The organism is Xanthomonas sp. fls2-241-TYG-148 (genome assembly GCF_030208815.1).
GTDB lineage: Bacteria > Pseudomonadota > Gammaproteobacteria > Xanthomonadales > Xanthomonadaceae > Xanthomonas > Xanthomonas campestris.
The window spans coordinates 230686-288356 of the sequence record NZ_JARVTE010000018.1; the positions used below are offsets into that span (position 1 = coordinate 230686).

General features: G+C 66.5%; 46 protein-coding genes and 2 pseudogenes (1 of these 48 running past the window's edge). 30 read left to right on the forward strand and 18 right to left on the reverse strand.

Translation table 11 applies throughout. The annotated features are described in order from the left end of the window. On the reverse strand, nucleotides 1-1583 hold the 5' portion of the coding sequence (locus QRM60_RS17405; protein ID WP_285446718.1) for a S9 family peptidase. It extends 790 nt beyond the left edge of the window; only the first 1583 of its 2373 coding nucleotides appear in the window; it begins with the start codon at nucleotides 1581-1583; the stop codon falls past the left edge of the window. A 553-nt stretch (nucleotides 1584-2136) separates the two neighbouring features. Between QRM60_RS17405 and xanA2 the strand changes: the two genes are divergently transcribed. Continuing rightward, on the forward strand, nucleotides 2137-3477 hold the full coding sequence (xanA2, locus tag QRM60_RS17410; protein WP_183111877.1) for a xanthomonadin biosynthesis 3-hydroxybenozate--AMP ligase XanA2: 1341 nt from the start codon (nucleotides 2137-2139) through the stop codon (nucleotides 3475-3477). A 59-nt stretch (nucleotides 3478-3536) separates the two neighbouring features. Here xanA2 and QRM60_RS17415 read toward each other — a convergent pair whose 3' ends face one another. Then, a complete protein-coding gene (locus QRM60_RS17415; RefSeq protein ID WP_161963541.1) occupies nucleotides 3537-4544 on the reverse strand; it encodes a pteridine-dependent deoxygenase in 1008 nt (335 codons plus the stop codon). Then, nucleotides 4541-5872, reverse strand: a complete 1332-nt coding sequence (locus tag QRM60_RS17420) for an NAD(P)/FAD-dependent oxidoreductase (RefSeq protein WP_014506150.1) — start codon at nucleotides 5870-5872, stop codon at nucleotides 4541-4543. Before QRM60_RS17420 ends, QRM60_RS17415 begins: the two co-directional genes overlap by 4 nt. A gap of 165 nt (nucleotides 5873-6037) precedes the next feature. Between QRM60_RS17420 and xanC the strand changes: the two genes are divergently transcribed. The 10 genes from xanC (at nucleotide 6038) to fabG (ending at nucleotide 13670) form a co-directional block, all read left to right on the forward strand. Beyond that, nucleotides 6038-6307, forward strand: coding sequence for a xanthomonadin biosynthesis acyl carrier protein XanC (xanC, locus tag QRM60_RS17425; RefSeq protein WP_011039083.1), 270 nt, complete (start codon nucleotides 6038-6040; stop codon nucleotides 6305-6307). A 37-nt stretch (nucleotides 6308-6344) separates the two neighbouring features. Continuing rightward, the gene (locus tag QRM60_RS17430) at nucleotides 6345-7028 is read left to right on the forward strand and encodes a ketosynthase (protein WP_016944514.1); all 684 of its coding nucleotides are present in this window, start codon (nucleotides 6345-6347) and stop codon (nucleotides 7026-7028) included. Between the two features lie 53 nt (nucleotides 7029-7081). Further along, the gene (locus QRM60_RS17435) at nucleotides 7082-7831 is read left to right on the forward strand and encodes a lysophospholipid acyltransferase family protein (protein ID WP_011039081.1); all 750 of its coding nucleotides are present in this window, start codon (nucleotides 7082-7084) and stop codon (nucleotides 7829-7831) included. 71 nt (nucleotides 7832-7902) lie between these two features. Continuing rightward, on the forward strand, nucleotides 7903-8130 hold the full coding sequence (locus QRM60_RS17440; protein ID WP_014506154.1) for a dehydratase: 228 nt from the start codon (nucleotides 7903-7905) through the stop codon (nucleotides 8128-8130). Further along, a complete protein-coding gene (locus QRM60_RS17445) occupies nucleotides 8127-9101 on the forward strand; it encodes an acyltransferase (RefSeq protein WP_011039079.1) in 975 nt (324 codons plus the stop codon). The genes QRM60_RS17440 and QRM60_RS17445 overlap by 4 nt, the downstream gene beginning before the upstream one ends. After that, entirely contained in the window at nucleotides 9025-9672 is a 648-nt protein-coding gene (locus QRM60_RS17450) for a LolA-related protein (RefSeq protein ID WP_011039078.1), read from the forward strand. Before QRM60_RS17445 ends, QRM60_RS17450 begins: the two co-directional genes overlap by 77 nt. A gap of 87 nt (nucleotides 9673-9759) precedes the next feature. After that, on the forward strand, nucleotides 9760-9984 hold the full coding sequence (locus QRM60_RS17455) for a hypothetical protein (protein WP_040942050.1): 225 nt from the start codon (nucleotides 9760-9762) through the stop codon (nucleotides 9982-9984). Continuing rightward, nucleotides 9974-12340, forward strand: coding sequence for an MMPL family transporter (locus tag QRM60_RS17460; RefSeq protein ID WP_285446719.1), 2367 nt, complete (start codon nucleotides 9974-9976; stop codon nucleotides 12338-12340). The genes QRM60_RS17455 and QRM60_RS17460 overlap by 11 nt, the downstream gene beginning before the upstream one ends. Continuing rightward, entirely contained in the window at nucleotides 12327-12764 is a 438-nt protein-coding gene (locus QRM60_RS17465) for a phosphotransferase (RefSeq protein ID WP_285446720.1), read from the forward strand. The genes QRM60_RS17460 and QRM60_RS17465 overlap by 14 nt, the downstream gene beginning before the upstream one ends. Nucleotides 12765-12932: 168 nt before the next feature. Continuing rightward, entirely contained in the window at nucleotides 12933-13670 is a 738-nt protein-coding gene (gene fabG / locus QRM60_RS17470; RefSeq protein WP_285446721.1) for a 3-oxoacyl-ACP reductase FabG, read from the forward strand. A gap of 156 nt (nucleotides 13671-13826) precedes the next feature. Here fabG and QRM60_RS17475 read toward each other — a convergent pair whose 3' ends face one another. Genes QRM60_RS17475 through QRM60_RS17490 form a run of 4 tightly spaced genes read right to left on the reverse strand, consistent with a single transcriptional unit; the run spans nucleotide 13827 to nucleotide 18236 of the window. Next, nucleotides 13827-15452 (reverse strand): NAD(P)/FAD-dependent oxidoreductase, encoded by a 1626-nt coding sequence (locus QRM60_RS17475; protein ID WP_115531293.1) that lies wholly within the window; start codon nucleotides 15450-15452, stop codon nucleotides 13827-13829. Beyond that, nucleotides 15449-16270, reverse strand: coding sequence for a glycosyltransferase family 2 protein (locus QRM60_RS17480; RefSeq protein WP_285446722.1), 822 nt, complete (start codon nucleotides 16268-16270; stop codon nucleotides 15449-15451). The genes QRM60_RS17475 and QRM60_RS17480 overlap by 4 nt, the downstream gene beginning before the upstream one ends. Continuing rightward, nucleotides 16267-17040: a beta-ketoacyl synthase chain length factor gene (locus QRM60_RS17485; RefSeq protein ID WP_285446723.1), complete on the reverse strand. Its 774-nt coding sequence runs from the start codon at nucleotides 17038-17040 to the stop codon at nucleotides 16267-16269. Before QRM60_RS17485 ends, QRM60_RS17480 begins: the two co-directional genes overlap by 4 nt. Beyond that, a complete protein-coding gene (locus QRM60_RS17490) occupies nucleotides 17040-18236 on the reverse strand; it encodes a beta-ketoacyl-[acyl-carrier-protein] synthase family protein (protein WP_011039069.1) in 1197 nt (398 codons plus the stop codon). The genes QRM60_RS17485 and QRM60_RS17490 overlap by 1 nt, the downstream gene beginning before the upstream one ends. A 217-nt stretch (nucleotides 18237-18453) precedes the next feature. Here QRM60_RS17490 and QRM60_RS17495 point away from each other — a divergent pair, with 217 nt between their 5' ends. From QRM60_RS17495 to zwf, 5 genes are all read left to right on the forward strand, one after another. Beyond that, complete coding sequence (locus tag QRM60_RS17495) at nucleotides 18454-18714, forward strand: YcgL domain-containing protein (RefSeq protein ID WP_114999532.1); 261 nt, start codon at nucleotides 18454-18456, stop codon at nucleotides 18712-18714. Beyond that, entirely contained in the window at nucleotides 18707-22030 is a 3324-nt protein-coding gene (locus tag QRM60_RS17500) for an ankyrin repeat domain-containing protein (RefSeq protein ID WP_285446724.1), read from the forward strand. The genes QRM60_RS17495 and QRM60_RS17500 overlap by 8 nt, the downstream gene beginning before the upstream one ends. 26 nt (nucleotides 22031-22056) lie before the next feature. Continuing rightward, nucleotides 22057-22386 carry a phosphatase gene (locus tag QRM60_RS17505; RefSeq protein WP_014506165.1) on the forward strand — a complete coding sequence of 110 codons (330 nt, stop codon included), beginning with the start codon at nucleotides 22057-22059 and terminating at the stop codon, nucleotides 22384-22386. A gap of 63 nt (nucleotides 22387-22449) precedes the next feature. Continuing rightward, entirely contained in the window at nucleotides 22450-24249 is a 1800-nt protein-coding gene (locus QRM60_RS17510; RefSeq protein WP_115557313.1) for a glycoside hydrolase family 15 protein, read from the forward strand. Continuing rightward, nucleotides 24246-26021 carry a glucose-6-phosphate dehydrogenase gene (gene zwf, locus QRM60_RS17515; RefSeq protein ID WP_161962914.1) on the forward strand — a complete coding sequence of 592 codons (1776 nt, stop codon included), beginning with the start codon at nucleotides 24246-24248 and terminating at the stop codon, nucleotides 26019-26021. The genes QRM60_RS17510 and zwf overlap by 4 nt, the downstream gene beginning before the upstream one ends. Nucleotides 26022-26461: 440 nt before the next feature. On the opposite strand, the gene QRM60_RS17520 is transcribed toward zwf, so the two are convergent. Then, the gene (locus tag QRM60_RS17520) at nucleotides 26462-28273 is read right to left on the reverse strand and encodes a monovalent cation:proton antiporter-2 (CPA2) family protein (RefSeq protein ID WP_042598002.1); all 1812 of its coding nucleotides are present in this window, start codon (nucleotides 28271-28273) and stop codon (nucleotides 26462-26464) included. A gap of 373 nt (nucleotides 28274-28646) precedes the next feature. Then, the gene (locus QRM60_RS17525) at nucleotides 28647-29474 is read right to left on the reverse strand and encodes a carbonic anhydrase family protein (RefSeq protein ID WP_115557316.1); all 828 of its coding nucleotides are present in this window, start codon (nucleotides 29472-29474) and stop codon (nucleotides 28647-28649) included. A 579-nt stretch (nucleotides 29475-30053) separates the two neighbouring features. On the opposite strand from QRM60_RS17525, the gene mgtE reads away from it, so the two are divergent. From mgtE to QRM60_RS17570, 9 genes are all read left to right on the forward strand, one after another. Then, a complete protein-coding gene (gene mgtE, locus QRM60_RS17530) occupies nucleotides 30054-31421 on the forward strand; it encodes a magnesium transporter (protein WP_115557317.1) in 1368 nt (455 codons plus the stop codon). A 420-nt stretch (nucleotides 31422-31841) separates the two neighbouring features. Further along, nucleotides 31842-34550 carry a bifunctional acetate--CoA ligase family protein/GNAT family N-acetyltransferase gene (locus QRM60_RS17535; RefSeq protein WP_014506173.1) on the forward strand — a complete coding sequence of 903 codons (2709 nt, stop codon included), beginning with the start codon at nucleotides 31842-31844 and terminating at the stop codon, nucleotides 34548-34550. A 106-nt stretch (nucleotides 34551-34656) separates the two neighbouring features. After that, on the forward strand, nucleotides 34657-35700 hold the full coding sequence (locus tag QRM60_RS17540) for a DUF475 domain-containing protein (RefSeq protein WP_011039058.1): 1044 nt from the start codon (nucleotides 34657-34659) through the stop codon (nucleotides 35698-35700). 1287 nt (nucleotides 35701-36987) lie between these two features. Then, a complete protein-coding gene (locus QRM60_RS17545; RefSeq protein ID WP_011039057.1) occupies nucleotides 36988-39471 on the forward strand; it encodes a ribonucleoside-diphosphate reductase subunit alpha in 2484 nt (827 codons plus the stop codon). A gap of 181 nt (nucleotides 39472-39652) precedes the next feature. Further along, a complete protein-coding gene (locus QRM60_RS17550; protein ID WP_011270067.1) occupies nucleotides 39653-40696 on the forward strand; it encodes a ribonucleotide-diphosphate reductase subunit beta in 1044 nt (347 codons plus the stop codon). A 182-nt stretch (nucleotides 40697-40878) separates the two neighbouring features. Continuing rightward, the gene (locus tag QRM60_RS17555; protein WP_011039055.1) at nucleotides 40879-41364 is read left to right on the forward strand and encodes a flavodoxin; all 486 of its coding nucleotides are present in this window, start codon (nucleotides 40879-40881) and stop codon (nucleotides 41362-41364) included. Continuing rightward, complete coding sequence (locus QRM60_RS17560; RefSeq protein ID WP_011039054.1) at nucleotides 41336-41662, forward strand: thioredoxin family protein; 327 nt, start codon at nucleotides 41336-41338, stop codon at nucleotides 41660-41662. The genes QRM60_RS17555 and QRM60_RS17560 overlap by 29 nt, the downstream gene beginning before the upstream one ends. A 426-nt stretch (nucleotides 41663-42088) precedes the next feature. Beyond that, entirely contained in the window at nucleotides 42089-42490 is a 402-nt protein-coding gene (locus tag QRM60_RS17565) for an acyl-CoA thioesterase (protein ID WP_011039053.1), read from the forward strand. A gap of 69 nt (nucleotides 42491-42559) precedes the next feature. Further along, complete coding sequence (locus QRM60_RS17570; RefSeq protein WP_285446725.1) at nucleotides 42560-43261, forward strand: hypothetical protein; 702 nt, start codon at nucleotides 42560-42562, stop codon at nucleotides 43259-43261. 192 nt (nucleotides 43262-43453) lie between these two features. Here QRM60_RS17570 and QRM60_RS17575 read toward each other — a convergent pair whose 3' ends face one another. The 5 genes and pseudogenes from QRM60_RS17575 to QRM60_RS17600 all read right to left on the reverse strand — a co-directional run bounded on the left by QRM60_RS17575 (nucleotide 43454) and on the right by QRM60_RS17600 (nucleotide 47662). After that, nucleotides 43454-43969: a hypothetical protein gene (locus QRM60_RS17575; RefSeq protein ID WP_014506181.1), complete on the reverse strand. Its 516-nt coding sequence runs from the start codon at nucleotides 43967-43969 to the stop codon at nucleotides 43454-43456. Nucleotides 43970-44200: 231 nt separating this feature from the next. After that, on the reverse strand, nucleotides 44201-45097 hold the full coding sequence (gene panE / locus QRM60_RS17580; protein WP_285446726.1) for a 2-dehydropantoate 2-reductase: 897 nt from the start codon (nucleotides 45095-45097) through the stop codon (nucleotides 44201-44203). 115 nt (nucleotides 45098-45212) lie between these two features. Beyond that, nucleotides 45213-45855 (reverse strand): annotated as a pseudogene (locus QRM60_RS21480) (DUF3800 domain-containing protein). After that, nucleotides 45855-46667, reverse strand: a complete 813-nt coding sequence (locus QRM60_RS17595; RefSeq protein WP_170873844.1) for an ABC transporter permease — start codon at nucleotides 46665-46667, stop codon at nucleotides 45855-45857. Before QRM60_RS17595 ends, QRM60_RS21480 begins: the two are co-directional and overlap by 1 nt. Next, nucleotides 46664-47662 carry an ABC transporter ATP-binding protein gene (locus tag QRM60_RS17600; protein WP_285446727.1) on the reverse strand — a complete coding sequence of 333 codons (999 nt, stop codon included), beginning with the start codon at nucleotides 47660-47662 and terminating at the stop codon, nucleotides 46664-46666. The genes QRM60_RS17595 and QRM60_RS17600 overlap by 4 nt, the downstream gene beginning before the upstream one ends. 1 nt (nucleotide 47663) lies before the next feature. Between QRM60_RS17600 and QRM60_RS17605 the strand changes: the two genes are divergently transcribed. Continuing rightward, on the forward strand, nucleotides 47664-48530 hold the full coding sequence (locus QRM60_RS17605) for a ferredoxin--NADP reductase (protein WP_285446728.1): 867 nt from the start codon (nucleotides 47664-47666) through the stop codon (nucleotides 48528-48530). Between the two features lie 74 nt (nucleotides 48531-48604). On the opposite strand, the gene ftrA is transcribed toward QRM60_RS17605, so the two are convergent. Then, nucleotides 48605-49615 carry a transcriptional regulator FtrA gene (gene ftrA, locus QRM60_RS17610; protein ID WP_285446729.1) on the reverse strand — a complete coding sequence of 337 codons (1011 nt, stop codon included), beginning with the start codon at nucleotides 49613-49615 and terminating at the stop codon, nucleotides 48605-48607. 127 nt (nucleotides 49616-49742) lie between these two features. Here ftrA and QRM60_RS17615 point away from each other — a divergent pair, with 127 nt between their 5' ends. From QRM60_RS17615 to QRM60_RS17625, 3 genes are read left to right on the forward strand one after another with little or no spacing between them, the layout of a single operon-like run. Beyond that, nucleotides 49743-50096 (forward strand): DUF3088 family protein, encoded by a 354-nt coding sequence (locus tag QRM60_RS17615; RefSeq protein ID WP_115531280.1) that lies wholly within the window; start codon nucleotides 49743-49745, stop codon nucleotides 50094-50096. A 46-nt stretch (nucleotides 50097-50142) separates the two neighbouring features. Then, complete coding sequence (locus QRM60_RS17620; protein WP_285446730.1) at nucleotides 50143-52323, forward strand: TonB-dependent receptor; 2181 nt, start codon at nucleotides 50143-50145, stop codon at nucleotides 52321-52323. A gap of 43 nt (nucleotides 52324-52366) precedes the next feature. Continuing rightward, on the forward strand, nucleotides 52367-53779 hold the full coding sequence (locus tag QRM60_RS17625) for a PepSY domain-containing protein (RefSeq protein WP_285446731.1): 1413 nt from the start codon (nucleotides 52367-52369) through the stop codon (nucleotides 53777-53779). A 205-nt stretch (nucleotides 53780-53984) separates the two neighbouring features. Here QRM60_RS17625 and dmeF read toward each other — a convergent pair whose 3' ends face one another. Next, nucleotides 53985-54965, reverse strand: a complete 981-nt coding sequence (gene dmeF / locus QRM60_RS17630) for a CDF family Co(II)/Ni(II) efflux transporter DmeF (protein WP_285446732.1) — start codon at nucleotides 54963-54965, stop codon at nucleotides 53985-53987. 65 nt (nucleotides 54966-55030) lie between these two features. On the opposite strand from dmeF, the gene QRM60_RS17635 reads away from it, so the two are divergent. Beyond that, nucleotides 55031-55303, forward strand: coding sequence for a metal/formaldehyde-sensitive transcriptional repressor (locus tag QRM60_RS17635; RefSeq protein ID WP_115557325.1), 273 nt, complete (start codon nucleotides 55031-55033; stop codon nucleotides 55301-55303). Between the two features lie 404 nt (nucleotides 55304-55707). Here QRM60_RS17635 and QRM60_RS17640 read toward each other — a convergent pair whose 3' ends face one another. Continuing rightward, entirely contained in the window at nucleotides 55708-57273 is a 1566-nt protein-coding gene (locus QRM60_RS17640; RefSeq protein WP_115531276.1) for a beta-xylosidase, read from the reverse strand. Nucleotides 57274-57427: 154 nt separating this feature from the next. Continuing rightward, nucleotides 57428-57534: pseudogene (locus QRM60_RS17645) on the reverse strand (cation transporter); the annotation flags it as partial. Nucleotides 57535-57671 lie beyond the last annotated feature (137 nt).

Consider the following 57671-nt stretch of genomic DNA (forward strand, 5'->3'; position numbering starts at 1 on the left):
TGCGCCTTGAAGGCAGCGGTGCGCGTGTCGGTGAGCACCGTGGCCTGGCCGCCAGCGGCCGGCACCACCGCCAACTGCGGGGGCAGGTAGCTGCCGGAATAACGCACCAGCACCTGCTGGCCGTTCGGCGACAGGCTGAAATCTTCCACGCCGTCGAGCGCGGTGACTTCGCTGAGCTGATCGGTGCGCAGATCCAGCTTGCACACCTCGTAATCGCCCGGCCATTTCCGGTTGCACAGGAAGAACATCCCGCTGCCATCGGCGCTGGGCACCGGTGCGGATACTTCGAATGTGCCGCGGGTGCGCTGGCGTGGCTTGCCATTGCCTTCCACCGTGTACAGCTGCGAATAGCCGGATTCTTCCGACAGCAGCCACAGCGTGCGGTTGTCCGGCAGCCAGCCGAATTCGTTGAAGCCCCAGTTGATCCAGGCGCTGTCGCTCAGGCGATGGCGCGGCTGCAGCTTGGCATCGTCCAGATCCACGCTGGCGATCCAGCGGTCCTTGTTGTCCACGGCGCGGATTTCCACCGCCACGTTGCGGCCGTCATCGCTCCAGTGCACGGCCGGGCCGCTGCCATCGCCGTCGCTTTCCACGCGCACGGCACGGTTGCCCTTGAGCGGATCTTTCTTGGCCGCCTTGCGCAGCGCCGCCAGCGGGTCGGTGGCGATGCCGGGCAACGGGTCGAACGACAGCGCTCTGGCACTGCCGGCAGCCACGTCCACCAGCCACAGCGCGTGCGCCACCGGGGCGTTGCGGCCAACGCGGGTGCGGACTTCCTGGAATTCCTCGTAGCCGGATTCGGTGATGTACTTGGGCATCTTGCCGTCCTGGCCCTCGTCGGCGCCCTTGGCCTGGGTGACCACCAGCAGATGGCGTCCATCCGGCGACAGCGCGCTGTCGACGATCTCCACCTCATCGCCCAGATACACCGGTGCCGGTGCGCGGGTGCTGTCGGCGCGGCGCCAGGCATCGTCCTGGGTGCGCAGCGCCTCGCGTTGCTCGCGGTCGCGGCGCAAGGTGGCCAGGGTGGCCAGTTGCTGCTCGCGCAGCACATCGGCCTTGGGCGCGGCGTTGGGATCGCGCTCGGCCTTCACCACTGCCACCTGCGCGGTGCCGCCATCGGCACGCCAGTGGTACCAGTTGTTGCCGGCGCGCCAGATCGCACCGCCATCGCTGGCGAATTGCGGGCGCGATTCGACCTCGTTGCTGCGGGTCAGCTGGGTCAGCGCCCCGGAGCGCAGATCGCGCAGGAAGATGTCACCGTTGCGCGCAAACAGCATGCGTTGCCGGCCGGCGTCGTAGCTCGGGTTGGCGGCATCCAGCCCCGCACGCGCGGTGTCGGCCACACGCTCGGCGGCGGTGCCGCCCGCTGCGGGCTGGCGATAGGTATCGCGCACCGGGCTGCCTTCGCGCTTGAGTTGGTACTGCACCTGCTTGCCGTCCCATTGCCACCAGGCCTGCTCGACCGACGGCCCGATCCAGTCCGGGTCGGCCATCACCTGTTCGATGGTGAGCGGTGCGGTGGACTGCGCCTGCGCAGTGGCGGCCAGCAACAGGAGGGACAACGGCAACAATCTGGGCATCGGGCAGGATCGAAACGCGAGAAGAGCGGGCAAGCCTAGCAGTTCGTTTCCGCACGGGGCTGGGCCACAGGTCATGCGTGATGGCGTCTGTGTGCGGGTCATTGGTGGCCATTGCTGTGATTGAAGCAGGCTGGACTAGAGCCGCGCTGCGGACTGCCTTGTCGTGCGAGGCGGCCGCGATTGAGGCAGGCGCGTGTGCCGGGGAGTGTGGCGATCAACGGCGTTTCACGATCGCAGCGTGTGTCGGTGGGTCAGCGGCAGAGCGCTTGCATTGACGCTCATCCGGCGACGAGCGCGGGATTGCTGCACGAATCAGGCGTCGGCGATGCGTGCATATTTATGCGGCGCCTATCAGCGCGTGTGCCAAGCGCTCTACGCTTCCCACGCGCGCATTCCGGTGCCACGCCGCCCTGCACACAGCAGCGAAGTTGCGACATTGCCGCGAACACGCGCCGTCATGAGCGCCGACTATCAGCCAATGCCAGGAATGCCCCGACTTGCCAGCAGCGCAGGGGGCCGCCAAGCTAGCGCGCTTTTGCGATCCTCGGTGCCCATGCCCAGTCCGTCCACTCCGCTGTCCCATCCGTTGGCCGTTGGCGAACCCGGCCGGCCGTTGGCGTGGCGCGACGGGCAGGCGGTGGACCTGGCCACCTTCATCGCGCACGTGCATGGCCTGGCGCAGTTGCTGCCCGACGGCCGCCACGCAGTGAACTTGTGCGAGGACCGCTATCGCTTCATGGTGGCGTTTTATGCCTGCGCGGTGCGTGGGCAGGTGTCGCTGCTGCCGTCTTCGCGTGCGCCGGCGGTGGTGGGCGAAGTGCAGGCGCGCCACGCCGATGCGTACTGCCTGGGTGATCTGGCGCTGGAACTGGCGCCCCCGCGCTATTGGCAATTGCCGGCGGACTTGCCGCGTTCGGAAGGCCCGGTACCGGTGCTGGCCGACGACGCCCTGGTGGCGATCGGCTTCACCTCCGGCAGCACCGGCGCGCCGCAACCCAATCCCAAGACCTGGGGCAGTTTCCTGACCAGCACGCGGCAGGATCTGGTGGCGTTGCAGAGTCTGTGGGCGCACACCGACGCGGTGCCGCACGTGGTAGCCACCGTGCCGCCACAACACATGTACGGCATGGAGCTGTCGGTGCTGCTGCCGATGGTCACCGCACTGGCGGTGCATGCCGGCCGGCCGTTTTTTCCCGACGATGTGGCGCGTGCGCTTGCGGAGATTCCCGAACCGCGTGTGCTGGTGACCACACCGGTGCATCTGCGCGCGCTGGTCGAATCGGGCGTGCACCTGCCGCCGCTGGTAGGCATCGTCTCGGCCACCGCACCGCTGACGCAGGAGGTGGCGGCCGCCGCCGAAGCGCGCTTTGGCGGGGAAGTGCGCGAGATGTTCGGCTCCACCGAAACCTGCGTGTTTGCGGTGCGGCGTACCGCCGTGGAAGCCGCCTGGACGCCGCTGCCCGGCGTGCGCCTGGAGTCGCAGGCCGCCGGCACCTTGGTGCATGCGCCGCATCTGGCCAGCCCGGTGCTGCTGGCCGACATGATGGACGTGGCCGCCGATGGCCGTTTCCAGGTGCGTGGCCGCCAGGCCGATCTGCTGGAAATCGCCGGCAAACGCGCCTCGCTCGCAGATCTCACCCGCCGCCTGCTCGCCGTGCCGGGCGTGGTCGACGGCACCATCGTGCAACTCGCGCCGGAACACGGCCAATCGGTGGGCCGCATCGCCGCGCTGGTGGTGGCCCCGAGCCTGGACGAGGCACAGATCCTCACCGCCTTGCGCGGCAGCTTCGACCCGGTATTCCTCCCGCGCCGCCTGCGCAAGCTCGCCGCCCTGCCACGCAACGAAACCGGCAAGCTGCCGCGCGATCTGGTGTTGGGGTTGCTCAGTAGCTGAGGTGTTTGCGCGTGCCGCCGCGCAGGCCACCACGTGCATCAGCCAGTGCGCGCCATGACTCAGCCGTGCACGCCGTCGATTTCCACTGCCAGTTCGTCGCGGCAGATCACCGCGTGTAGCAGCAGGCGCGGGACCGCGTCGCCGAAGCGTGCGTCCAGGGCCTGGGCCACCTTGGGTAGATCGTCGCGTTCGCGCACGTAGACCTTCAGGCGGGTGCCGGCGCCAAACTGCGCCGGCAGGCCGGGTGCGTGCTGGCGCGCGGCGCCGAGCAGGGCGTCGAAGTTGGCGAAGGTTTCTTCCAGCTGCGCCAGCAACTGGCCGGTGTGCATCGAGGCATGGCCCACCACCGCCGCGGTGCCCGATAGCAGCAGCGGCATGTCGCCGCCGGCCGGTGGCAGCATCGCGCGGGCAAAACTTGGCGGCTGCGGGCCGTACTGACGCGGGTAGTTGTAAGCGCTGACCTGGCGTGGATTTTCCAGTGGCGTGCCGGCGTCGGCCGCGGCCAGCCAGTAAATCTGGATGATGCGCTCGGCATCGCAGCGGCCCACGGCAGTGGCGGCGGGCAACTGCGCAACATCGAAGGCGCCCAGGCCGCGCGCACGGCCCACGCAGAACTGCCGATAGCGTTCGCGGTCGCCGCTGCCCAGCGTGATCGCATCCAGGTAATTCCAGATGCGCAGCAGGCGCGGGGTCTGGCTGCCGGAGACGAACGCGGTGATCTCCGCATACGCCTTGGCGGCGGCTTCTTCGATCTCGACATCCTGCTCATCGATCTCGATCACGCCGAACTGCAGGCGGCCGTCGCTGGACCAGGCAATGTTGCCGTCGCGGCCGCTGCGCACCGGTGCGTCGGTGCGCCAGACTTCCAGCACATCGGCCGCGTACGGCTGCAATGGCACGCGCAAATAGCGCGGGTCGTCCAGGCGCGGCGCGGCATCGCCGAAACCGAACACCGCCAGCACCTGCGCATCCTGCAGCAGCGTGGAGGGATCGGTCTGCGCGGCATAGTCGACCTGCAGGCGCGGATGCCGCACGGTCTGGTTGGGCTGGAGCGTTGGCGCGGTCATGGAGCGTCTCTGTGCAAGGTGTCACCGTCGAAGCCGAGCCGGGCCTGGCGCCGGCGATGCCGCCAGGCATGCCAGGCGCGCGGCAGCATCGACAGCGCGGTGACGGAATAGATGGCGCGGAACACGCGCAAGCGGCGGCGCACCTTGGGGCTGTCGAACACATCGCCGGCAAGCATCGCCACCACCGCCTGTTCCACCTGCCACACGTTCTGCGGCTGCGCGAACAGTGCGCGCATGGTGGGCGAGGTGAAGCGGTAGATGAACCACTTGAACTCGCTCAGGCCGCGCGCCAGCTCGCGCGACAACGCGCGCTGCAGGCTGGCTTCGCGCTGCGGCGCGCGCAGCACCGCATCCACCATGGCCGCGCCGCGTTCGGCGCTGTGCATGGCCAGGAACACGCCGGAGGAAAACATCGGGTCGACAAATGTGTAGGCATCGCCGAGCAGCAGCCAGCGCGGGCCACTCATGCGCGTGCATTCGTAGGCGTAGTTGCCGGTGGCGTGCACCGGCGCCACGCGCTCGGCATCGGCCATGCGCGCGGCCACTTCCGGATTCAACGCCAGCGTGCGCAGCAAAAAGCCTTCGCTGTCGCCCTTGCGGGTCTTCATGTAGTCGGGGTAGCAGACCGCGCCCACGCTCATCACATCGTCCGGGAGCGGAATCAGCCACATCCAGCCATGCGCATGGCGGTAGATGCTGATGTTGCCGGCGTCCTCGCCCGGGCGCCGGGTCACCCCACGGAAATGGCTGAACACCGCCGCCGACTGGTGCTTCGCATTGGCACGCTTGAGCTTGAGGCGATTGCCCATAAAGGTGTCGCGGCCGCTGGCGTCGAGCAGATAACGCGGGCGGAACTGCTGCACGCCGTCCACGCCGCGTGCCTGCAGTACCGGCTGCTCGCCATCGAACGCCACGCTCTCCACCTTGACCTGTTCGCGCGCATCCACGCCAACCTCCCGCGCCCGCGCGAACAGCACCTGGTCGAACTGCGCACGCGGCACCTGGAAGGCGTAGTCGGCCTTGGCATCGAGCGCATGCGAAAAGCGGAAGGTGTTGTAGCCGCCGGCATCATTGGGAAAGTCGGCGCCACGCTTGAGCACGCCAATGGCGCGCACCTGCTCCAGCACGCCCAGGCGTTCGAGGATCGGGATGTTCATCGGCAGCAGCGACTCGCCGATGTGGAAGCGCGGGTGCTGCTCTTTTTCCAGCAGCGTCACGGCCCAGCCCTGCTGCGCGAGCACGATGGCGGCGGCGCAACCGGCGGGGCCACCGCCGATGATCAGTACATCCGGACACTCCGGCCCGGGAGCCTGCCCGGCTGCCGGCATGGCGGACGGGGTGGGGCGAACAACAGTGGAAGTCATCCTGGAACGAACCTGCAGCGGGCGAGCGTCATTGAGTCATGATAGCCTGCCCGGCGGCCCGGGGCAGTTATGCCCTGGCGCCGATCACCGCAATCGTTACCCGCACCCCTCAGCCTGGAAGCTCCCTGGATGTCCTCGCAAACCGCTGCCGAACGTGAACTGGCCGAACTCCTGGTCGAAAGCCTGAACCTGGAAGACGTCCAGCCCGCCGACATCGATCCGGAAGCGCCGCTGTTCAATACCGGCCTGGGGCTGGATTCGATCGACGCGCTGGAACTGGCGCTGGCGATCAGCAAGCGCTACGGCTTCCAGCTGCGTTCGGACAACGACGAGAACCGTCGCATCTTCGCGTCGCTGCGCGCATTGTCGGCGCATGTCGAAGCCAACAAGACCACCTGAAGTCCCGGCCACGCCGCCTGCGCAGGCGGCGCCGTGGGTGTTGGGGCTGGGCGTGCTGCTGGCCGTGGCGTATTCGCCGCTGGCGCACTGGGCCAACGCCACGCATCGCTCGGACTTAGCCGTCATCGCAGGCGGCCTGCTGCTGGCCATGGTGTTGATCGAGCCGCTAGCCAGCCGCCGTTTGTGGGCGTGGGCGCTGGCGGCGCTGATCCTGGTGGGGCTTGGCGCGCTGTGGCATTCGCCCTACGCCATGCTGCTGCTGGCCGCGCCGCCGGTGGTGTTCACCGGCTGGATCGCCTGGTTCTTCGGCCGCAGCCTGCGCCGCGGGCGCACGCCGCTGATCACCCGCATCGTGGAAGGGCTGTACCGCCAGGCGGGCATGCCGATCACCCCTGCGCAATACACCTACACGCGCCGGCTCACGCTGGGCTGGGCGGTGCTGTTGTCGCTGCTGACCCTGGTCAATCTGGTGCTGGGGCTGTGCGCCGAACCCAGTGGCGTGCTGGCGCAGCTGGGCTACGCCTCACCGCTGCCCATCAGCGACGCGCGCGCCTCGTTGTTCGCCAATCTGCTGGCCTATGGCGTGGTCGGCGGGTTCTTCGTTGGCGAATATCTGTTGCGCGGCCGCTGGTTTCCGCAGCGCCCCTATCGTAATCTGCCCGACTTCTTGCGCCAGATGGCGCAGCTCGGGCCGGAATTCTGGCGCGATTTGCTACGCTGACGGTGTAGCCAGGGGCACCGACGTACGTGCACATTTTCGGGGACAAGACAAAAATGCCGTTGGCAAGGATGCCGTCGCGCTTGGCGTGGGCTGTGTTCAACCTGCTGCAATTCGCATTCACGCTGGCGTTTACCGCTGGCGGGATCGTGTATGCGCTGGTGCTGCTGGCGATCACGCGCGATGCGGACCGGCTGCTGCGCATGGGCGCCTGGATGTGGGCGCCGGTGCTGTTTCGCGGCGCCGGTGCCAAGGTGATCGTGGAAGGTCGCGAACGCGTGGACTGGTCCAAGAACTATCTGTTCGTCAGCAACCACCAGTCGATCATCGACATCTGCGCGTTGTTCTACGCCTTGCCGGTGCCGCTGCGCTTCCTGCTCAAGGAAGAAATGCTCAAGGTGCCGTTCGTGAACTGGTATGCGCGCGCCACGGGCATGCTGTTCCTGGACCGCGACAGCCGCCGCGCCGGTGCGATGGTGCGCCGGCAGGCAGCCGCCTTGCTGCGCAATGGCCAACAGTTGTGTCTGTTTCCCGAAGGCACGCGCAGCCGCACAGGCGCACTATTGCCATTCAAGGCCGGGCTACTGCAGGCCGCTATCGATGCTGGTGTGCAGGTGGTGCCGGTGGCCGTGGATGGGTGCGGCAAGGTGTTGCCGGTGGACGGGCTGTTCCGGGTCAGGCCCGGTGTGATCCGCGTGCGCATCGGCGCCCCCATCCCGGTCACCGGGCCGGACGCACCGGACCGCCAACAATTGACCGAGCAGGCACACCGTATGGTGGCTGCAATGCTTCAACCCAGGATCTGAGTTCCACGCTTATGGATTTCGTCGTACCGCATGATCATCCCTCCCTGCCTGGGCACTTTCCTGGTCGCCCGGTGGTGCCTGGCGTGGTGGTGCTCGACCACGTGCTGCAGGCCGTGGAAGCGGTGCACGGTGCGCGTGCGCCCGCACGCTTGCCGCAGGTGAAGTTCGTGCAACCGTTGTTGCCTGGCCAGACGGCCTCGGTGACGCTGGAAGGCGATGGCCCGCGCTGGCGCTTCCGCGTGCAGCGCGACGGCCAGTTGCTGGTCAGTGGCGAGCTGGTGGCGGAGGCGGCGGCATGAGCAATCACTGGAAACAACGCCCCGAGGGCGGCGGTCGCTTCGCGCTGTGGCTGATCCGTGGCATTGCCCGGCACGCCGGGCGTTCGGTCGGGCGCGCGCTGCTGTATCCGATCACGCTGTACTTCCTGCTGGTGCGCGGGCCTGAGCGCACCGCCTCGCGCGCCTACCTGGCGCGTGTGCTCGGCCGGCCGGCCACGGTGCGCGATGTGGCGCGCCATATTCATACCTTTGCCTCCACCATCCTGGACCGCGTGTACATGCTGTGCGGCCAGATGCAGCGCTTCCAGGTCGATATCACCGGACTGGATCAACTGCACACGCAGATGGACCGCGGCCGTGGGGTGCTGATCTTCGGCTCGCACCTGGGCAGTTTCGATGCGTTGCGTGTGCTGGCCACCGAACGCCCGGACGTGCAGGTCAAGGTGGTGCTGGACAAGGCGCATAACCGCGCCATGACCGATCTGCTGGGCGCGCTCAATCCGCAGCTGGCCGCCAACATCATCGATGCCGGGATGGATGCGACCTCGATCGTCATGGCGATCAAGGAAGCCACCGACGCCGGCGCGCTGGTGGCGCTGCTGATCGATCGCCCGCGCGAGGGCGACCCGGCGTTGCCGGCGATGTTCCTCGGCCGTAATGCGATGTTCCCGACCTCGCCGTGGCTGATTGCCGCTGCGCTCAAGGTGCCGGTGGTGCTGGCCTTCGGCCTGTACCGCGGCGGCAACCATTACGAGCTGGCGTTCGAGACCTTCAGCGAAGGGTTGGACGTGCCGCGTCGCCAGCGTGCGCCGGTGCTGGCCGTGCTCATGCGCGATTACGCCGCCAGGCTGGAACATTACACACGCTACGCGCCGTACAACTGGTTCAACTTCTACGATTTCTGGAACACCCATCATGCCGATGCGCCGCACCCTGCCGTGGATGCTGATACTGCTGTTCAGCGCCGCACCGCTATGCGCCGCACCGCCTGAGGCGCTGGATGTAGGCCAGGTGCTGCAACGCCTGGCACGCCCGGCCCCGGTCAGCACCGAGTTCGTGGAGTTGCGTGGCTCGGCGCTGCTGAAGTCGCCGCTGCGCGTGCAGGGCCATTACCGCCGCCCGGATGCGCAAACCCTGGTGCGCGAGGTCAGCGCGCCGTATCGCGAGACGACCACCTTGCGCGGCGACGAAGGCGTGCTGGAACGCGAAGGCAAATCGCCGCGTCGTTTTTCCTTGAGCCGCGTCCCCGAACTGGCCGGCTTGAAGTCCGGCTTCGGTGCGCTGCTGTCCGGCGATCGCGCCTTGCTGGAACAGCAGTACCGCGTCAGCGGGCAGGGCCGGCCGCAGGCCTGGCAGCTGCAGTTGCAGCCCAAGGATGCGGCCGTGGCCAAGCAGGTGCGCGAGTTGCGCCTGTACGGGCGTGGCGATGAGCTGCGCTGCATCGAAAGTGTGCCGGTCAAGGGCGATGTGCAACGCACCTTGCTGGCCGGTGCGGCACGCGATGCGGCGGCCGTGACCGACGCGGCGGCGCTCACCACCCTGTGCCACGGCCCGGCGGCGTGATCGCGCCCATCGGCAGCGCACAGCGCCAGCACCTCTTGATGTCGCACCCGGCCGGTGCACGTGGTGCCATGACATGGGAGCTGGCACATGGCGTTTGAGTTGAATGCCAACCGGCGCATCGGCTTGGCGCTGCTGTGGCTGGCGCTGCTGGCAATAGCCGGTTTCTGGTTGAGCGAAACGCTCAAGGTGTCGGGCGATTTAAGGAAGTTCATGCCCGCTCTCAGCAAACTGAAAGCACTGTTGCTGCCCGATGCCGCGCGTGCGGCCAGTGCACGTTCGGCCACGCAGCGGGAGCTGGCACATGGCGTTTGAGTTGAATGCCAACCGGCGCATCGGCTTGGCGCTGCTGTGGTTGGCGCTGCTGGCGGTGGCTGGTTTCTGGTTGAGCGAAACGCTCAAGGTCTCCGGTGACCTGCGTAAATTCATGCCCGCTCCGCGCACGCCGGCGCAGAAGCTGTTGATCGAAGAACTCGGCGAAGGCCCTGGCTCGCGGCTGTTGTTGATGTCGCTATCCAACAGCGACCCGGCGACCTTGGCGGCGCAGTCGCGCGCGCTGTATCGCACACTGGCCGCGCAGCCGGACCTGTTCGAGCTGGTCGGCAATGGCGGTAGCGCTGGCCTGGAGGCGATTCCGCAGCGCCTGCTGCCGTACCGCTACCTGCTCAGCGACAGCTTCGATGCCGCACCCCTGGATGCCGCTGCGCTGGAGACGGCGCTGCAGGCGCGCGTGCAGGATCTGGGTTCGCCCGCCGGCGCGATGGTGGAACCGCTGCTGCCGCGTGACCCTACGCTGGAAGTGCTGCATCTGGCCGAAACCTTGCAGCCAGCCGCCGCGCCGCAGACACACGATGAGGTCTGGTTCGACCGTGCCGGCACCTCGGCGCTGCTGGTGGTGCAGACGCGTGCCGCCGGCTTCGACCCGACCGGCCAGCAACTGGCCTACGACGCCGTGCAGGCGGCCTTTGCCAAGGTCAGCGCCGGCACCGCCACGCGGATGACGCTGACCGGCCCGGGTGCGTTCGCGGTGGAGATCACCGCGCGCACGCAGGGCGAGGCGCAGTGGATCGGCACGCTGGACACGGTGGGTCTGGTGCTGTTGCTGCTGGTGGCCTACCGTAGCTGGAAAATTCCGGTGCTCGGCGTGCTGCCGCTGGCCAGCGCCGGGCTGGCAGGCCTGGGCGCAGTGGCGTTGCTGTTCGAAGGCGTGCACGGCATCACCGTGGCCTTTGGTTTCACCTTGATCGGCGTAGTGCAGGACTACCCGATTCACCTGTTCAGTCATCAACGCCCTGGCCTGGATCCACGCGCCAATGCGCGGCATCTGTGGCCCACCCTGGCCACCGGCGTGGTGTCCACCTGCATTGCGTATGTGACCTTCCTGTTTTCCGGTGTGGACGGCCTGCGTCAGCTGGCGGTGTTCACCATTGCCGGCCTGGCCACTGCGGCGGTCACCACGCGTTGGCTGCTGCCGTGGTTGATCGATCCGGCGCCGCGCGACTATGCCGATTCGCGCCTGCTGGCCGCGCTGTGGCGCGCGATTGCGCGGCTGCCACGCCCGCGCATCAGCCTGGCGGTGATTGCGGTGGTCGGCATCGCGGTGATTGCCTTTGCGCCTGGGCAGTTCTGGCAGAACGACTTGTCCAAACTCACTCCGGTGCCGCCCAAGGCGCTGGCGCAGGACACCCATTTGCGCCAGGAACTGGGCGCACCGGATGTGCGGTATGTGCTGGCGCTGTCCGCGCCATCGGACGAAGCCGCGCTGCAGGCCAGCGAGCGTTTGCGCCCGCGTCTGGATGCGTTGGTGCGTGAGGGTGCCTTGGTCGGTTACGACATGGCGGCGCGGTACTTGCCCAGCGCCAAGACCCAGCAGGCACGCCAGGCCGCGTTGCCCGACGCAGCCCAAGCCAGCGCGCTGCTGCAGCAAGCGGTGGCAGCCACGCCGTTTCGCAGCGATGTGTTTGCGCCGTTCCTGCAGGATCTGCAGACCGCCAAGCAGGCCGCGCCGCTGACGCCGAAGGATCTGGCTGGCTCGCCGCTGGCGACGTCGGTCGGCGGGCTGTTGCTGGGGCGCAGCGACCGCAGCACTGCGCTGGTATCGCTGACCGGCCTACGCGATCCGGCCGTCATCGCCAGCGCCGTGCAAGGCAGCGGCGCGCAGTTGCTCGATCTGAAGGAGGCGTCCGAATCGTTGGTCGCCGCCTACCGTGGACGCGTACTCGGTGCGCTGCTGCTGGCCGCGTTGTTGCTGGCAGCGACGGTGGCGATTGCGCTGCGCAGCCCGCGTCGCATCGTGCGCGTGTTGCTGCCGATGGCGCTGACCAGCGTGCTGATTCTGGCGATCCTGCGCGGCATGGGCGTGGAGCTCAACCTGTTCCATCTGATCGCGCTGATCCTTGCCGCGGGGCTGGGCCTGGATTACGCGCTGTTCTTCGACCATGCCGGCGATGATCACGCCGATCAATTGCGCACCTTGCACGCGCTGATCGTCTGCAGCCTGATGACGCTGCTGGTGTTCGCGTTGCTGGCGGCCTCCAGCATCCCGGTGCTACGCGCCATTGGCAGCACGGTCGCACTAGGCGTGCTGTTCAATTTCATCCTGGCGTTGCTGGTGTCGCGTGAGCCGGCGCTGGAACGCCCCGCAGGCGAGGTGACCGATGCTCGGACGTGAGGCGATTGCGGCGCTGATTCCGCACCAGGGCGCCATGTGCCTGTGGGAAGCGGTGCTGGACTGGGACGCGCAGCGCATCGTGGTGCAGAGCCGCGCGCATCACAGCGCCGAGCACCCGTTGCGTGCCGATGGCCGCCTGCGCGCGCTGCATCTGTGCGAATACGGCGCGCAGGCGATGGCGGTGCACGGTGGGTTGCTGGGGCAGGCATCGGGCAAACCGGTGCGCCCGGGCATGCTGGTGGCGCTGCGCGGCGTGGAGGTACACGTGGCCTATCTCGATGACCTGCCCGATGCGATCACCTGCGAAGCGCAGGTGTTGCTGCAGGGCGAGGACAGCCAGCAGTACAGCTTCCGGCTCACCCACGGCGACCAGTTGCTGGCAGAAGGGCGCGCCACGGTGATGTTGGGCGCCGCGCAGGCCTAATCGATCGTTCTGACTTCGCGTAGGAGCGCGCGCGCGCGATAGGCATTCACGGGAACGCGTCATCGCGCGCAAGCGCGCTCCTACGTGGGGGCGGCGGTTCCGGCGACGCGCGTGAATCGCTAGGATGGTGCGCTTGCTGCTGCCAGTTGCGGCCCCGACGAGGTTTCCATGAGCACATCTGTTTCACAGCGCCGTGCGCTGGTCACCGGCGGTAGCGGCGATCTTGGCGGTGCGATCTGCCGTCAGCTAGCGGCGCAGGGCCGGCACGTCATTGTGCATGCCAATCGCAATCTCGCCCGGGCCGAGGAAGTGGTGGCGTCCATCGTGGCCGCGGGCGGCAGTGCCGAAGCGGTCGCCTTCGATGTGGCCGATGCGCAGGCCAGTGCGGATGCATTAGCGGCGTTGCTGGAGGCCGGGCCGATCCACATCGTGGTCAACAACGCCGGCATCCACGACGATGCGCCGATGGCCGGCATGAACGCGCAACAGTGGCATCGGGTCATCGATGTGTCGCTGCACGGTTTCTTCAATGTCACCCAACCGCTGCTGCTGCCGATGGCGCGCGCGCGCTGGGGCCGCATCGTCAGCGTGTCGTCGGTGGCGGCGGTGCTGGGCAATCGCGGCCAGACCAATTACGCCGCCGCCAAGGCCGCGCTGCACGGCGCCAGTAAATCGCTTTCGCGCGAGATGGCCAGCCGCGGCATCGCCGTGAACGTGGTCGCACCGGGCGTGATCGAAAGCGAGATGGTCGGCGACAGCTTCGCGCCGGACCTAATCAAGCAGATGGTGCCGGCTGGCCGCGTTGGCACACCCGACGAAGTTGCCGCGCTGGTGGCGTTCCTGTGCTCGGACGTAGCTGGTTACATCAACGGCCAGGTGATTGGCATCAACGGCGGCATGGGTTGAATTCAAGCCGTCGGGAACAAGTGAGCTGTCGCCCATACCTGCGTGCATTCGCATGCGTGACGCAACGGGCTGCGACCACGCTGGCAAATCATGGCCCAGCGCTAGGCTGCGGCCGCACCTACAAAAAACGCGCCGGTTAGGCGCGTTCTGTGCACTTTACGCGGCGTCGGCATACCACGCGGCGGTGAGGATCGGGTCGCCGACGGCGTTGGCGGTGAGTGCGGCCAGGCCGTGGTCGGGCAGGGCGGGGTGGCGTTGGCGGGCCTGTTCCAGGATCTCGCGGGCCAGCACCGCCATGCGCGCGATGTTGGCGTGGATGCGCGCGGCAAATGCCTCGTCATCCAAGGTGTCGTGCAGTGCGCCGTTGAGTTCATTGAACCAGCCGATCAGGTATTGATCGAGCAGGCGGCCGTCACCGGTGACCGTGCCCAGCGCGGTGTTGTGCTGGCCCCAGTCATGCAGCACGCGCTGCATGGCCAGATTCATGTCGCGCGCATAGAAGAAGTCCGCCTTCATGCGCGCCAGCAGGCCCAGGTCGGCGATGCGCCCGCTGCAGAACAGCGGCGCCAGCAACGACCAGTAATAGGTGTAGTCCCAGATCACCTTGACCGGCATCACCTGTGCATCGCCGAACAAGGCGTACTGGTCCTGATACAGGCTCAAGGTATTTTCGTAGAACGAGAAATACAGCTGCTCGTAAAGCTCCACGTAGGGGCTGAGCGAGCGGCCGGCGCGGTCGCGACCGATCAGTTCGCAGATGTAGGTGTTGGAGATGGCGATGAAGTCGCTGCCAGGCGAATAGAACGGGTCCAGGAACACGCCCGCCTCGCCGGTGAGCGCCCAGCGCTGGGTGGAAAACACCTGCTTGCAGCCGTACGAGAAGTTGCGCAGGAACAGGAAGTCCTGCAGCCGGTAATCGGTCTGGTCCAGGGTGGCGGCAACCTGCGGCTGATGCGTGCGCAGCCAGGCCATCGCCTTGTCATGGGTGTTCATTGTTTCCAGCGGATGCATCGCCGCATCGCAGACGATGCCCAGCGAATGCGCACCGGACGACAGCGGAATCAGCCAGAACCAGTAACCCGGCCCGCACATGTGATTGGTCGAACGCCAGCGGTCCGGCGGCGTGCAGCGCTGCAGCCAGCTGCTGTCCTGCGACCAGGCATTGGGGTCGATCAGCCCTTCCACCCGCCACCACACCGCGTTGGCGTCGTGTGCGTTGTCCTGCGCTAGGCCCAGCTTGCGCTTGAGCAATCCGGCGCGGCCGCTGGCATCCACCACCCAGCGTGCGTTGAGCGTGCCGGCTTCGCCGCCGCGCTCGTAGCGCACGCTGTGGTCGCTGGCATCGTCATCGCTCAGGTCCACGCCCTTGACGCTGCAGCTATCCAAAAACACGATGCCTTGCGCGCGCGCGCGCTCGCCGAGGAAGTTCTCGAAGCGGCCACGGTCGATCTGCCATGACGGCGTGGGCAGGATCTTGCTGACGCCCAGTTCGGTGCAGCGGTCGATGTCGTCGCGCTTGTCGGAGAAGAAGAAGCGGAAACCGAACTTGCGGATCTGCTCGGCTTCCAGATGTTCGCGCAGGCCGAGCACATCGGCGAAGTAATGCGCGCCAATCTCCACGGTCGATTCGCCGACCTTGAAGGCCGCCTCGCGCACCGGGTGTGCGCGCCGTTCCAGCACGGTGATGGCCAGTGCCGGATCGCGTTGCCGCAACTGCAGCGCCAGGCTCAGGCCGGCCAGGCCACCGCCGGTGATCACGACATCTGCGCGTTGTGCACTCATGTGGATGGATTGCTCTCGGTGACCGCGGGCACAGTAGCAAATTCGCCGTCCGGGTCGTCAATCAGCACCGGATGGGCGCGCACGCGGCGGTATTCGCGCCAGACGTGGCCGTAGGCCCACACCTGCTTGACCACATGCGAGGTGATGTTCCACAGATCGCGGACCAGCCGGAAATGGCTCTTGCGGAAGGTGCCGGGCGAGGTGCCCGCGTACCGGGTTTCGATCGGCACCGCGACCACGCGTGCACCGGCCTGGCGCGCGGCGGAGATCAGAAGTTGTGCTTCGAACACGAAGCCTTCGCCGGGCACGTTGGGCAGGGTGAACACCGAGGCCGGATACAGGCGTTGGCCGCTCTGGCTGTCGACCAGGCGGAAGCCGCAGGCCCAGGCGATGCCCCAGTCGCCGAAGTCGTTGCCGATGCGGCGGATGGTGGGCTGGGTGGCCCGCTTGCGCATGCGCGCGCCCACGATCACTGCGCCCGGGTGGCGGTTCGCCGCAGCGAGCAGGCGCGGGAAATCGGCGGCCTTGTGCTGGCCGTCGCCGTCCATGGTCATCACCGCGCGCATGCCTTGCCGCTGGGCTTCGGCAAAGCCGCTGCGCAGTGCGGCGCCCTTGCCCATGCGCTGCGGGTGGCGGATCAGGGTGACCGGCAAATCGGCGATGCAGTCGGCGGTGCCGTCATCGGAGCCGTCGTCGATCACGATCACCTGCGAGCAATAGGTCAGCGCGTCGTTGACCACTTCGCGGATGCGCAGCGACTCATTCAAGGCCGGCACCAGGATCGCGGTGTCGTCGCGGCTCAGCGGGATGCGGCTCACGGCTGCACCTCCACCTGCAGCACGCGCCCCGGGCCGGCGTACAGCGCGGTGTGGGTGCTGCCTGTGGCCAGCGCGTCGAACAGCGGCAGCATCGGCGCCATGGCGTTGGCGGCCATGTAGCGCGCCAGCGGGCCATCGCCCGGCGTGGGCACGCCGTCGTCGAAGCGAAGCGCCAGCTGCGGCTTGCCGGCCTGGCTGGGCGCACCCAGCACCAGTGCGGCGCCAAGCAGGCCTTCGCTGGGCGACACCCGCCCCAGCGGCCCGATCGAGCGCGCGTCGTAGCCCACCAGCAACACCGCATCGGCGCCGGCGCCCAGCTGCATCAGCGCCTCCAGCAGGCCCTGCGCGAAGCTGCCGGCGCCGGCGCTGAGCGCGGTGGTCGGGGTCATCGCCCCGGCACCGATGGTCCAGTAACCGGCGGCGGCGTTGTGCACCGAGTTGTGGAACTTGGTCGGCGAGATGGCCGTTGGGTCGCTGGCCAGGGTGGTGCACATGTAGTCGGTGATCGCCAGATCGCCGTGGGTGGAGGTGAACACAGATGGCAGCATGGTGGGGTCGCGGCCGGCGGCGTGGCAGGCGGCCAGTGCGGCGTCCAGCGACACCGCCACGGTGTCCGGCGCGCGCCGGCGCTCGTTGGGGGCCAGCAATTGGGGGGACGGACGGGCCGGGGTGTCCTGCAGGTCAGCGCCATGCGCGAACGCGACCGCGGCATCCCAGGTGGGCAGACCCTGGGTCCAGAAACCGATGCCTTCGATGGTGGCCGTCAACATCAGCGTGCCTGCCCGAACAGCAGCGAGCAGTTGTTGCCGCCGAAGCCAAAGGAGTTGTTCATTGCGTACTGAATCCGGGAATGGGCGTTATCGAAGCGGATCTGCGGGCCGCAGGCGGGGTCGGGCACCGCACTGTTGAGCGTGCCCGGCAGCAGGCCGTCGCGCAGCGCGAGCAGCGCAATCACCGACTCCACGATGCCGGCCGCGCCCAGCGTGTGGCCCATCCAGGCCTTGGTCGAACTGGCATGCAAGGTGTCGGGGAAGATCGCCGCCACTGCGGCCGCCTCGACGCTGTCGTTGGCCGGCGTGGCGGTGCCGTGCAGGTTGAGATAGCCCACCGCCGCGGCATCCAGCCCGGCGGTGTCCAGCGCGCCACGCATCGCCAGCTGCGCGCCCAGGCCCTGCGGGTGCGGGGCGGACATGTGGTGGGCATCGCTGGATTCGCCATAGCCGTACAGCCACTGCGCGGCGTCCGGGGCGGCGGCGGGGCGTTCGAGCAAGGCAAAGCCGCCGGCCTCGCCCAGGCTCAGGCCGACCCGGCGTGCGTCGAACGGCTGGCACAGCTGTGGTGCCACCACCTGCAACGAGTTGAAGCCGAACAACACGCTGCCGCACAAGGTGTCCACGCCGCCGACCAGGGCCGCATCGACCACGCCGGCCGCCATCAACCGCGCCGCCTGGGCGAACACCTTGGCGCTGGACGAACATGCCGTGGCCACGGTGATCGCCGGCCCGCGCAGGCCGGTGGCGTGCTGCACGAAATCGCCAAGCGAATGCGGGGTGTGCACGATCGGGCGCTGCAGGTCGTCCGGGAAGCGCAGGCCGTGGGCGTCTTCGACCAGGCGCGTGTAGGCCTCTTCGCTGGCGCCCACGCTGGAGGTGGACGTGCCCATCACCACCGCCACGCGCTCGGCGCCATAGCGCTGCGCGGCGGCCTGCACGGCGGCGGCCATGCCGTCCTGTTGTAGGGCCAGCCAGGCCAGCTGGTTGTTGCGGCAGTCCCAGCCTTGCAGCGCGTCTGGTAGCACCACGTCTTCTACGCCGGCAACCCGGCCGATCCAGCATTCCAGCGGCTGCGGGCCGAAATCGTTGCGGCGCATGCCGCTGCGGCGCTCGCGCAGCGCGCTGGCCTGGGCGTCCAGTCCGGCGCCGAGCGCAGTAGTGGCGGTGAAGGCAGTGATGGCGACCGGGGCCATCTGGGACGAACGATGCGCTTGGCTCACGGTGGTCTGGCTGGCAAAAAGTGACCGCAGTATATCGGTGGCGGGTAGACCACCCGTCGATGGCGCAACTGAACGTGACGGTCATGTGGCTGACGCGACTGGGATTTTCCGCGCGTGCCGCGCTTTCGCCATGGCCGCAATTGGGACACAATCCTGCGACCCACATCACCTAGAGCGCGACCACGCGCGCATGCACGCCTACGTCTATAAAAGCCAACGCAAGCAGGACACGTTCGTCTATCTCGCCACGCGTGACGATTTCTCCGTGATTCCCGCCGACGTGCAGGCGCGGTTGGCGCCGTTCGCGTTCGTGCTGGACGTGGCGTTGACGCCGGAGCGCCGCCTGGCGCAGGCCGACGTGGACACCGTGCGCGCGGCGCTGGCCAGCCACGGCTTCTATCTGCAATTGCCGAAGACGGTGGTGCTGGCGGGCGAGTGCGACTATGACTGAGCCGCAGCGAGCCGCGCGGCTGCGCGCTGCGGGGCTGGCCGCTGCGGCCGGCGTGGTGCTCACCCTGCTCGGCGGCGTGGGCGGCGTTGTTGCCGCGCTGGCACTGTGGCTGGCGCAACCGGCCTTCGCGCTGGCGGTGTCCTGGCTGCGCGGCACCCGCGCGTTGCCGTCCCACCCCCGCGCACTGCTGCCAGGCCTGCCGCCTTTGCTGACGCTGTGGGGCGTTGGGCTGCTCGCCCTGGGCGCGCTGATTACTTGGCCGCTGACCGCCCTGCGCGACAGCGGCAGCCTGGCCGCCGCGCTGGCGCTCAGTGTGGCGGTGAGCGCCGCGTTGCTCGGGCTGTGGCGTACCTGGCCGCTGTGGGGCGAGGTGGAACGCGACGGCGGCCCGCTGACGCCACGCTGGCATGCATTGGCCACGCAGGAACTGCATGCCTGGCGCGGCCTGTTGGTCGCGGCCCTGGTGCTGGCGGTGTGCGGGCTGGGCGTGGCGCTGGCATGGCCGGGCGGTCTGTCCGGCGGGCTGCGTTGGGGCCTGGCGGTCGCCGCGAGCGTGTTGCTGCCAGCTGCCCACCTGCTGCTGCAGCGCACCGTGCCGCCGGCGCGCACCGAGACACTGGCGCCCCGCCAGGCCGCAGATTTCTTCTCCGAAGCCGCGGCCGAACCCGGCCCGCTGGAACCGGTGGCCCAGCACCAGCTGGTGCCGGAGCTGTATGAAGCCGCCCGCGGCGGGCGCGTGGATCGGGCGCTGCAACTGCTCGAGGCCGGCGCCGACCCGCAGGCGCTGCCGCTGCCGGAATGGCGCGATCAACGCAGCCTGCCGGCGCTGGCTGCCGTGCTGCCGGACCTGCGCCTGCTGCGCGAACTGATCACCCGGCGCGTGGACGTCAACCAGCCGCACCGCGGCATGACCCCGCTGCTGGCGGCCACGCGCGACAGCTGGCATGGCCGCCCGGATGCAGTGATGACGCTGCTGGCCAACGGCGCCGACCCACGTGCCACCGACAACGACGGCAACACGCCGCTGCACCACGCGGTGCGCAGTTCCGACCCCGGCGTGGCCGCGCTGCTGCGCGATGCCGCCGCCGAACTAGATGCGCTGAATAACGAAGGCCACTCGCCGCTGGCAATGGCCTGCCAGGTCGGCAATTGGCGCCTGGCCAAGTTCCTGCTGGAACGCGGCGCGCAGTCCGAGCCGGCCGGTGGTGCGCCGGTGTTGCTGGCGGCCGCAGGGACCGAGGAAGACGACCCGGCCGGCGTCCAGCTGCTGCTCAAGCACAAGGCGCGCGTGGATGCGCGCGACCGCCAACGCCGCAGTGCGCTGCACGAAGCCGCGCTGGCCGGGCACGGCGACATCGTCGAGGCGCTGCTGGCGGCCGGCGCGAATCTGGAAGCGCGCGACCTGCTCGGCCGCACGCCGTGGCTGGATGCCGCCCGCCAGGCCCGCAGCGCGGTGCTGGAGCGGCTGGTGGCGCGCAAGACCGACGTGCTGGCGATCGATGGCGACGGCCGCAATGCGGTGATGCTGGCCTGCGCCGCCGACACCGTGTCGCCAGCGCTGATCCGTCGCCTGCTGGAGCTGGACGTCCCCGCCGATGCGCAGGACATGCACGGCCGCCGCGCCGTGGATGTGGCCGCCGAAGCAGGCCGTTGGGCGATCGTGCGCCTGCTCGATCCGGCTTATCCGCTGCCCTCGGCGGTGAGTGACGCGCACGGTGACGGCGTTAGTCCCACCACGCAACTACCGGACCGCCCGCCGCTGGTGCTGTTGCGCGAAGGCCTGCAGCTGGGCCAGCGCGATGGCCTGGTTGCACTGGCGCGGTTGTGCGGCCCGGAAGAACTGGGCGGCCTGCTGCACGACGCGCACCTGGCCCTGAATGCCGACGCGGTCGACTGGTTGCTGCGCCACGGGGCCGATTCCGAGGTGCGCGATGCCTGCGGTGACGTGCCGATGTTCGCGCTGCTCTCGCGTGGCGTCGAAGCGGTACCGGCGCTGCAGGTGTTGCTGCGCCACGGCGTCTCGCCGGCCGGTGCCGGCGGGCTGACCCGCCTGCTCAGCGCCTGCGTGCAGCACGACGCGGCCTCGCGCGGGCTGGAACAGTTCGCGCTGGAATTGCTGGAACGCGGCGCCGACCCGTTCGCGCCGTCGGCCGCTGGCGACCCGCCGCTGTCGCTGGCGGTGCGCCTGGGTTGGTTGCGCCTGCAGCAGTGGCTGCTCGAACACGGCGTGGACCGCGAAGCGCGCGACAGCCACGGCATGACCGCGCTGCATCTGGCCACCGCGCTGGGCCGCGAGGCCTCGCTCAAATTGCTGGTCAAGCAAGGCGCCTCGCCGGAAGCGCGCGCCGCCGACGGGCAGACCCCGCTGGGCGTGGCGTTGTCGATCGGCCGGCGCGATCTGGCCGATTGGCTGGACTGGCGCATCTGGTCGCTGCCACGCCGCACGCTGCGCGAGGCCGATGTGCCGGCCGCGGCGATGACCGGCGATACCGATGCGGTGCGTCGCCTCATCGACCTCGGCCTGCCGGTCGATGCGGTGGACGCGCAGGGCTGCACCGCACTGCTGCGTGCAGCCGGCAGCGGCCATCTGGCCGTGGTGACCCATCTGCTCGGCCGAGGCGCGGACCCGCAGCGTGCCGCCAACAGCGGCGCCACGCCGTTGTCGGCGGCGGTGAGCATGCGCCAGACCGAGATCGTGGCGGCGCTGCTGGCGGCCGGTGCGCAGATCGAACACCGCCTGCCCGGTGGCGTCACCGTGCTGATGCTGGCCTGTGCGCTGGGCCTGCCGGACATCGTGGCGCGGCTGCTCGCCGCCGGCGCCGACGTGCATGCCAACGACGACCAGGGCCTGGCGGCGCTGCATTGCGCCGCGCTGTACGGCTTCACCGCGCGCGACAAGATCCGTCTGCTCGCGCTGCTGGACACCTTGTTGCTGGCCGGCGCCGACCCGGATTACCTGGCCGGCGGGCGGGTCAGCCCGCTATTGATGTTGCTGGGCGCGCGCGCCGAACCCGGCACCGCCTGCGACGAGCAGGTGGTGCTGGCCGGTGTGGAGCGCCTGCTCGACGAAGACGTGGCGCTGGACGTGGCCGATCAACGCGGCTTCGGCCCGCTGCATCTGGCAGCCCTGCATGGGCTGCCCTTGCTGGTGCAGCGCCTGTTGCGTGCCGGTGCCGATTCGGACCGCCGCGACGCGCTCAACCGCACCCCGCGCGAGATTGCGATCATGCGCGGCTTCATCGACGTGGCGGGCCAGTTCGAACCGGCGTTGCCGGGGGTGTCGTCGATGGCGCGCTTCCTGCGCGAAGGCCGCTGAGCCAGCGCGCCTCCGCGCCGCTGCGGGTGCTGTTCGTGTGCAGCCGCAACCGGCTGCGCAGCCCCACCGCCGAGCACGTCTTCGCGCAGTGGCCGAATGTGCTTACGCAATCGGCCGGACTGGCGCCCGATGCCGAGCAACCGGTCACGCCCGAGCTGCTGCACGACAGCGACTTGGTGCTGGTGATGGAGCGCCGCCATCTGCAGCTGTTGCGCCGGCGCTTCGCTGCGCACCTGCGGCACTGCCGTGTGGCCTGCCTGCAGATTCCCGACGACTACACCTACATGCAGCCGGAACTGATCCGCCGGCTGGAACACACGGTGCCACCACTGCTGCGTTTGCCGGCGCATTCGTAACCCGATCCCGACACCTCGCGTGCAACACTGAGGCTTGACTCGCACGAAGGAAGCGCCCACCCGATGAGCGTCCGTATCGAGGACCACGCCATGCTGGGCAATTGCCACAGCGCGGCCCTGGTCGACCACTGCGGCACCATCGACTGGCTGTGCCTGCCACGCTTCGATTCCGATGCAGTCTTCGCCTCGCTGCTGGGCACGCCGGAACACGGCCAATGGGCGCTGGCGCCGGCCGCCGATTTCCGCAGCGAGCGCGCCTACGAAGACGACAGCCTGGTGCTGCGCACCCGGCTCATCACCGACACCGGCACGGTGGAACTGGTCGACTTCATGGTGGCCAGCGACGATGGCGAGGTGCATCAGCATCTGGTGCGCATGGTGCGTTGCGTGCAGGGCGAAGTGCCCATGCACATGCGCCTGACTTTCCGCTTCAATTACGGCCGCACGGTGCCGTGGGTGACCAGCATCGATGGCGGCATTCGCGCCATTGCCGGGCCCGACCAGCTGGCCCTGCGCACGCCACAGACGCTGCAAGGCAAGGACCTGGGCACCGAAACCGACTTCACCCTGCGCGAGGGCGAGAGCACCTGGTTTCTGCTCAGTCATGGCCTGTCGCACCAGACCGTGCCGCCGGCCATCGACCCGGATGAAGCCCTGCAGCGCACCACCGCGTTCTGGCACGGCTGGGCGCGGCGGTGCACCGATGTGGGGCCGTGGACGCAGCAGGTGAAGCGATCGCTGGTGGTGCTGAAGGGGCTGAGTTATCTGCCCACCGGCGGCATTGTCGCCGCGCCCACCGCCTCGCTGCCCGAACACCTGGGCGGCACGCGGAATTGGGATTACCGCTATTGCTGGCTGCGCGATTCGGTGTTCACCCTGATCGCGTTGTTGCAGGCCGGCTACCGCGATGAAGCCTCGGCATTTCGCGATTGGGTGCAACGGGCCATCGCCGGTTCGCCGGATCAGCTGCAGGCGCTATACGGCATCGCCGGCGAGCGTCGCCTGCAGGAATGGGAAGCGCACTGGCTGCCCGGCTACGAAGGCTCGGCGCCGGTGCGGATCGGCAACGGCGCGGTGGACCAGTTTCAGCTCGACGTCTATGGCGAACTGATCGGCGCGTTTCACTACGCGCGCGAAAAAGGCGTCCCGCCGCCGGCCGATGACGACGGTTCTTCGGCCTCGTTGCTGGAGCATTTCCTGGAAATGCTCGAAGACCTGTGGCGCACGCCCGACGAAGGCATCTGGGAAGTGCGCGACGAGCGCCGCCACTTCGTGCACTCCAAGGTCATGGCGTGGCTGGCCTTCGATTGCGGCTGCCGCGACGGCATTACCAATGCCAGCGCTGAAAAGCGCGCGCATTGGGGCCGCATCGCCGAGGAGATCCGCACCGAGGTGCTGGAAAAAGGCGTGCACCCGGATGGGTATTTCGTGCAGAGCTACGGCTCGGATCGGCTGGATGCGTCGTTATTGCTGATTCCCATCGTCGGCTTCCTGCCACCGGATGATCGGCGCATTGCTGCCACCGCCGACGCGATCGCGCGCGACCTCACCATCGATGGCCTGGTCGAGCGCTATCGCGCCGACGACAGTGCCGACGGCTTGCCGGCCGGTGAGGGTACCTTCATTGCCTGCAGTTTCTGGCTGGTGGAAAACTACGCCTTGCTCGGCCGCACCGAGCAGGCGCGCGCATTGCTCGAGCGCCTGCTCGGGCTGTGCAACGACGTGGGCCTGCTCGCCGAAGAGTACGACCCGCGTGGCAAACGCATGCTTGGCAACTTCCCGCAAGGGTATTCCCACGTGGCCCTGGTCAATGCGGCATTGCGCCTGCATGGACGCATGGGCGAGAAGGAGACGCATCCATGAGTGAGCAAGTGACCACCCCGCCGTGCATCATCGTGGTGTTCGGTGCGCGCGGTGATCTGACCCGGCGCCTGGTGATGCCGGCGCTGTACAACCTGCGCCGCGCCGGTGCACTTGGCGAGGAATTCGCCATTGTCGGCATGGACCATGGCGATATCACCGAGCGTGCCTGGCGCACCAACATGGGCAAGGCGATGACCGAGCTGCTGAGCAGCCGCGATGCCGAGTTCCAGGCCGATGGATTCGATACCGATACCTGGGACTGGTTGCGCGAGCGCATGCATTACGTGCGCGGCGACTTCACCGACCTGCGTGCCTATCAGGCGCTCGACGGCGTGCTGGAAAAACTGCACAAGCGCTATGGCACCCGCGGCAATGTGCTGTTCTATCTGGCCACCGCTGCGCGCTTCTTCGAGCCGGTGCTGCTGAATCTGGGCGAGGCCGGGCTGGTCAAGCAGCACGAGGGCGCTGGCTGGCGCCGGGTGATCGTGGAAAAGCCGTTCGGCCACGACCTGCCCAGTGCCAAGCATCTCAATGCCACCGTTGCGCGCGTGCTGCACGAAGACCAGGTGTTCCGCATCGACCATTTCCTGGGCAAGGAAACCGTGCAGAACATCCTGGCGTTCCGCTTCGCCAATGGCCTGTTCGAGCCGGTGTGGAACCGCGACCGCATCGACCACGTGCAGATCACCGCCGCCGAAACCATCGGCGTGGAAGGGCGCGGGCGTTTCTACGATCCCACCGGCTGCCTGCGCGACATGGTGCCTAACCATCTGTTCCAGCTGCTGGCGATGATTGCGATGGAGCCGCCGGCCGCGTTCACCACCGAGGCGATGCATCGCCGCCGCGCCGAAGTGATCGAAGCGGTGCGCCCGATCAAACCCGAAGACGTGGTGCGCGGGCAGTACGCGTCCGGTGCGGTCAATCGCAGCGCCGTGCCGGGATACCGCGAAGAAGACACGGTACCGGACGAGTCGGAAACCGAAACCTTCGTGGCGATGAAGTTGCAGGTCGACACTTGGCGCTGGGCTGGCGTGCCGTTCTATCTGCGCACCGGCAAGCGCCTGCGCGAGCGCACCACCGAGATCGCGATCCGCTTCAAGCCCGCACCGCTGGCGCCATTTCGTAGCACCGAAGTGGGCGGCTACGGCCCTGACTGGCTGGTGCTGCATATCCAGCCCGACGAAGGCATCTCGCTGCAGTTCGACGTCAAGCGCCCGGGGGCGCAAGTAGCGTTGGCGCCGGTGCGGATGGACTTCCGCTACCGCGACTGGTTCCCGAAGGAATACACCGTTGGCTACGAGCGTTTGCTGCAGGACTGCATGAATGGCGAGGCCGGCCTGTTCCAGGACGCGGCGATGGTGGAAGGCGCGTGGCGCATCGTGCAGCCGATCCTGGATGCGTGGAAACAACCGCCCAGTGACTTTCCCAATTACGCGGCTGGCAGTGCCGGCCCGTCGGCGGCCGATGCGTTGCTGGCGATGAACGGCGGGCACGCCTGGCGTGCGCTCACTCCGGGCCGCAAACCGCCGCCGCGGCGCCCGCCTGAGGCACGTGCGGGTGCTGCGGCACCGGCGAAGAAGAGCGCCAAGAAGGCGGTCAAGAAGGCTGCGAAAAAACTCGCCAAGGCGCCTGCCAAGCGCAGCGCTGGAGCGGCCGGGAAATCTGCAGCGGCGGCGTCGCCGAGTAAGGCGGCAAGCAAGACGGTCACCAAGCGCGCCACCAAAAAGGCGACGAAGCCGGTAACCAAAGCCGTCAAAAAGAGCGCTTCGTAGAGACGGGAGAAGATTGCGTAGGAGCGCGCTTGCGCGCGATGAGGCTTGATCGGGAATGCCCCATCGCGCGCAAGCGTGCTCCTACGTTGATGTGACTATCAATAGGCGTTCTTCGTTCTTGGTCCGCGGCGGCTTTGATGTTTTCTTTGAAGGTGCTCTGGAACAGAGGGATCATCTTTCGTGCGTATGGACCGACAGATATCCGGTAATGCCGCATCGCGCGCGAGCGCGCTCCTACGTTGGGGTCGCTATCGTCAACGGGCGATGTTGGCCCTCGACGACTTTGAGGTTGTTTTTGGATTTGCTCTGGAGCAGGCATCAATCTTTCGTGCGTTCGTACCGACAGACATCCGGCAACGCTTCATCGCGCGCGAGCGCGCTCCTACGGGCTTCTCTCAACTGCGACTAAGCGCGCGTGATCGCATGCGCCCTTGCGTGTCTTACCGCTCGGGCGTGACCGGTGCAGGCTCTGGATCCACTTCGGCCTTGACGTCGGCTTCGAACAGATGCATCAGGTCTTCGCGTGCATCGCGCGAGGTCTGGATCACCTTGGCCTCGTCGTCGTAGACCAGATGCTGGCGGCGCAGCAGGTCTTCGTCGTGGTGGCGGAAGCGTGTGACGTGCTCCTGCGCGTCGGCCTCGCCAAGCCCCAGCGAGGTCAATACGCGCCCGCCCAACTCCAGGCTGGAGGCGAATACCTCGCGGAACGGCTCGGCACCCAGGTCCATCAGTTTCCAGGCGTGCTGGCGGTTGCGCGCACGCGCCAGCACCGTGGCGTTCGGGTACAGGCGGCGGATCAGCCGCACCGTCTTGATGTTGGTGTCCGGGTCGTCCACTGCGATCACAAAGACCTTGATGCGCTCGGCACCGGCGGCGCGCAGCAGCTCCGGGCGGGTCGGGTCGCCGTAGTACAGCTGGCTGCCGAAGCGGCGTAGATCCTCCACCGTGTCCGGGTTGTGTTCCAGCGCCACGAACGGCACGTGCCGCGCGGTGAGCAGGCGTGCGATCACCTGGCCGAAGCGGCCCATGCCGGCGATCAGCACCTTGGGTGTCTGCGTGTCGATGGTGTCGTAGGGGCGCTCGGATTTGGGCACCTTGATACGCAGCGGGCCATTGAGCACGCGCTGGATGCCGAGCAGCAACAGCGGCGTCAGCGCCATCGACACACCCACGATGGCGACCAGGCGGTCGTGGTTGGCGGCGTCCAGCAGGCCGACGCGGTCGGCCTCGTTGAATACCACAAACGCAAATTCGCCGCCCAGCCACAACACGCCACCCAGCATCAGGCTGCTGCGCAGCGGCAGCTTCGCCACGGTGCCGATCCCCACCAGCAGCGCGAACTTGACCAGCAGCAAGATGCCCACACCGGCGGCGATCAACCACGGTTCGGACACCACCCGGTCCAGATCGATGCCCATGCCCACCGAGATGAAGAACAACCCCAGCAGCAAGCCTTCGAACGGCTCGATCTGCGATTCGAGTTCGTGGCGGAATTCCGAATCGGCCAGCAGCACGCCGGCGATGAAGGCGCCCAGGCTGGCGCTCAGGCCGGCCTCCTGCATGATCCAGGCAGTGCCCAGCACCACCAGCAAGGCGCTGGCGGTGAACACCTCGGGCATGCGCGTGCGCGCCACCACATTGAACAGATGCCGCAGCACGAAGCGGCCGCACAGGATGACCAGCGTCAAGGCCACCAGCGCCTTGGCCACGTCCTGCCAGTCCAGCGTGGCGTTCTTGCTGCCGCCCAGCAGCGGAATGGCGGCCAGCAGCGGGATGGCGATCAGATCCTGGAACAGCAGGATGGCGAAGGCCAGTCGTCCGTAATCGCTGCCCAGCGCCTTGCGTTCGGCCAGCAGCTGCAGGCCCACCGCGGTGGATGACAGCGCCAGCGCCACGCCGACGATGAGCGAGGTTTTCCAGCCCAGTTGCCCGGCCATCAGCAGGCCGCCCAGGATCAGCGCGGTCATCACCACCTGGGTGGTGCCGGCGCCGAACACCGAATGGCGCATCACCTTCAGCCGCGCCGGCGACAGCTCCAGCCCGATCACGAACAGCAGCATCACCACACCGATCTCGGCCGCACCGCTGATGCGTTCGGCATCCTGCACCACGCCCACGCCATCGGGCCCGAGCACCACGCCGGCAACCAGGTACGCCAGCACCGCACCCAGGCCGAAGCGCTTGAACACCGGCACGGCCACGATCGCCGCCAGCATCAGGACCAAGGCCAGTTCGAGGCCGCCGCTATGCATGTTGCACTCTCCGTTGAGGTGCGCATTATGCCGCGCAAGGCAGGCAGCCGGCTTGCATGCCTGTGCCGGGGCCGCTGACAGCGGCCGTCACGGTGGAGCCTTGACCCCGCCCTCAGACAATGGCGGCCGAGTGCTCTTGTTGCGTGCGGTGGAAGCGGAGCGTGCCCGTCCCCCAAACCCCGGCACGACGACGCAAGCCGCCGCGCGCGATCCGCACGCGTGCAACGCGCTGATCTCCGCTGCGCATGGCAGCAGCCAACCCGACAGCCAACGCACAACGGACGTCGGCTGTCGGTCTAGCGAGTAGACGCGGAGCTAGGAGCAAACACAGTGTTCAGCGCGCTGCGATGGCGGCAACGCGCTCGCGCCAGGCTCAGTGGCTCTTGAGCAGGAAGCGACGATCCAGCGGCTGCAGCGGGCGCGCGTTGAACGGGTACACGCGCTCGAACGCGTTGATCTGTTCCCTGGACACCTGCACCGGCTGACTCAAGACCACCCAGTCCACCGTTTCGCTGCAGGGCGGGGTGGTCAGTGAGCCTTCGTAGCGGTAGAAGCTGCGTTGATTGGCGGGCGGCAGAAAATCGCTGGCGTGCACGAGTGCATCGGCCACCTGCCGGGTCTGGTTCTTGTCGTTCGGCATGGCATCGAGCACGCGTTGGAAGGCCGGATTGGCCTTGCCGGTCTCGAAGAAGATCGCCAGCACGCCGAGCGTTCCGTCTGGGCCCTGGTGCACGATGTGCGCCTCCATCGGGAAGCGCCGGCCGTTCAACAGGTGCTCGCTGGGATGATGGAAATGCAGCTGCAGAGCATCGTATTGCTTGCCGCCGACCCGCATCGTGCCGCCGGCGTGCAGATCCAGCTGGATGGAGTGGCCGGTGTTGCGCACCACCAGCGGCACCGCGCTGTAGTCCAGTTGCAGCTTGCCCAGCGTGGCGTCGATCGCGTCCTTCAGATCGATGGGGCTGTTCTGCTGCCCATTGCCGCACAGCGCATTTTCCTTGGCCAGTTCGGCCCAGTGTTCGGCGCCTTCCGGGCCGGTGTAACCCCACTCGTGCCCGTCATGCGGGGTGGTTTCATGCGCGTGCACCGGCGTGGCGTCGGGCAACACGGTCTGCGCCATCGCCGCCGTGCCCCAACCAGCGGCAACGCATAGGCAGACCGTGCTGACGCGGTGTAACAAAAACGACTTGAAAGACGGCATGGAAGGTTCCTGGCAAAGCAACGGAGTGGCGCGGATGCGATGGCCGGTGCGGCTCCCGCAAACGCTGTGCGGGAACGGCGATGCCGGGAAGCGAACTGTACCGATTGCCGTGCCGCACAGCACGGTTTTGCGACAGCCGGTTCACTGCGGCCGATCGGCGCGTGCGCATCTATGTGCAGGATGCAACGGCAACCGATGGCAACGCTGCGCCTTGCCGCTACGCGTGCCTCGTGCCTGCGTGCGCGCCGTAGCAGGATCTGTGCGTGTCGCAATTTTGTTGCAGGCGAAACGCCGCTGCCAATCGTCGCGACGCGTGACAACGCCGGCCGCGTGCAGCACGCGATTGCCCTGCCAAACGCCCACTTAAGCGCGCCGCACGCGAGGCATTGACCAGGCGGACACATGCGCGCAGACTGCGCCGCGCACCGACCGGAGCATCCGCTCGGCCGCACTTACGGAGCTCACTCTCATGTCCAGCGACAGTCACCCTAGACCCGGGTCGATGACCCTGCTGACGAGCGCCTGAGGCTTCAGGTTCGCCGGCTGTCATCGACGACGGTCGTCACCAGGCGAACCCCCATGTACAACGAAACCCTGCGCCTTGCCCAAGGCGTCGATGCATTGACCGCACCCCTGGCCGAGCTCAACACGGCCGATGCGGTGGAATATCTCAACACCCTCGACCGCGACGCCGCCGCGCATCTGCTGGCGGTGTTGCCGCAGCCGCGTGCGGTGAAGCTGCTCGAACAACCCGAGCTGCGCGATGCCAGTGCGCTGGTTGCGCAGCTGCCGGCCGAGCATGCCGCCGTGCTGCTCGGGCAGATGGCCGACGACCGCGCCACCGACATCTTCCACGGCCTGGACGCCGATCAACGCGAGCCGCTGTTGTGGCGGCTCAGCGCCGAAGCGCGGCTGTCGATCCAGGCCTTGATGCGCTACCCGCCCAACACCGCCGGTGCGCTGATGACCACCGAGTTCGTGGCGGTGCCGTCGGACTGGACGGTGGGGCGCACCTTGCAGCACATCCGCGATGTGGAGCGCAGCCGCGAGACCGTGTATGCGATCTATCTGCTGGATCCGCACGCGCGTGTGCTGCAGCAGGTCGTGACCATGCGCCGGTTGATCACCGGCGCGGCCGAGGCACCGATCCTGGAGGTGGCGCAGGTCAATCCGCCGGTCACCGTGGACCCGGCCCTGGATCAGGAAGAAGTGGCGCGTCTGATCCGCCGCCATGACCTGCTGGCGATCCCGGTGGTGGATGCCTGCGGCCACGTGCTGGGCATCGTCACCGTGGACGATGTGCTGGATGCGTTGATCGCCGAATCCACCGAAGACGTGCACAAGTTCGGCGGCATGGAAGCGCTGGACAAGCCGTACATGCAGATCGGCTTCGGGCAGATGATCAAGAAGCGCGCCGGCTGGCTGAGCGTGTTGTTTCTCGGCGAAATGCTCACCGCCAGCGCCATGCAGCATTTCGAGGACGAGCTGTCCAAGGCGGTGGTGCTGACCTTGTTCATCCCGTTGATCATGAGCTCGGGCGGCAACTCCGGCTCGCAGGCCACCTCGCTGCTGATCCGCTCGCTGGCATTGCGCGAAATCCGCCTGCGCGACTGGTGGAAGGTGGCGCTGCGCGAGTTGCCCACCGGGCTCACGCTGGGCGCGATTCTGGGCGTGCTGGCGATCGTGCGCATCGCCATCTGGCAGAACGCCGGCCTGTACGACTACGGCCCGCACTGGCAGATGGTGGCGCTCACCATCGGCGCGGCGCTGGTGGGCATCGTCACCTTCGGCTCGTTGTCCGGCTCGATGCTGCCGTTCGTGTTGCAACGCTTCGGCTTCGATCCCGCCAGTGCCTCGGCGCCGTTCGTGGCCACCTTGGTGGATGTCACCGGCTTGGTGATCTATTTCAGCATTGCCGCGGCGATTCTCAGCGGAACCTTGTTGTAAGGTTCGCTGCAAGGCCAGGCAGGGACGTGGGCACGGACAGGAAGGCCCATGAACCTGCGGGCCGTGCCCGGCCGTCCTGAGATAAAGGAAAGGCGCGTTCGCCACCCAATCTGGAAGTGGTGGATGGCCTGCTGCGCTGCTTCGACGAAAGTTACACGATGGCCTACGGCGCGACGCGTTGCCGGCAGGGCACCTCGACATTTGTGAAGTAACGGCGATGCCCGCACCGCCACGGCTGCGTGCGCACGGGCAGGCCGTTGCCGCGTCCGATGCGTTGCAGCCAAGAGGTCCGACGACCATGACGCAGTGGAGCAACTCCATCGCACTCCACAGCAACGCACGGTCACACACGGGCCGCAACGGTGCCCTCGCACGCCAGTGCGTGTACCGTAGCGCGATGGTTTCTGCATCTTCTGCACGATGAGTACTTATCACCTGCAACAGGTGTTCCGCCCCACCACCGTCGCGGTGGTGGGCGGTAGCCCGCGCGAGCGCTCGGCCGGGCGGGCGGTGGTGCGCAATCTGCGTGCGGCCGGGTTTCCCGGGCAAATCGGTTGGGTCAGCCCGCGCTATACCGAAATCGACGGCGTGCGCACGGTGGCGCGGTTGACCGACCTGCCCTGGGTGCCGGATCTGGTGGTGATCACCGCGCCGGCGCGCATCGTGCCGCGCATCGTCTCCATCGCCGCGCGGCGTGGTGTGGCAGCGGCCATCATTCTCACTGCCGGCCTGGGCAGTGGTGCCGGCTCGCCGGCCGCGCGCGTGGAAGCGGCGGCGCGCGCCAAGGGCATGCGCATCCTCGGCCCGCACTGTTTGGGCGTGATCGCCCCGCATGCGCGGCTCAATGCCAGCATCGCCGCGCATTGCCCGCAGGCCGGCGACCTGGCGCTTATTTCCGAATCCAGCGCCATTGCTGCGGCGCTGGTGGAGTGGGGCGTGGCGCGTTCGGTGGGGTTTTCGGCGGTGGTCTCGCTGGGCGACACACTGGACGTGGATTTCGGCGATCTGCTGGATTACTTCGCCACCGACTACCGCACCCGCGCGATCCTGCTGTATGTCGAACGCATCGGCGATGCGCGCAAGTTCATGTCGGCGGCACGCGCCGCCGCGCGCGCCAAGCCGGTGGTGGTGGTCAAGTCCGGGCGGCAGTTCCGCATTGATCCCAATGCCGACACCCACGCGCAGGCGCTGGCTGGCTCGGATGCGGTGTATGGCGCCGCGTTCGCACGGGCCGGGCTGTTGCGGGTGGGGGCGCTGGACGAACTGTTCGCCGCGGCCGAAACGCTGGGCCGCCTGGGTAGTTTTCCGGGCCGTCGGCTGGCGATCTTGAGCAATGGCGGCGGGGTGGGGCAGTTGGCAATGGACCAGCTGTTGCTGCGCGGCGGCACCCTGGCCGAGTTGTCGGCCAAGACGCTGGAGCGGCTGGATCAATCGCTGCCCGAAGGCTGGTCGCGCAGCAATCCGGTGGACATCATTGTCGACGCCGATGGCGAGCGCTATGCGGCCGCGATCGAAGCGTTGCTGGACGATCCGGAGAACGACGCGCTGCTGGTGGTCAACGTGCCCACCGCCTTCACCTCCTCGGCCGATGCGGCCAAGGCACTGACCCGCGCGCTGGAACAGCGCAGCCGCTACCAGCGCGAGAAACCGGTGTTTGCGGTATGGCTGGGCCAGGACGATGCCGCGATCGCCGCGCTGAACGCCGCGCGCGTGCCCACCTATGCCACCGAGTCGGACGCGGTGCGCGGTTTCACCCACCTGGTGCGCTACCGCGAGGCACAGGCCGCCTTGATGGAAACTCCGCCCAGCCTGCCGGAAGATTTCGTGGTCGATGCCGGCATCGGCCGAGCGGTGGTCAACGAAGCGCTGGCCGCCGGCCGGCGCTGGCTGGATCCGGTCGCCACCAACCGCCTGCTGGCCGCCTACGGCATCCCGATCGTGCCGGTGCAGGTGGCCGCCACCGCCAACGAGGCCGCGCTGCTGGCCGACCCGTTGTTGGCAATGGGGCGCACGGTCACCTTGAAGGTGCTTTCCAGCGAGATCGCACACAAGTCGGACGTGGACGGCGTGCGCCTGAACCTGTCCAGCGTGGCGGCGGTGCGCGAGGCGGCGGCCGGCATCCTGGCGCGTGCCCGCGCCGCCCACCCCAATGCGCTGATCGAGGGCGTGATCGTGCAGCCCACCGTGCTGCGTCCCAAGGCGCGCGAGCTGATCGCCGGCATTGCCGATGACCCGGTGTTCGGCCCGGCCATCGTGTTCGGCCGTGGCGGCACCGCAGTGGAGGTGATCAACGACCGCGAGCTGGCGCTGCCGCCGCTGGACCTGCGCCTGGCCCACGAATTGATCGGCCGCACCCGTGTCTCGCGCATCCTCAAGGCCTACCGCGACGTGCCCGCCGCCGACGAGCGCGCGGTGGCGCTGGTGCTGGTCAAGCTGGCGCAGCTGGCCGCCGACATCCCCGAAATCACCGCGCTGGACATCAACCCGCTGCTGGCCGACCGCGAGGGCGTGATTGCGCTGGACGCGCGCGTGGCGGTGGCACCGGTGCGCAAGCTGCACAAGGGCCGCGGTCATCCGCGGTTTGCGATCTTTCCGTACCCCAAGGAATGGGAGCGCCGCATCGCGCTGGGCGATGGCGCGCACGCGCTGGTGCGCCCGGTGCGGCCCGAGGACGACGCCCTGTTCCGCGCGTTCTTCGCCCGGGTCACCGACGAAGACCTGCGGCTGCGCTTCTTCCAGTCGGTCAAGCATTTCAGCCACGAATTCATCGCGCGGCTGACCCAGCTCGACTACGCGCGCTCGATCGCACTGGTGGCCATCGACCCCAAGACCGGCGACATGCTCGGCGCGGTGCGCCTGCATGCCGACGCCGATTACGCGCGCGGCGAGTACGGCATCCTGATCCGCTCCGACCTCAAGGGCCACGGCATCGGCTGGCAGCTGATGCGCATCATGATCGAGTACGCGCGCTGGCTGGGCCTGAAACTGATCGAAGGCCAGGTGCTGCGCGAGAACCGCACCATGCTGGCGATGTGCCAGAGCCTGGGCTTCGGCGTGCGCCCGGATCCGGACGACCCGACCCTGATGGCGGTGACACTCCCTATAATGGGCGAGCCACGCCCGGCCTGACCCCCCGTCACGCCGCGGTCCCCCATCCTCCACCGCATGCCGGACCGGCTAGGCCTTGCCCTGGTGTCGCCGTCCGGCTGTCGTCTCGGCCCGCCTGGGAGTGTCAATGTTTCGCGATTTCAGAATGTCGTTTTTGGTCACTGCGATCTGCCTGGGCCTGGCCGCCTGGTGGGGTCACACCTCGTCGATGGGCATCTGGCAGGCGTTATGGCTGTGCCTGGTGCTGAGCGTGCTGGAGGTGTCGCTGTCGTTCGACAACGCGGTGGTCAACGCCGGTGTGCTCAAGCACATGAACGAGTTCTGGCGGAAGCTGTTCCTCACCGTGGGCATCCTGATCGCTGTGTTCGGCATGCGCCTGGTGTTCCCGATCGTCATCGTGTCGGTGGCCACCGGCATGGGCCTGGTGCCGGTGATGCAGATGGCGCTGAAGGAGCCGGACCGCTACAGCCAGGTGCTGACCGACCACTACCCGTCCATCGCCGCCTTCGGTGGCATGTTCCTGCTGCTGGTGTTCCTGAACTTCCTGTTCGACCAGGACCGCAAGCTGCACTGGCTCGGGCCGGTGGAGCGGCTGGTCGGCAAGCTGGGCAAGGCCGATGCGATGTCGGTGATCGTGGCGGTGTCGGTGCTGCTGGGCACCAAGCTGTTCCTGCCCGATGCGGTGTTCCAGAGCGTGCTCTTCGCCGGGCTGGGCGGCATCCTGCTGTATCTGCTGGTGGGTAGCGTGGATGCCTTGTTCGAGGCCGAAGAGAGCGAAGACGGCAGCATGGGCCCGGCCAAGCGCTCGGGCATTGCCGCCTTCCTGTACCTGGAAGTGCTGGACGCCTCGTTCTCGTTCGACGGCGTGATCGGCGCCTTCGCCATCACCCGCGACGTGGTGATCATCATGCTGGGCCTGGCGATCGGCGCGATGTTCGTGCGCTCGATGACCGTCTACCTGGTGCACAAGGGCACGCTGGACGAGTTCGTGTTCCTGGAGCACGGCGCGCATTACGCCATTGGCGTGCTGGCGATCATCATGCTGGTGGGCACTGTCTACCACGTGCCGGAAGTGCTGACCGGCCTGATCGGCGTGGCGTTCATCGCCGCCTCGGTGTGGTCGTCGATCCGCTACCGCAAGCGCCACCACATCGGCCCGACCGAGATCTGATCCCGCCCACGGGCCGCGCTCTGCTTAAGAGCGGCTACGGAGCGTCTTCGTGGCTGTCGGATGGGTGCTGCTGACGGACCGGCGCCGCTCCTTCTGTGACTTGGCTGCAAGGCCCTTGCCCGCCCACCATCGCGGGACACGCTGCAAGTACGTCCTTGTAAGCTCTTACGCGGCATCCATGCCGCGTAAGGTCCCGCGACGGTGGGCGGGCAAGGACCAGTCGAGCTGGTCGGTGTGCGCGGTTTTCGATAAAGCAACCGACTAATTTCTGGTGCAGTGTCCTTGCTGTGCCCTCGACGCCGTGAGTTTGCTGCAAGGCCCTTGCCCGCCGCCCACCATCGCAGGACACGTCGCAAGTACGTTCTTGTAGGCGCTTACGCGGCATCCATGCCGCGTAAGGTCCCGCGGCGGTGGGCGGGCAAGGACCAGTCGAGAACGTAGGTGTGCATGGCTTTAATAAAAGAAGCGACCGACCAACCCTCTGGTGCGGTGTCCTCGCCGCTTGCGGGACCGTGTGGCGGCATGGATGCCGCCACCGAGCCCCCAGGGACGGGTTCACGGCGTGTCCCGCGAGCGGCGAGAGCACCGCGCCCTCGACCGCAACGCCCAGGAGAAGTCCGCTTCCCACCATGGATGCAGCAGCGGCTGCCGGGGCCAGAGCAGTCGCGCCAAGCCTGCGGTGACGCCTGACACAGCCACACCCAACTGTGACCAGCTTCAGCATCGGCCTGTGTCGCAGCTGACCTAACCGAACCCAACCAGTCGGCAAAAACGCCGCTCCAGGCCTTGACTGCGCACTCGGATTGGGCAGTTGGGCGCGCCGAAACGACCGTTCGTCAGACGACGCTTTGCGCCACAAGGGTTTGCGGGTTTTTCCCACATTATGTGTTGACCCCTCGGGAGCACCCCACTATCTTGGGGGAGTCGGTGGTTGGCCGCCCCAAGCGGCCGGACCTGAAAGAGCACAATCAGCGGGCATCCCGAGATTGATGAGCCTCCTCGCCGCAGCCGCAATCGGTTTCATTCAGTCACCCAGGGCAGTGCCGTGGAGCGAGCTGCGTGGGGCCGGTGCGTTGCGGTTGTTTCGCCACCGACCACCACGCGACAGCACACCGCGCGGTGGCGGCCGTGGAATCTCCGGTGAGGAGATGGCGGGTGAGGGCGATGTCGCCGCGGACCACAGGTCTTGCGTGCTGCGCGCCTTGCACCGCCATCGCTGTCCAGGGAATCCGGATCCGGCCGCACCCCGTCCCCAGGCGGGTCCGTGTGCCTACGCATGGAGGACGCATGACCACCAACGACACCCTTGCCGCGATCGCCGCCGGTACCCTTGCACCCACCAGCGCTCCCGCCAGTGTGACCGTGCCCAGCCCCGCACACCCGGAGTTGAGTGACCCGTCGGACGTCGTGCCGCCCCCCCGCCAAGCCATTGCAATGCACGCACAGACCATCGAAGAACAAACCGTCTCCACCTGGATCACCAAGGAAGCCGGTAACCGCAAGATCCCGTTCGAGCCGGCGCGCCTGGAGCGCGCCATCGACCAGATCCATGCCGAATTCCCGCAGCTGGACGTGGGCGACTACAAGCGCTCGGTGTTCGGCTTCGTCGAGCGCAAGGACAGTGTCAACGCCGACGACTTGGTCGACCACCTGATCCGCGAGGCCGAGGCCCGCGTCGATCTGACCACCCCGGAGTGGGAGCACTTCGCTGCGCGTCTGTACCTGCGCCGCCTGTACAAGCGCGCCAGCCGCAACCGCTTCTACGACGCCGGCCAGAAGTACGGCTCGTTCGTGGGCCTGCAGGAAAGCCTGGCCGACCGTAACGTCTATTCCAACGACATCCTCAAGAGTTATTCCAAGGAAGAGCTCATCGAGGCGGGCAAGATGATCGCGCCCGAGCGCGACACGCTGTTCGCCTACAACGGCCTGTACCTGCTGGCCACCCGTTACCTGGCCACCGACAACTCGCGCGGCGTGTTCGAGCTGCCGCAGGAGCGCTGGCTGACCATCGCCCTGTACCTGATGCAGGACGAGAAGCCGCGCGAGCGCCGCATGCAGCTGGTGGGCGAGGCCTACTGGGCGTTGTCCAACCTGTACATGACCGTGGCAACCCCGACGCTGGCCAATGCCGGCAAGGTCGGCGGGCAGCTGTCGAGCTGCTTCATCGACACCGTCGACGACAGCCTGCAGGGCATCTACGACTCCAACACCGACGTGGCGCGCGTGTCCAAGCACGGCGGCGGCGTCGGCGCGTACCTGGGCTATGTGCGTTCGTCCGGCTCGGCGATCCGCGGCGTGTCCAATTCCTCCGGCGGCGTGGTGCCGTGGATCAAGCAGCTCAACAACACCGCGGTGTCGGTGGATCAGCTGGGCCAGCGCAAGGGCGCCATCGCCGTCTACCTGGACATCTTCCACCGCGACATCGAATCGTTCCTGGATCTGCGCCTGAACAACGGCGACCAGCGTCTGCGCGCGCACGACGTGTTCACCTCGGTGTGCATCCCGGACCTGTTCATGGAAGCGGTCGAGCGCCGCGGCGACTGGTACCTGTTCGATCCGCATGAAGTCAAGCGCATCAAGGGCTGGTACCTGCAGGACTTCTACGACGAGAAAAAGGGCGACGCCAACAGCAGCTTCCGCAAGAAGTACGAGGAAGTGGTTGCCGACGAGCGCATCACCCGCAAGACCGTCAAGGCGATCGAGATCTTCAAGCGGATCATGGTCAGCCAGCTGGAAACCGGCAACCCGTTCATGTTCTACCGCGATGAAGTCAATCGCAAGAATCCGAACAAGCACGAGGGCATGGTCTATTCGTCCAACCTGTGCACCGAGATCCTGCAGAACATGAGCCCCACGCGGATGATGCAGGAAATCATCAGCGGCAATCAGATCGTCACCACCAAGAAGGCCGGCGACTTCGTCGTGTGCAACCTGTCCTCGATCAACCTGGGCCGCGCGATCACCGTGCAGGCCGACCAGGCCGATCTGCTGGGTGCCGACGTGCTGGAGCGGTTGATTCCGATCCAGGTGCGCATGCTCGACAACGTGATCGATCTGAACCAGTTGCCGGTGCCGCAGGCCACCATCACCAACCAGAAGTACCGCGCCATCGGCCTGGGTACGTTCGGCTGGCATCACCTGCTCGCGCAGAAGGCCATCCATTGGAATGCCAAGGAAGCCGAGGACTACAGCGACGAGTTGTACGAGCGCATCAACTACCTGACCGTCCAGGCGAGCATGGAGTTGGCCAAGGAAAAGGGCACCTACAGCGTGTTCCGCGGCAGCGATTGGCACACCGGCGAGTACTTCCGTGCGCGTGATTACAACAGCCCGCAGTGGCTGGAGCTGTCCGCGCAGGTGGCGGTCAACGGCGTGCGTAACGCCTGGATGCTGGCCGTGGCGCCGAACATGAGCACCGCGCAGATCGCCGGCTCCACCGCGTCGATCGACCCGATCTACAGCGCGTTCTACTACGAAGAAAAGAAGGACTTCCGTCGCCCGGTGGCCGCGCCCGGCCTGTCGCTGGACACCTGGCCGTACTACGAAAAGGGCGCCTACAAGGTCGACCAGTTCGCCAGCGTGCGCCAGAACGCGCGTCGCCAGCGCCACATCGACCAGTCGATCAGCTTCAACTTCTATGTGCCCAGCACCATCCGTGCGAGCACGTTGCTGGATCTGCACATGACCGCCTGGCGTGAAGGCTTGAAGACCACGTACTACGTGCGTTCCAACGATATCGACATCAGTGAATGTGAGTGGTGCAGTAGCTAAAGCGCATTCGCGCTTTCGCTTCCACAGTTCGCGTTGCGAACCGTGGACCCTGCTTCACCAGCTCCCACACCCCGCGCCTTCGGCGCGCCCCCTGACTCAGGGGGCTTTCCTCCAGAACGATTGCTGCCGCCGTCCCCGCGTCACACGCGGGTGACTGCCCGGAACACGAGTAGAGACCCACATGTCCGCAACACCGCTTGAGCGCATCAAGATCCTGGAGCCGCGTCACCCCAATCGCTCCACTGCCATCATCAATGGCTCCACGTCCGGCATCCTCAACTGGAACGACATTCCGTACCCGTCCTTTTATCGGGCGTACAAGGAGCTGTCGACCAACTTCTGGATCCCCGACGAGGTGGACATGAAGGGCGACGCGCGCCAGTACAACGAGCTTTCGGCGCGCGAGAAGAATGCCTATGACTCGATCATCGGCTTGCTGGCCACGCTGGATTCGCCGCAGACGCGCTTCATCTACAACGTCGCCGAATACATCACCGACCCGGCCGCGCATGCCAATGCCGCGATCATCGGCCAGCAGGAAGTGATCCATAACGAGAGCTACAGCTACGTGCTGGCCTCGATCACCGGTCTGGCCGACCAGAATCGCGTGTTCGAGATCGCGCGCACGCACCCGACCATCATCAAGCGCAATGCGCCGATCATGGGCGCCTACGACGACTTCATGCGCGACAAGACGGCTGAGACGCTGATCCGCGCGCTGATCCAGTCCTCGATCCTGGAAGGCATCAACTTCTATTCCGGCTTTGCGTACTTCTACAATCTGGTCCGTCAGAACCGCATGACCGGCACCGGCAAGATCATCAGCTTCATCAACCGCGACGAGCTGGCCCACTCCAAGTTCATCAGCGAATTGATCCGCGCCATCATCGGCGAGAACCAGGCGCTGCAGGGCGACCAGCTCACCGATTACGTGCACAAGGCCTTCGAGCACGCGATCGACCTGGAAACGGTGTGGACGGCCGAAGTGCTGGACGGCATCGACGGCATCGACGTCGACGAAATGATCCGCTACGTGAAATACCGCGCCAACAAGATGGCCGGCATGCTCGGTATCGAGAAGTTGTACGAAGGCGCCAATGACAACGTAATGCCGTGGATCAAGGCCTACGCCGACAACTTCACCGAAACCAAGACCGACTTCTTCGAAATGCGCAATGCCTCGTACAAGAAGACCAATTCGGATAACGGCTTCGACGATCTGTGAGGAGCCGGGATTCGGGATTGGGCATTCGAGGTGCGTTGAAAAGCCAAGGTTAGCCGTCGAGAGTTAGGATTCGTCACAGCAGCGTCGCCGCGCTGGAGCCAATCCCCGACCACCTGGCCTTCGACGCTGTACCCATCACTGCACTTGCTAATCCCCAATCCCGATTCCCGAATCCCCGCCCCATGAACATCCTGCTCGCATTGGCTTCGTTGAGCGGTAACACGCGTGATGTGGCGCGCAGTGTCGCGCTGCAGTGCGAGGCGGCGGGGCATGTGGTGACCTGGGTGGAAACCGATCTGCAGCGCCTGGCGCAGGTGCCGCATGCGCCGGGGCAGTACGATCTGTTTTTGCTCGGGAGCTGGACCGACAACGGCGGGCGCACGCCCACAGAGATGAAGCGCTTCATCGTCGAACTGGTCGAAACGCTGGGCAAGCCACCGCAGGTGGCGGTGTTCGGTACCGGCGAGACGCAGTGGGGCGAGGACTATTTCTGCGGAGCCGTGCATCGCATCGCACGTTTCTTCGACAGCCCGTTTCCTCGCCTGACCATCGAACAGATGCCCCACGGCGTGCGTGATGCGCACGCTATCGCCGCCTGGACCGACGAGGTTCTGGCCCAATGCAAGAACGATCCCCATGATGCAGACCATTACCGTCACGTCGCCTGAGCACTACACCGAAGTCCTCGCCGCGCATCCGCGCGCGCTGGTGGATTTCTACAAGGACAATTGCCCGGGCTGCAAGATGCTCGATATGTCGCTGGACAAGTTCTCCGCCAGCGACGCCGCCGCCGGCGTGGCCTTGTTGAAGGTCAAGCTGGAAGTGGTGGGCGAGGAATTCTTCCGCGATCTAGGTCTGCGCCAGACGCCGACCCTGGCGCTGTACCGCGACGGCAGCGAGGTGGCGCGCCTGCCCGGCTTCCAGTCGCCGGCGCAGGTGGAAACCGCGGTCAAGACCAGCCTCTGAGCGAGCTCTGGTGCGGTGCGTGCTTGTGCACGCAACGCGTAACTCGACGCTAGTGGGGAATTCGCGCTCGTAGGAGCGGACCCGGCCGCGACAGCCGCGACGGGTGCTCGTCCCGCGTACGCTCTTGCTGCATTCGCTGCATTCGCTGCACCTTTGCGCCGACACCCTGGCTTTGCATGTGGTGACACACAGCGTGTGTGGCTGTTCGTCCTCCCAGCCGCAGCTGCCAGCCGCAGCGCAGCCGTGACGAACCCCAGGCAGCACGAATGCCTCGCATTGCGTAGCGCCCTCGCCTGCACGTCGCGCGGATCAGGCTATCGTTGTACTTCGACACGCAAGGCATGTCGAACGCGTGCATGTCACACAGGCGCCGCGGCCGCATCGCCTGCGCGCGCCGTTTGTTCCACCTTCTTCCTGGATCCCACGATGTCCGACAGCCCGCAGACCCCTCCACCGATCGAAGCGCGCATGGCCGAGATCGTGTTCCCCAATCACACCAACCACATGGGCACGCTGTTCGGTGGCCAGGCGCTGGCGTGGATGGACAAGGCCGCGTTCCTGGCCGCCTCGCGCTATGCGCGCCGCACCGTGGTGACCGCACGCTCGGACCAGGTGGATTTCAAGTTGCCGATCCGCCAGGGGCAGATGGTGGAGACCATCGCGCGCGTGGTCTCGGTGGGGCGCAGTTCGATCAAGGTGGAAGTGGAGTTGATCGCCGAAGATCTGCTCAGCGGCGCACGCGAACTGTGCACCCGCGGCCACTTCGTGATGATCGCGCTCGGCGACGACGGCAAGCCGACCTCGGTGCCGGCGCTGCCGGCAGCCTAGCGCCGAACCACGCGCCGTTGGCGATGCAGCCAACGGCGCGCTGCAGTGTCTCCACAAGGATGTCGAGTGATGCAACACCGCCACCGCGTGCGCTGGGGAGCACCCTTGCTGGTGCTCACTTTGTTGAGTGCGTGCCGCTTGCCGCTGCCGGGCGAGAGTGACCAGACCGTCGTGCCGATGGACGCGGACCGTGTGCTGATCGGTCGCGTGCAAGGTGCGGGTGCCATCAGCCCGCTGCTGGGGCAGGAAGTCCGCATCGAAGGCATCGTGACCCGCAGCCTGGCCGGCGATGAGGACGATCTTGCGCAGGAAGTCATCGAGACGGTGGGCGAGGGCACGCGCAACAGGCCGATCGGTCGGTTCGTGCAGGACGAAGGCGATGGCGTGAACGCCACCTCCGACGCGCTGTTCGTGCTCGACCAGGGCTACGACACCGGCATCGGGATGCCCGGCGAGGGCGAGTTCACCCTGCGCTTGGGCACCCGTGTGCGCAGCGGCGACCGCGTGCAGGTCTGGGGCGTGGTGGCCGAGGTTGCGCAGGCCATTGCTGCCGACCAGCCCCGCAGCAGTGGCCAACCGGTGGGCCGTGGCGATGCGGCAGGCAGCATCACCACGCTCAAGGCGGGATCGATCAGATTGCTGTCGCCTCGCGAGCGCCGCCCACCGATCGTGCTGAGGCAGACGCCCCTGGCGCGCGGCGGCGATGAATCCAGCGAGGGAATGCGGCTGCGGATTCCAGCGAAGGCCACCGCTGCAGCTACGCGACCTTAAACACCAGCGGGGTGCGGTGATGCCTTGCGACCTTCTCGTGGGAGGCACCGAGAGCCCAGAGTGAACACCACGTCGCACGGTGTCGCAAGACATGTGCGGAACGCCGGCAAGCACCGCACTGACCCGCGGCCGATCTAAACGCATAGCAGCCGTGCCGATCTGGCGAATGCATCGTCGCGGTAATCGCCGTGCTTACTCCTGCACTTCGTTGTCTTCGCGCTTGGTTTCGGCCATCGCTTCGGGTTCCAGCTCTTCGGCGCTGCGATTGAGTTTGACGAACACGCCCCAGGCAATCAGCAGCAGGCCGGCACAGAAGCCCACCGAGGCGGCATACGGCAACTTGGCGGGGTCGTCGTGCATCAGCTCGAAGATCGACACCAGCGTTTCGATGGCCAGCGCGATCACGATCACCACGAAGAAGCGCGACAGGTAACGACGTACGCGCGTGGGGCCGCTCACTTTGACATCGCGCAGGATCTCTTCTTCGAAGATGGTCTGGCCCAGTTCCAGCGTCACCAAGGCCACGGTGAGCAGGCCGATGGCTTCCAGCACCACGTTGAAACGGTCGCGGACCACCATGTCGCCGCCCGGGGTGAAGCCATGCCACAACTCCAGCGCGGCCATGCCCACCAGCCCGCAGGCGCACAGCACGAAGAACGCCAAGATCACGAAGTGACCGGCACGGAACAGGTGGCTGAGCAGCTTCATGGCGGGCACGACGGGGATGGGACGCAGAGCATCGTGTGCACCGCGTCGTTGCGGCGCGAAGGCACCCGGACCGCCGAATCGTGCACGCGCTGCGCGCTGGCAGGGCGCGCGACGGGGCAGCCACATGGACAGGACGAGGCGCGCCGACTCCTTGCCCTACCTGGAGAAACTGCCCCAAAAGACCGATCGGGGGCCGGTCTACACGTGACTCAGCGCCCCACCTCCATCCACTCAGCTATGCCGCAGCACCTGATACGCCTGCAGATGCACGTTGGCCGCCATCAGCAGCGGCGCGTTGCGCCCGGTCTCGCGCACGCGCTTGAGCATGTCGCCGACGATCTGCGCCGCTTCCACATCCTGCCCGGCCTCCAGGTCGCGCAGCATCGAGGCCTTCAGCGGCGAGTCCACCTGCAGCAGCGTCTGCAGCGCCTTGGCGCGCGCGGGTTCGGGAACCGGCTGGCCGGCGGCATCGGCGGCCCACAGGCATTCGTTGTACAGGCCGTTGATCAAGGCGCGGCCGTCGTCGGTGGCCACAATCGCGCCCACCGGCGCACGCATCAGACAGGTCGCCGCCGCCAGCGCAGTGAGGAAGCTGTACTTGATCCACTGCTCCTGCGCGATCTGGGTGCTGGCCACATGGTCGATGCCGGCCTGCGCGCAGGCCGCGGCAAACGCCTGCACGCGTGCAGAGGCCGCCTCGCCGCTGCGCTCGCCAAACGTCAGCGAGGCCGGCTTGCCCAGGTGCAGGATCTCGCCATCGGCGCCCTTTGAGGCGCTGATGAAGCACAGCCCGCCAAGCACGCGGGCCGCACCGAAGCGTTCGTCCAGGGCGGCGTAATGGCGCAGCCCGTTGAGGATGGGCAGCACGGTGGTGTGCTCGCCGACCGCCGGCGCAATCGCCTCCAGCGCGCTGTCCAGGTCGTAGGCCTTGCAGCTGAGGATCACCAGATCGAACGGCTGCTGCGCCACCAGCGCGGGCAGCGCCTGCGCGGTGACCGTGGCCACCGGCAGATGCAGCTGCGCCGCACGGGCGTCACGCACCAGAAAGGTGACATCCACGCCAGCCTGCGCCAGCCGCCCGCCAAAGTAGCCGCCAGTGCCGCCGGCACCGAGGATCAGAATGCGCATAGGATCTCCGTTCAGTGTGATGTTTGGTACATGCCGGACACGGTGCTAAGCTTTCAGCCGGATCGGGGATTCTCGGTCGGCATCAGGCTCTGGCGGACTCGCCGGGGCCTTTTGTTTATGGGAAACACTTCAGGCCATAGCCCAGGTAACGACCTGCCGGATTCTTGTCGAGTTTCTGCTCAATCACCTGCCAGGCGCGATTTGGCTGCTCCGGTCGCAGCTGCCGCACGCCAATGGGGCGAGCGATCAGATCCGCAAGTTGTAGCCCGATCGCATTGCTCTTCTTGTCGCAGATCACCGGATCGAATGGCAGCTCCATGCCAGAGAAATTGTCTCCCCCACAGATCCGGCGAAACGCCAATTCCAGATCCTGGTCTTCGCTGCGCCCACGTGCCTCGCACAGCACGTGCGTGGTCAACGGCTCTCCCGCTTGCGCCACCTGTCCCTGCTTGCTGAGTTTGTAATACATCCGCTCAAGACAGAAGCGCATCGAGAAATGCCTGTTTCTTGTCGCGATCACGCAACACGGCGAACGGCCCGATATCCCTGCGGATCTCGCGCTCATGCAGCACGACGGCGTCATGGCCAAACGTCGCGAACTTGATCCGCTGGATCGCAGGCACAACGGTTGCCATGTAATCGCGCTTGCTGATCAGGCAGCACGACAGCACAAACAACGGGAAGGCAGGATCAATACTCGCCATCCCGTGATCGCCACTCTCATCGACAAAGACGATGTAGTCGCTGAATTGCGCCATCAGCTCCGCAGTCCAACACCACGCCGCAGCAGCCACAGCGCCAACGCGCTCAGCACTGCGACAAAGCCGAGCATCAGCGCGTAAGCCACCCAGATCGGCACGTCGGAGCTGCCGAGCAGGCCGTAGCGGAACGCGTTGACCATGTAGAAGATCGGGTTGGCGTGGGTGGCGGCTTCGGCCCAGCCGGGCAGCAACTTCACCGAATAGAACACGCCGCCCAGATAGGTCAGCGGGGTCAGGATGAAGGTGGGCACGATGGCCACGTCGTCGAACTTCTTGGCGTACACCGCGTTGACGAAGCCGGCCAGCGAGAAGATCGTCGCGCCCAGCAGCACCGTGGTCAGCGTCACCAGCGGGTGCGGGATGCGCACCGGGGTGAAGAACATGGCGATGATCAGCACCAGCGCGCCCACCATGACCCCGCGCAGCACCGCGCCGGCCACGTAGCCCCACAGGATCACCCAGTTGGGCATCGGGCTCACCAGCAGTTCTTCCACGTGGCGGCCGAACTTGGCGCCGAAGAAGCTCGAGGAAATGTTGCCGTAGCTGTTCTGGATCACGCTCATCATCACCAGGCCCGGCACGATGAACTGCATGTACGTGTAGCCGCCCATGTCGCCCACGCGCGAGCCGATCAGCCCGCCGAAGATCAAAAAGTACAGCGTCATGGTGATGGCCGGCGGCACCAGGGTCTGGCCCCAGATGCGCAGGATGCGCTGCACTTCGCGGCGCACGATGGTGCCCAGTGCAACCCAGTTGCGCTGGCGGGAGGTAGCGGGAACAGCAGACATCGAAGGCTCCGGGGAACTCATGGGTGGCCTGCCGGGCGCGCTGGCGCCGCTGCAGCAGGGGGCGTGGCAACGGTGGTCTCGCCAGGCCCGGTCAGACGGACGAACAATTCTTCCAGCCGGTTGCTCTTGGTGCGCATCGAGCGCACCCGGATGCCGGCATCGCCCAGAGTGGCGAACACGCGGTTGAGGTCCATCGCGCGCGGCATGTCCAGATCCAGCGTATGGCCGTCAATCGCGGTGAGCGTGGTGCCTTCGATCACCGGCAGCTGCGCTGGCAACTCACCATCGATATCGAACAGGAAGCCTTCCACATCGAGCTTGGCCAGCAGCTCGCGCATCGGGCCCTGGGTGACGATCTGGCCGTGGTTGATGATGGCCAGGTTGCGGCACAGGTGCTCGGCCTCTTCCAGGTAGTGGGTGGTCAGGATGATCGTGGTGCCGGCGGCATTGATCTCCTTGAGTACGCGCCACATGTCGCGGCGGATCTCGATATCCACACCGGCGGTGGGCTCGTCCAGGATCAGCAGCCGCGGCTGGGTCATCATGGCGCGGGCGATCATCAGGCGGCGCTTCATGCCGCCGGAGAGCGTGCGGCTCATCACCTGTGCCTTTTCCCACAGATGCGCGCGGCGCAGCTCGGCCTCCGCCAGGGCGGCAGCCTGCTCGCGCGGCATGCCGTAGAAACCGGCGTAGTTGACCAGGATGTCGAAGGGCTTTTCGAATAGGTTGAAGTTCACTTCCTGCGGGACCAGGCCGATCAGCCGCATCGCATCGCTGCGGTGGCGGACCAGATCGGTGCCGAACACCTCGACCTGGCCCTGCGAGAGGTTCACCAGCGAGCTGATGATGCCGATCAGGGTGGACTTGCCCGCCCCGTTGGGGCCGAGCAGGGCGAAAAAGTCGCCAGGCGCAACGTCCAGCGACACGCCCTTGAGCGCCTGGGTGCCGTTGTCGTAGGTCTTGCGCAGGTCGCACACGCGCAGGGCGGGTGCCGCGGTCGGAGATGGGGAATTCAAGATGGTCCTTCGCGTCAGCGTGACGGCGCAGCGAGTTGCAGCCGCTATTATAGAAGCCCGTGGGGGTTCGCCCCGATCACAGACTGTCCTAAATCCGTTCGTGCCCGTTCAATTCCCCCTCAAGCTTGTCGACAGGCGCATGCTCGCGCCCACCGTGGCCCACTGCCAGTTCCTGCGTGATGACGGGCAGCCGCTGGATTTCCAGCCCGGGCAGTTCATTCAGATCCATTTCCAGTACGCCGATGGCACCGATGCCAAGCGCAGCTATTCGCTGGCGACCATCCACGACCACGCGCTGGGACCGGGCGAGGCGGTGGAGATCGCGGTGAGTTTCGTGCCCGGCGGCTCGGCCACCGCGCTGTTCGAAGGCTTGGAGATTGGCGACCAGCTGCAGGCCAGCGGCCCCTACGGCAAGTTCTGTCTGCTGCCGGGCGACCACAACCGGCGCTACCTGCTAATCGCCACCGGCACCGGGGTGACGCCGTATCGCTCGATGCTGCCGCTGCTGGCCGAGGCAATCGCCAGCCGTGGGCTGGAGGTGGTGCTGCTGCAAGGCGCACGCACGCCCGCCGAGCTGCTGTACGGCGATGACTTCCGCGCGTTTGCCGATGCGCATCCGCAGTTCCGCTACGTGCCGTGCTTCTCGCGCGAATTGCCCGAACACCCGCATGCCGACGTACGGCATGGCTACGTGCAGCAACATCTGGCCGAGTTCTTACCGACGGCCGATGGCGACATCGCCTACCTGTGCGGCAACCCGGACATGGTGGACACCTGCGCGGTGGCGCTGCGCGAGGCAGGCCTGCCGAATGCACAGATCCGCCGCGAGAAGTACGTGAGCTCCTCACCGCCCAAGCCGGCGGCTTGAGCACACCGGTCAGGGGGCCGAGCGGTCTTGCTCGGCACCGCCGATGATGCGGGGTCCGCCTGCGCCCAGCGCATTCAAGGCTCGTCAACGGCATCGCGATGCCCGCCGAACACGCGCCGATACTGCGTCGGCGACAGCGCCAGCACGCGCCGGAAATGATGCCTGAGCGTCTCGGCCGAGCCGAAGCCGCAGCGTGTCGCAATCTGTTCGATGTCGGCTCCCGAGGTTTCCAGCATCTCGCGCGCACGGTTGAGACGTTCGTTGACCACCCATTTGCCCGGCGACATGCCGGTAGTGGCCTGAAACCGCCGTAGAAACGTCCTGCGGCTCATGCCCGCAGCGGCGGCCAGTGACTCCACGCAGTGGTTGGCGCTGATGTCCTGATTGATGCGATCGAGCAATGGTCCAAGCCGGCTACTTTCATGCAGCGGCGGCACCGGCCGATCGATGAACTGCGCTTGCCCGCCATCGCGATGGACCGGCATCACCAGGCGCTTGGCAACCTGATTGGCGACTGCCGGACCGAAGTCGGCGCGGACGATATGCAGGCACAGATCGATCCCGGCGGCGCTGCCGGCAGAGGTGAGGATGTCGCCCTCGTCCACATACAGCACGCCCGGCTCCACGGTGATCTGCGGGTAGCCGCTGGCCAGCATGTCAGCGTTACGCCAATGCGTGGTGGCCCTGCGCCCCTGCAACAGACCGGCCTGGGCCAGCACGAAGGCGCCGGCGCAGATCGAGACGATCCGGGTCTTGCGTTTATGCGCACGTTGCAGCGCCTTGATCAGTGCGTCCGGTGCCGACGCACTGGTATCTCTCCAGCTGGGAATGACGATGGTGTGGGCAGCATCGAGGAGATCGAGCCCGCCATCCACCTCGATGCGAAGTCCGCCCATCGCACGCAGCGGGCCAGGTTCGGCCGCGGCAATGGCAAACCGATACCAGCCCGGGCCCACTTCCGGCCGCGGCAAACCGAAGATTTCAGTGGCGATACCGAATTCGAACAGGCCGAGTTGGTCATACGCGACCACCACCACCAACGGCGGCAACGTCCCGCGACGCAGGCGTTTCTTTGAAGTTGGCATGAAATGGACGATAGATGGCGTTTACGCCACTGTCACCCATGGCCTGCTGCTGCGCAACATGGCACCTGGTCCTGTGATGCGAGCTCAGCCATTTCCAGGCTCGCACGTCCCCCCTGGAGAGTGATCGGTGAGCAATTCCCCCGTGCGCGACACCCTGTTCCTGGCCGAGACGGCGTTCGCCGTCGATGGCGATGGCCCTTTCTACTGTGGCGACTGCATCGCCATCGAAGGGCTGCTCAGTCTGCATCCGTCCATTGCCGAGGGGCTGGACATCCAGCGCCTGGCGTTCCCGCGGCCCAGGCAGGTGCTGGTCGCGCTGCTTGGCGAGCAGCACCAATCGCTTCCGGTGCTGGTCCTAGCCGCCACTGCTGGCGACGCAGTGGCTGGCAGCAAACAGGCCGGGCAACACCGCGTGATCGATGACGAGGCCGCGATTCGCGCCTACCTGTCGCAGCGCTTCGCCGTCGCGCGGCAGCGGTGAGACGCGCAGCGGCCTGGCCTTTCACCTGTCTTTCTGGAGAACGCGCATGACGTGCACGCAAGCCACGCTGCTGTCCTTGTCGATCACCGCAGCGCTTGGCTGCATGGGAACCGCACGCGCGCAGCAAGCCGGGACGGCGCAAGCCACCGAGGCCACCACGCTGGACAAGGTGGTGGTGAGTGGGCGCCTGCGCTCGCTGGAACAATTCACTCCCACCGGCAGCCGACTCAACCTGTCCGCCCGCGACACGCCGGGCACGCTGGATGCGATCAATGCCGCCGCGATCGACGCGCGCGGGTTACGCAGCGTGGAAAAGGCGGCCGAGAGCCTACCGGGCGTCAGTACCGGCGGTTCGCCGGGCAATCCGGCGACCTTCTCGATGCGCGGCTTCACCGACGGCCAGATCACCATCCTGCACAACGGCTTGTATCTGGGGCCGTCGAACATGACCAACCGGCCGCAGAACACGTTCAACCTGCAATCTGTTGAAGTGCTGAAAGGGCCGGCATCGGTGATTTACGGCCAGGGCGCGGTGGGAGGCGCGGTGAACGTGACCAACAAGGCGCCCACCTTCGGTGCCGGCACGTACGAACTGCTGGCCGGGGCATCGAGCTATGGCGGCCAGGTCTGGGGTCTTGGCGCAGGAGGAGGCCTCAACGACGACTGGGCCTATCGCGCCGATATCAGCCGGGTGTCGTCCGATGGCTATGTGCATGGCGCCGACTCCAGCGCGCTCAATGCCACCGTGTCGCTGCTGTGGCACCCGCGCGAAGACATCAGTGCGCAGTTCTCGCTGGATTATGCAAAGGACCAGCCTTCGACATACTTCGGCACACCGCTGGTGCCGGCGGCTGTTGCGCGCGATCCCCTCAACGGTATCCTGCGCGCGCCCAACGGCGATGTGGTCGATGGTGCCACCCGCCGCAATAACTACAACGTGGCCGATGCAAGCATCGATTCACGACAGATCTGGCCACAGGCCTATGTGAAGTGGAAGCTCTCCGATGCCGTCACCCTGCAGAACATGGCCTATTACTTTCATGCCGATCGCCGCTGGCTGAACTCGGAGAGTTACACCTACAACGCGCAGACGGGCGCGATCGATCGTGACCGGTTCTTCGTGTATCACGATCAAACGCTGTGGGGAAATCAGACCAGCGCCACCATCGATCACAGCATCGCAGGCTTGAAAAATCGCCTTGTCGTCGGCGTCGATTACAGTCGCCTGGATTTCGTCAGAAATCGCGGTTTCCCCGATGGCGATAGCGTCGCGCTGGCGACGCGAGACCCACGCGGCACGTTCGGTGAGCGCGTGCGTCGGCGCAGCCCGACCACGTGGACAAATGCGGCGCTGTTTTTCGAAGACGCATTGGATGTCACCGACAAGGCCAAGCTGGTGCTCGGTGGGCGCTACGAATACCTTGATCTGGATCGCAAGAACTTCGGCCCGGATGGTGAATTCCAGGCGGCGTCGAGTTTCTCCAAGACGTATCGCCCCGCCAATGGACGCGTCGGTCTGGTCTACGCGCTCACTCCGAGCATTACGCCGTACGCGTCCTATACCACTGCCACCGACCCAGCCGGCTCCAATATCTTCATCGTTAATGCGGGGCAGGACTTTGCGCTGAGCAAATCCCGGCAAGTGGAAGTGGGCCTGAAGGCCGCCACGCTGGACCAACGGTTGAGCGGCACGCTGGCGGTCTATGACATCAAGCGCAACAACATCCTGGCGCTGACGGCGCAAGATGCGCTCAGCAATATCGGGCAGCAAACCTCGCGCGGGTTCGAACTCAGCGTCGACGCACAGCTGGCATCGCAATGGAGCGCGAGTGCCAATGTCGCCTACGTCGATGCCGAGTACGCGCAGTTCATCGACAGCAACACCGGTCTGGACGCCTCCGGTAATCGTCCGACGAATGTGCCCAAGTCGGTGTTCAATGCCTGGACCAGTGTGCGAAACGTGGCCGGATTGCCGTTGGAGTTGGGCGTCTCGGTGCGACATGTGGGAACGCGCTACGGAAACCTGGCCAATACGCTGCGCCTGGAGTCGTACACCCTGACCAATGTGCACGCGACTTACGATCTGAGTTCTGATGTCTCGTTGTCGCTGCACGCCGATAATCTGTTCAACACCAACTACGTGCAATGGGCCGATGTGTTTTACCCGGGGCAGGTCATCTTGGGATTGCCCAGGACGGTGGAGCTGAGCCTGCATGCACGCTTCTGATCGGCCAGCGCGGCGCAGGCCGAAGCTATTCTGGCTCGTCTGGTTGCATCGCTGGACCGGTGTGGCGTTCTGCCTGATGTTTGCGGTGTGGTTCGCCAGCGGTCTGGTGCTCGCATTCGTGCCGTTTCCCTCCTTGAGTCCGCAACAACGCTGGAGCGCTGCCGAGCGCATCGATCTATCCAGGCTGACGGTTGCGCCAGCGCAGGCCTTGCGCAGCGTGCGCGATGCGACCGCATTGCGGCTGGTGTCCATTGGCGGGCGGCCCAGTTATGTCGTCGGCAGCACGACTGCGACGGTTGCCGTCGATGGCATCGATGGACAGGTGCGTGGGGTACTGTCTCCAGAGGTTGCCGGCGCGATTGCCGCTGCCTTCGGCCATGCCGCGGTGCGGCGACTGGATGGCCCGCTGGACTACGATCAATGGAGCGTGCATCAAAAATTCGATCCGTGGCGGCCCCTCTATCGCGCGGCGCTGCAGGACGACTTGGGCACGGTGCTGTACGTGTCTGCGCGGACCGGCGAAGTGGTGCAGCGCACCCGGGCCAGCGAACGTGCGTGGAACTGGGTCGGGTCGGTTCCGCATTGGCTGTATTTCACCCAGCTGCGGCGCAGTTTCACTGCCTGGGATCGAACCGTCTGGTGGCTGGCATTGGCGGCGCTCTGCAGCGCGAGTTCAGGCACGGTGCTGGGCGTGTATCGCACCTGGCAACGCGCACACAGCCCCAAGCCTGCGTGGTCGGGCTTCCGCGGGTGGCTCCGCTGGCATCACGGATTGGGCCTGATCGCCGCGGTGTTCGTGCTGGGCTGGATCTTCAGCGGTTGGCTGTCGATGGATCACGGCAGGCTGTTTTCCAAAGGCATCCCGGATCCGGCCCAGGTTGCGCGCTATGCCGGTGCGCCCTTGCCGACGGTGCTGGCAGGCGTCGATGCGGGTGCAGTGCGCTGCCTGTCCGGCGCTACTTTGATCGAGTTCACTGCGGTCGGCGGCCGCCCTGTTGCGGTGGGACGCGGCTCGGCCGGTCCATCGGTGAGTGACGGCATGCCCGGGCACATCACCGGCACCCGGCTGTCGCCCGACGCCATCCGGCGTGCGGCAGCGCGTGCATGGATGCTGGATCACGACCCAATGCCGCCAGACAGTGCTGAAGCGCTCTACCGCCAGGCCGACGGAATTGCCACCGATGCGCTGCGGCTGACGGTGGCATCGCCCGGGCGCACCGCGCTGTATTTCGACCCCGCCAGCGGGACGCCGCTGTTGGCGCTGGACGCCAGTCGCCGCACCTATGCCTGGGTGTATCTGGCCATCCATACGACCAACTTCCCGTTGCTGCAGTCGCATCCGGTCATTCGGCGCATTGCACAACTCGGGCCGCTGCTGCTCGGGCTGGCGTTCTCGCTGACCGGCGTGGTGCTTGGCGCAAGACGATTGATGCGCAGCCTGGCCGGCAAGACGTAGCGATGCGCTTGCGGGCGGCGCAGGAACCGGGCGAGACCTGCCGTTTCCGCGCACGGGCTGCGCGAGCCTGGCGGTGCGCGCAGCCGTGCGGGTCGCCGCACTTGGCCCCGCGCACGAGCAAGCAACGGTAATGCCCTGAAATCCGTGTTGCCGGCATGCGCAGTGAAAACCTGCCGGCCACGAAGTGCCGTGCGCTGTTGGGTGCCTATGCCGCAGCAGGCGCCGCTGACGGACGCTGCAACTCGACGGTGATGTGCACCAGTTCCTCGTGGATCTGCAGGGCATCGCGGACCAGGTCCGCATCGATGTCGGCCGCAGTGATCAGACTGACGACGCAGGCATAACGATCGTTGGCCACGCGCCAGACATGCAGGTCGCGGATGTCGATGGCGTAGGGCAGTTCGGCGATGACCTGCTTCACCTCCGCCACGACCGGTGCATCCATCTCTGCATCCAGCAGAACGCGGCCAGTACTGCGCAGTAGTCCCCACGCCCACACGGTGACCAGCACCGCGCCGACAATACCCATGATCGGATCCAGCCAGGTCACGCCCCAGTACATGCCAGCCAGCAACGCGATGATCGCCAGGACCGAAGTCGCGGCATCGGCCACAACGTGCAGATACGCGGCCCGCAGATTGAGATCGGCATGCCCATCATGGTGATGACCATGACCATGACCATGACCGTCATGCGCGTGGTCGTGACCGTGACCGTGATGATGATCATGCGAGTCGCGCAGCCACCAGGCGCAGATCAGGTTGACCAGCAGGCCGATGACCGCAATGACCGTGGCTTCCTGATACTGGATGGGCTTGGGTGAAAACAGCCGCTCCACCGATTGGAAGGCCATCAGGCCTGCAACGCCCAACAGCAGAATTGCGCTGGTGTAGCCGCCGAGCACTTCCACCTTCCAGGTGCCGAAGGTGAAACGCACATCGTGGGCATTGCGCCGCGCGAAGCGGTAAGCGAACAACGCCAAGCCCAACGCAAGCGCGTGCGAGCTCATATGCCACCCGTCGGCGAGCAAGGCCATGGAGTTGAGCGTCCAGCCGCCGACGATCTCCACCACCATCATGACCACGGTCAGGATGACGGCCTTGCGGGTGCTGGTTTCGGCTAGCGGGTTGGCGCTGGCAAAGGTGTGCGATTGCGGGCAGTGCGGCGCGGCATGCGTGATCGACATCGGAAAAGGCTCTGGCTAAGATACCCCCCTATGGTATCTCGGGTACCCCCGGGGGGTATATAGCAATGGCGCATCTGAATCAGGACAAATCCAAACTGCTTGCCCGCGTGCGCAGGATCCGTGGACAAGTGGAGGGGCTGGAGAAGGCCTTGACGCAGGACGTGGACTGCACTGCGTTGTTGACGCAGGTAGCGGCGTTTCGCGGCGCTGCGCAGGGCTTGATGGTCGAGTTGCTCAGTGAGCATTTGAAGCATCACGTCGCAGCACCGGCTGCGCTGGGCGACCGCGAGCTGGCGGTCGAGGACATCACCGCCATTCTCAAGACGTATCTCAAGTAAGCGCGGCCATCGAGGCAATTGCGCGCACCGCCAGGCGGGCGCGGCAGGTGTTGGGAATCGGCATGTGCCCCTTCCCACGCCGGGGTTTCTCCGCGCCGTCCGCATGCACCAGGCCAACGCGCGCCAGGTTCTGTCAGCCACTCCACGTCCTGCACAGCGGCTCCATGCGGTCAAGGCGATTGGCTTTCAGTCGCGCGCGCTGAGCGGGTTGACCGATGGCCCGGCATGCGCGGGCCGCCGCTGGCATCATGCGTGCGGCATGACGCATCGCACGCGCCATAGCCGAGATAGTGCGAGCGATGCAGTCGGGAACATCGCGCACTGGAACTGCGCGCATGTCTGCACGCACGCAGTTTACATACAGCCCTCTCGCCTGATTGCAGGCGTTAAGGCTTACCGGGCGCTCAGCGCGTTGCCGGTTCCAGCGTCAGCAGCACCACATCATTGCTGCGCATCGGCACCGTGACCGCAACTGCACCGTCGGCGCCCACGCGCACGCGGCGGTCCTGCTCGGGCGCATCGCGCGTGGCCTGCTGCAGTTGGGTCAGCTGGTCTGCAGCAAGTTGCTTGGGCATGCCCATGTCGATATAGAGCGACAGCGGGTCATTGCGGCGGTAGCCGGTCTTGCGCACCTGCAGCCGATAGGTACCCGCCGGCACATGCGCCAGCCGGAACACGATTGCCTTGCTGTCGCTCGCCGGCACCTGGCGGGTATAAAACGGCGTATTGCTCACCGCCTGCACCGGCTGCTGCCAATCCCAGGCCACGGCGGCAATGCGCTTGCCGTCCACCGCGGCAAGCGTGTGCGCATCGTCCACCGCAAGGCTGCGCCCCTGCAGGGCATTCAAATACTTGTAGGCGAACCAGGCAGGCTTGCGGATGCCTTCGCGGTTCATCAGCCCGAAGCCGCCGTGGAAGGGCGTCGGCGGCGGGCCGGGCTCTTCGAACAGATCGGTATAGGTCCAGTAGCTCATGCCCTGCACCAGGCCCTGCACCTGCTTGAGCTTGGTCAGGATGTACGGCGCGCTGATGTAGCTGTCGTGCACGAAATCGCGCGGCGTGTAGCTGCTGCTCCACTCGGTGAAAAACAGCGGCAGATCCGGATAGGGCGAGGCCTGGATCTGCGCACGCACGCGTCGCACATCGCCCACGATGGCCTCGGGCGAGGCGGAGAGCTTGGTGTCCTGCTTGCCGTCTTCATCGAGAAACCCGCCATCCACGCCATAGGTGTGGGTGGTAACGAAGTCGATGGGCAGCTTGTTTTTCTCCACGAAGGCCAGCAGCTCCGGCACCCACGCCGCGCCGGCGGTGGAAGGGCCGCCCACGCGCAGCTGCGGGTCGATGGCCTTGATGGTGCGCGCGGTGTTGGCGTACAGATCGAAGTAGGCCTGCTGGTCGGCGTTCTCCCAGAAGTCCTTGAGATTGGGCTCGTTCCATACTTCGAAATACCACTGGCGTACTTCATCCGCGCCGTAACGTGCGCGAATGTGGCGCACGTACGCATCGATCAGCCGCGTCCACTTGGCCGGGTCCGGATGCGAGGTGTTGCCCTTCCAGTAGAACAGGGTCTGCTCGGAGGTTTTCATTGCGGTCGGGGTGAAGCCCAGTTCGACGAATGGGCGGATCTTCTTGGCCAGCAGTGCGTCGTAGAGTTTGTCCAGCTGCGTCCAGTCGTACACGAGCGTGCCGTCGACCTCCTTGACCGTGCCGAGCACGTCATGGAACACGTCGTGGAAGCGGATGTAGCGAAAGCCCAGTTCCTGCACGGCGGGCACCAGATGCGCCTGGGTGTCGTCGCGGATCAAGGTGCCGGGAAAATCCGAGCCGACCGACAGCGCATAGAACCGATCCACCGGTGCGCCGGCGCTGGCGATGTCCAACTGGATCTCACGTTGCGCGGCAGGTTGCGCCGAGGCAGCGGTTGCCAGGCAACATGCCAGTGTCGTGGCCAGTAACAGGGTCAAGCGCATCGCGGCTCCCGAGCATGAGTGATGCGCAAGCGTAGCGCACTCGTGCCCGTGTGACCGATGCGCGCACACTGCTGCGCCCGCTGAAAAGCGCGCTCAAGCGCACGTTGCGTGCGGCATGCGATGCACGATTACCCTGCGCGATTACATCGCGTCCATGCGGATGCCCATGCCCACGTGCGTGACCATAGTGATGGGCATGGTCGTGCAAACCGCGCAGCCACCACGCACAGGCAGAGTGATCCGCAGGCCGACGACAGTGATCGTGTGGCGTCCGGCGATTGCATAGTCGAATGGTTGCTGGCTCCCGTTTCGCATTCGTGCGTGCCGGGCCCTCAGAAAACCCAGCGTCCGCACGCGAACCGCTAACTATCATGTGCAACAGCCAGGACGCCCATGCG

Coding starts and splice junctions, on each gene's coding strand:
- QRM60_RS17450 (WP_011039078.1), top strand. CDS start 9,025: ATGCCGATGCGCCGCACCCTGCCGTGGATGCTGATACTGCTGTTCAGC.
- QRM60_RS17420 (WP_014506150.1), bottom strand. CDS start 5,872: ATGCCGGCAGCCGGGCAGGCTCCCGGGCCGGAGTGTCCGGATGTACTG.
- QRM60_RS17500 (WP_285446724.1), top strand. CDS start 18,707: ATGACTGAGCCGCAGCGAGCCGCGCGGCTGCGCGCTGCGGGGCTGGCC.
- QRM60_RS17525 (WP_115557316.1), bottom strand. CDS start 29,474: ATGCCGTCTTTCAAGTCGTTTTTGTTACACCGCGTCAGCACGGTCTGC.
- QRM60_RS17560 (WP_011039054.1), top strand. CDS start 41,336: ATGCAGACCATTACCGTCACGTCGCCTGAGCACTACACCGAAGTCCTC.
- QRM60_RS17540 (WP_011039058.1), top strand. CDS start 34,657: ATGTTTCGCGATTTCAGAATGTCGTTTTTGGTCACTGCGATCTGCCTG.
- zwf (WP_161962914.1), top strand. CDS start 24,246: ATGAGTGAGCAAGTGACCACCCCGCCGTGCATCATCGTGGTGTTCGGT.
- QRM60_RS17510 (WP_115557313.1), top strand. CDS start 22,450: ATGAGCGTCCGTATCGAGGACCACGCCATGCTGGGCAATTGCCACAGC.
- xanC (WP_011039083.1), top strand. CDS start 6,038: ATGTCCTCGCAAACCGCTGCCGAACGTGAACTGGCCGAACTCCTGGTC.
- QRM60_RS17605 (WP_285446728.1), top strand. CDS start 47,664: ATGGTCCTTCGCGTCAGCGTGACGGCGCAGCGAGTTGCAGCCGCTATT.
- QRM60_RS17490 (WP_011039069.1), bottom strand. CDS start 18,236: ATGGCCCCGGTCGCCATCACTGCCTTCACCGCCACTACTGCGCTCGGC.
- QRM60_RS17550 (WP_011270067.1), top strand. CDS start 39,653: ATGTCCGCAACACCGCTTGAGCGCATCAAGATCCTGGAGCCGCGTCAC.
- QRM60_RS17570 (WP_285446725.1), top strand. CDS start 42,560: ATGCAACACCGCCACCGCGTGCGCTGGGGAGCACCCTTGCTGGTGCTC.
- QRM60_RS17520 (WP_042598002.1), bottom strand. CDS start 28,273: ATGCATAGCGGCGGCCTCGAACTGGCCTTGGTCCTGATGCTGGCGGCG.
- ftrA (WP_285446729.1), bottom strand. CDS start 49,615: ATGCCAACTTCAAAGAAACGCCTGCGTCGCGGGACGTTGCCGCCGTTG.
- QRM60_RS17545 (WP_011039057.1), top strand. CDS start 36,988: ATGACCACCAACGACACCCTTGCCGCGATCGCCGCCGGTACCCTTGCA.
- QRM60_RS17635 (WP_115557325.1), top strand. CDS start 55,031: ATGGCGCATCTGAATCAGGACAAATCCAAACTGCTTGCCCGCGTGCGC.
- QRM60_RS17565 (WP_011039053.1), top strand. CDS start 42,089: ATGTCCGACAGCCCGCAGACCCCTCCACCGATCGAAGCGCGCATGGCC.
- QRM60_RS17455 (WP_040942050.1), top strand. CDS start 9,760: ATGGCGTTTGAGTTGAATGCCAACCGGCGCATCGGCTTGGCGCTGCTG.
- fabG (WP_285446721.1), top strand. CDS start 12,933: ATGAGCACATCTGTTTCACAGCGCCGTGCGCTGGTCACCGGCGGTAGC.
- QRM60_RS17575 (WP_014506181.1), bottom strand. CDS start 43,969: ATGAAGCTGCTCAGCCACCTGTTCCGTGCCGGTCACTTCGTGATCTTG.
- QRM60_RS17465 (WP_285446720.1), top strand. CDS start 12,327: ATGCTCGGACGTGAGGCGATTGCGGCGCTGATTCCGCACCAGGGCGCC.
- QRM60_RS17495 (WP_114999532.1), top strand. CDS start 18,454: ATGCACGCCTACGTCTATAAAAGCCAACGCAAGCAGGACACGTTCGTC.
- QRM60_RS17445 (WP_011039079.1), top strand. CDS start 8,127: ATGAGCAATCACTGGAAACAACGCCCCGAGGGCGGCGGTCGCTTCGCG.
- QRM60_RS17535 (WP_014506173.1), top strand. CDS start 31,842: ATGAGTACTTATCACCTGCAACAGGTGTTCCGCCCCACCACCGTCGCG.
- xanA2 (WP_183111877.1), top strand. CDS start 2,137: ATGCCCAGTCCGTCCACTCCGCTGTCCCATCCGTTGGCCGTTGGCGAA.
- QRM60_RS17640 (WP_115531276.1), bottom strand. CDS start 57,273: ATGCGCTTGACCCTGTTACTGGCCACGACACTGGCATGTTGCCTGGCA.
- QRM60_RS17555 (WP_011039055.1), top strand. CDS start 40,879: ATGAACATCCTGCTCGCATTGGCTTCGTTGAGCGGTAACACGCGTGAT.
- QRM60_RS17475 (WP_115531293.1), bottom strand. CDS start 15,452: ATGAGTGCACAACGCGCAGATGTCGTGATCACCGGCGGTGGCCTGGCC.
- QRM60_RS17415 (WP_161963541.1), bottom strand. CDS start 4,544: ATGACCGCGCCAACGCTCCAGCCCAACCAGACCGTGCGGCATCCGCGC.
- QRM60_RS17460 (WP_285446719.1), top strand. CDS start 9,974: ATGGCGTTTGAGTTGAATGCCAACCGGCGCATCGGCTTGGCGCTGCTG.
- QRM60_RS17595 (WP_170873844.1), bottom strand. CDS start 46,667: ATGAGTTCCCCGGAGCCTTCGATGTCTGCTGTTCCCGCTACCTCCCGC.
- QRM60_RS17620 (WP_285446730.1), top strand. CDS start 50,143: ATGACGTGCACGCAAGCCACGCTGCTGTCCTTGTCGATCACCGCAGCG.
- QRM60_RS17485 (WP_285446723.1), bottom strand. CDS start 17,040: ATGTTGACGGCCACCATCGAAGGCATCGGTTTCTGGACCCAGGGTCTG.
- QRM60_RS17435 (WP_011039081.1), top strand. CDS start 7,082: ATGCCGTTGGCAAGGATGCCGTCGCGCTTGGCGTGGGCTGTGTTCAAC.
- panE (WP_285446726.1), bottom strand. CDS start 45,097: ATGCGCATTCTGATCCTCGGTGCCGGCGGCACTGGCGGCTACTTTGGC.
- dmeF (WP_285446732.1), bottom strand. CDS start 54,965: ATGTCGATCACGCATGCCGCGCCGCACTGCCCGCAATCGCACACCTTT.
- mgtE (WP_115557317.1), top strand. CDS start 30,054: ATGTACAACGAAACCCTGCGCCTTGCCCAAGGCGTCGATGCATTGACC.